The 57,671-nt window shown below is 63.6% G+C and carries 53 protein-coding genes and 3 tRNA genes (1 of these 56 running past the window's edge); 32 read left to right on the top strand and 24 right to left on the bottom strand.

All coding sequences use genetic code 11. The features are described 5' to 3' along the window. The 4 genes from BLJ79_RS18175 to trxA all read left to right on the top strand — a co-directional run. Window positions 1-298, top strand: a 298-nt coding sequence (locus BLJ79_RS18175) for a transposase (protein ID WP_139194800.1), incomplete at its 5' end; no start/stop codon positions are given. 143 nt (window positions 299-441) lie between these two features. After that, entirely contained in the window at window positions 442-2,016 is a 1,575-nt protein-coding gene (locus BLJ79_RS18180; protein WP_071216198.1) for a hypothetical protein, read from the top strand. A 109-nt stretch (window positions 2,017-2,125) separates the two neighbouring features. Further along, window positions 2,126-3,109, top strand: coding sequence for a thioredoxin-disulfide reductase (gene trxB, locus BLJ79_RS18185; protein ID WP_071216199.1), 984 nt, complete (start codon window positions 2,126-2,128; stop codon window positions 3,107-3,109). Between the two features lie 47 nt (window positions 3,110-3,156). Next, window positions 3,157-3,480: a thioredoxin gene (trxA, locus tag BLJ79_RS18190; protein WP_071216200.1), complete on the top strand. Its 324-nt coding sequence runs from the start codon at window positions 3,157-3,159 to the stop codon at window positions 3,478-3,480. Window positions 3,481-9,410: 5,930 nt separating this feature from the next. Here the strand turns inward: trxA and BLJ79_RS18200 are convergent. From BLJ79_RS18200 to rpmH, 10 genes are all read right to left on the bottom strand, one after another. Beyond that, window positions 9,411-9,728: a YciI family protein gene (locus BLJ79_RS18200; protein ID WP_071216202.1), complete on the bottom strand. Its 318-nt coding sequence runs from the start codon at window positions 9,726-9,728 to the stop codon at window positions 9,411-9,413. A gap of 658 nt (window positions 9,729-10,386) precedes the next feature. Further along, complete coding sequence (locus BLJ79_RS23450) at window positions 10,387-10,539, bottom strand: hypothetical protein (protein WP_175475536.1); 153 nt, start codon at window positions 10,537-10,539, stop codon at window positions 10,387-10,389. Window positions 10,540-11,291: 752 nt separating this feature from the next. Next, complete coding sequence (locus BLJ79_RS18210; RefSeq protein ID WP_071216204.1) at window positions 11,292-12,503, bottom strand: ParB/RepB/Spo0J family partition protein; 1,212 nt, start codon at window positions 12,501-12,503, stop codon at window positions 11,292-11,294. A 289-nt stretch (window positions 12,504-12,792) separates the two neighbouring features. Further along, window positions 12,793-13,719, bottom strand: coding sequence for a ParA family protein (locus BLJ79_RS18215; RefSeq protein WP_083411465.1), 927 nt, complete (start codon window positions 13,717-13,719; stop codon window positions 12,793-12,795). A gap of 266 nt (window positions 13,720-13,985) precedes the next feature. Next, window positions 13,986-14,627, bottom strand: a complete 642-nt coding sequence (gene rsmG / locus BLJ79_RS18220) for a 16S rRNA (guanine(527)-N(7))-methyltransferase RsmG (protein ID WP_071216205.1) — start codon at window positions 14,625-14,627, stop codon at window positions 13,986-13,988. Between the two features lie 25 nt (window positions 14,628-14,652). After that, the gene (locus BLJ79_RS18225; RefSeq protein ID WP_083411453.1) at window positions 14,653-15,201 is read right to left on the bottom strand and encodes a Jag family protein; all 549 of its coding nucleotides are present in this window, start codon (window positions 15,199-15,201) and stop codon (window positions 14,653-14,655) included. Between the two features lie 2 nt (window positions 15,202-15,203). Beyond that, a complete protein-coding gene (gene yidC, locus BLJ79_RS18230) occupies window positions 15,204-16,169 on the bottom strand; it encodes a membrane protein insertase YidC (protein WP_071216206.1) in 966 nt (321 codons plus the stop codon). A 15-nt stretch (window positions 16,170-16,184) separates the two neighbouring features. Beyond that, window positions 16,185-16,544, bottom strand: a complete 360-nt coding sequence (yidD, locus tag BLJ79_RS22620; RefSeq protein ID WP_175475535.1) for a membrane protein insertion efficiency factor YidD — start codon at window positions 16,542-16,544, stop codon at window positions 16,185-16,187. Continuing rightward, entirely contained in the window at window positions 16,528-16,896 is a 369-nt protein-coding gene (gene rnpA / locus BLJ79_RS22625) for a ribonuclease P protein component (protein WP_083411455.1), read from the bottom strand. The genes yidD and rnpA overlap by 17 nt, the downstream gene beginning before the upstream one ends. Before the next feature lie 75 nt (window positions 16,897-16,971). Next, window positions 16,972-17,109 (bottom strand): 50S ribosomal protein L34, encoded by a 138-nt coding sequence (gene rpmH / locus BLJ79_RS22630; RefSeq protein WP_083411456.1) that lies wholly within the window; start codon window positions 17,107-17,109, stop codon window positions 16,972-16,974. A 501-nt stretch (window positions 17,110-17,610) separates the two neighbouring features. Between rpmH and dnaA the strand changes: the two genes are divergently transcribed. The 11 genes from dnaA (at window position 17,611) to BLJ79_RS18285 (ending at window position 30,209) form a co-directional block, all read left to right on the top strand. Then, window positions 17,611-19,023, top strand: coding sequence for a chromosomal replication initiator protein DnaA (gene dnaA, locus BLJ79_RS18240; RefSeq protein ID WP_071216208.1), 1,413 nt, complete (start codon window positions 17,611-17,613; stop codon window positions 19,021-19,023). Window positions 19,024-20,012: 989 nt separating this feature from the next. Continuing rightward, window positions 20,013-21,143 (top strand): DNA polymerase III subunit beta, encoded by a 1,131-nt coding sequence (dnaN, locus tag BLJ79_RS18245; protein WP_071216209.1) that lies wholly within the window; start codon window positions 20,013-20,015, stop codon window positions 21,141-21,143. 169 nt (window positions 21,144-21,312) lie between these two features. After that, window positions 21,313-22,515, top strand: a complete 1,203-nt coding sequence (recF, locus tag BLJ79_RS18250; protein WP_071216210.1) for a DNA replication/repair protein RecF — start codon at window positions 21,313-21,315, stop codon at window positions 22,513-22,515. Next, a complete protein-coding gene (locus BLJ79_RS18255; RefSeq protein ID WP_071216211.1) occupies window positions 22,512-23,063 on the top strand; it encodes a DciA family protein in 552 nt (183 codons plus the stop codon). Before recF ends, BLJ79_RS18255 begins: the two co-directional genes overlap by 4 nt. A 258-nt stretch (window positions 23,064-23,321) precedes the next feature. Beyond that, complete coding sequence (gene gyrB, locus BLJ79_RS18260; protein WP_071216212.1) at window positions 23,322-25,415, top strand: DNA topoisomerase (ATP-hydrolyzing) subunit B; 2,094 nt, start codon at window positions 23,322-23,324, stop codon at window positions 25,413-25,415. 60 nt (window positions 25,416-25,475) lie between these two features. Continuing rightward, a complete protein-coding gene (gene gyrA / locus BLJ79_RS18265) occupies window positions 25,476-28,166 on the top strand; it encodes a DNA gyrase subunit A (protein ID WP_071216213.1) in 2,691 nt (896 codons plus the stop codon). Further along, the gene (locus BLJ79_RS18270; protein WP_071216214.1) at window positions 28,163-28,738 is read left to right on the top strand and encodes a DUF3566 domain-containing protein; all 576 of its coding nucleotides are present in this window, start codon (window positions 28,163-28,165) and stop codon (window positions 28,736-28,738) included. Before gyrA ends, BLJ79_RS18270 begins: the two co-directional genes overlap by 4 nt. A 122-nt stretch (window positions 28,739-28,860) precedes the next feature. Then, window positions 28,861-28,934: transfer RNA gene (locus BLJ79_RS18275), tRNA-Ile, on the top strand. Between the two features lie 41 nt (window positions 28,935-28,975). Continuing rightward, on the top strand, window positions 28,976-29,092 hold the full coding sequence (locus BLJ79_RS23590) for a DLW-39 family protein (protein ID WP_209905891.1): 117 nt from the start codon (window positions 28,976-28,978) through the stop codon (window positions 29,090-29,092). Window positions 29,093-29,100: 8 nt separating this feature from the next. Beyond that, window positions 29,101-29,173 (top strand) — tRNA-Ala (locus tag BLJ79_RS18280). 124 nt (window positions 29,174-29,297) lie between these two features. Further along, a complete protein-coding gene (locus BLJ79_RS18285; RefSeq protein WP_071216215.1) occupies window positions 29,298-30,209 on the top strand; it encodes a DMT family transporter in 912 nt (303 codons plus the stop codon). A 103-nt stretch (window positions 30,210-30,312) separates the two neighbouring features. On the opposite strand, the gene BLJ79_RS18290 is transcribed toward BLJ79_RS18285, so the two are convergent. Continuing rightward, window positions 30,313-31,221 (bottom strand): YtxH domain-containing protein, encoded by a 909-nt coding sequence (locus BLJ79_RS18290; RefSeq protein WP_139194961.1) that lies wholly within the window; start codon window positions 31,219-31,221, stop codon window positions 30,313-30,315. Between the two features lie 257 nt (window positions 31,222-31,478). On the opposite strand from BLJ79_RS18290, the gene BLJ79_RS18295 reads away from it, so the two are divergent. The 3 genes from BLJ79_RS18295 (at window position 31,479) to BLJ79_RS18305 (ending at window position 34,695) form a co-directional block, all read left to right on the top strand. After that, complete coding sequence (locus BLJ79_RS18295) at window positions 31,479-32,024, top strand: peptidylprolyl isomerase (RefSeq protein WP_071216217.1); 546 nt, start codon at window positions 31,479-31,481, stop codon at window positions 32,022-32,024. Window positions 32,025-32,286: 262 nt separating this feature from the next. Then, the gene (locus tag BLJ79_RS18300; protein WP_071216218.1) at window positions 32,287-33,150 is read left to right on the top strand and encodes a rhomboid family intramembrane serine protease; all 864 of its coding nucleotides are present in this window, start codon (window positions 32,287-32,289) and stop codon (window positions 33,148-33,150) included. A gap of 579 nt (window positions 33,151-33,729) precedes the next feature. Further along, complete coding sequence (locus BLJ79_RS18305) at window positions 33,730-34,695, top strand: GNAT family N-acetyltransferase (RefSeq protein ID WP_071216219.1); 966 nt, start codon at window positions 33,730-33,732, stop codon at window positions 34,693-34,695. A gap of 40 nt (window positions 34,696-34,735) precedes the next feature. Here the strand turns inward: BLJ79_RS18305 and BLJ79_RS18310 are convergent, their stop codons facing one another. Continuing rightward, on the bottom strand, window positions 34,736-35,350 hold the full coding sequence (locus tag BLJ79_RS18310) for a LysE/ArgO family amino acid transporter (protein ID WP_071216220.1): 615 nt from the start codon (window positions 35,348-35,350) through the stop codon (window positions 34,736-34,738). A 75-nt stretch (window positions 35,351-35,425) separates the two neighbouring features. Between BLJ79_RS18310 and BLJ79_RS18315 the strand changes: the two genes are divergently transcribed. Then, a complete protein-coding gene (locus tag BLJ79_RS18315; RefSeq protein ID WP_071216221.1) occupies window positions 35,426-36,334 on the top strand; it encodes an ArgP/LysG family DNA-binding transcriptional regulator in 909 nt (302 codons plus the stop codon). 53 nt (window positions 36,335-36,387) lie between these two features. Then, window positions 36,388-36,930, top strand: coding sequence for a DUF4442 domain-containing protein (locus BLJ79_RS18320; RefSeq protein WP_083411458.1), 543 nt, complete (start codon window positions 36,388-36,390; stop codon window positions 36,928-36,930). Between the two features lie 29 nt (window positions 36,931-36,959). Here the strand turns inward: BLJ79_RS18320 and BLJ79_RS18325 are convergent, their stop codons facing one another. Both BLJ79_RS18325 and BLJ79_RS18330 read right to left on the bottom strand, forming a co-directional pair. Further along, a complete protein-coding gene (locus BLJ79_RS18325; protein WP_071216223.1) occupies window positions 36,960-37,466 on the bottom strand; it encodes a DUF3817 domain-containing protein in 507 nt (168 codons plus the stop codon). Window positions 37,467-37,700: 234 nt separating this feature from the next. After that, on the bottom strand, window positions 37,701-37,952 hold the full coding sequence (locus tag BLJ79_RS18330; RefSeq protein ID WP_071216224.1) for a cell division protein CrgA: 252 nt from the start codon (window positions 37,950-37,952) through the stop codon (window positions 37,701-37,703). 183 nt (window positions 37,953-38,135) lie between these two features. On the opposite strand from BLJ79_RS18330, the gene BLJ79_RS18335 reads away from it, so the two are divergent. From BLJ79_RS18335 to BLJ79_RS18340, 3 genes are read left to right on the top strand one after another with little or no spacing between them, the layout of a single operon-like run. Next, a complete protein-coding gene (locus tag BLJ79_RS18335; protein ID WP_083411459.1) occupies window positions 38,136-38,888 on the top strand; it encodes a class E sortase in 753 nt (250 codons plus the stop codon). A gap of 11 nt (window positions 38,889-38,899) precedes the next feature. After that, the gene (locus tag BLJ79_RS23455) at window positions 38,900-39,067 is read left to right on the top strand and encodes a hypothetical protein (RefSeq protein WP_175475537.1); all 168 of its coding nucleotides are present in this window, start codon (window positions 38,900-38,902) and stop codon (window positions 39,065-39,067) included. Then, complete coding sequence (locus tag BLJ79_RS18340) at window positions 39,064-39,714, top strand: anthranilate synthase component II (RefSeq protein ID WP_071216226.1); 651 nt, start codon at window positions 39,064-39,066, stop codon at window positions 39,712-39,714. The genes BLJ79_RS23455 and BLJ79_RS18340 overlap by 4 nt, the downstream gene beginning before the upstream one ends. Window positions 39,715-39,807: 93 nt before the next feature. Here the strand turns inward: BLJ79_RS18340 and pknB are convergent, their stop codons facing one another. The 7 genes from pknB to BLJ79_RS18375 are packed head-to-tail and all read right to left on the bottom strand — an operon-like array spanning window position 39,808 to window position 49,131. Then, window positions 39,808-41,736, bottom strand: coding sequence for a Stk1 family PASTA domain-containing Ser/Thr kinase (gene pknB, locus BLJ79_RS18345; RefSeq protein ID WP_071216227.1), 1,929 nt, complete (start codon window positions 41,734-41,736; stop codon window positions 39,808-39,810). Between the two features lie 20 nt (window positions 41,737-41,756). Next, window positions 41,757-43,622: a protein kinase domain-containing protein gene (locus tag BLJ79_RS18350; protein WP_083411460.1), complete on the bottom strand. Its 1,866-nt coding sequence runs from the start codon at window positions 43,620-43,622 to the stop codon at window positions 41,757-41,759. Then, complete coding sequence (locus tag BLJ79_RS18355; protein ID WP_071216228.1) at window positions 43,619-45,082, bottom strand: penicillin-binding transpeptidase domain-containing protein; 1,464 nt, start codon at window positions 45,080-45,082, stop codon at window positions 43,619-43,621. Before BLJ79_RS18355 ends, BLJ79_RS18350 begins: the two co-directional genes overlap by 4 nt. Then, entirely contained in the window at window positions 45,079-46,485 is a 1,407-nt protein-coding gene (locus BLJ79_RS18360; protein ID WP_071216229.1) for an FtsW/RodA/SpoVE family cell cycle protein, read from the bottom strand. Before BLJ79_RS18360 ends, BLJ79_RS18355 begins: the two co-directional genes overlap by 4 nt. Continuing rightward, a complete protein-coding gene (locus tag BLJ79_RS18365) occupies window positions 46,482-47,903 on the bottom strand; it encodes a PP2C family protein-serine/threonine phosphatase (RefSeq protein WP_071216230.1) in 1,422 nt (473 codons plus the stop codon). Before BLJ79_RS18365 ends, BLJ79_RS18360 begins: the two co-directional genes overlap by 4 nt. Before the next feature lie 2 nt (window positions 47,904-47,905). Continuing rightward, complete coding sequence (locus BLJ79_RS18370) at window positions 47,906-48,388, bottom strand: FHA domain-containing protein FhaB/FipA (protein ID WP_071216231.1); 483 nt, start codon at window positions 48,386-48,388, stop codon at window positions 47,906-47,908. Then, window positions 48,385-49,131 carry an FHA domain-containing protein gene (locus BLJ79_RS18375; protein ID WP_071216232.1) on the bottom strand — a complete coding sequence of 249 codons (747 nt, stop codon included), beginning with the start codon at window positions 49,129-49,131 and terminating at the stop codon, window positions 48,385-48,387. Before BLJ79_RS18375 ends, BLJ79_RS18370 begins: the two co-directional genes overlap by 4 nt. A gap of 283 nt (window positions 49,132-49,414) precedes the next feature. On the opposite strand from BLJ79_RS18375, the gene BLJ79_RS18380 reads away from it, so the two are divergent. Then, window positions 49,415-49,498, top strand: a tRNA-Leu gene (locus BLJ79_RS18380). A gap of 146 nt (window positions 49,499-49,644) precedes the next feature. On the opposite strand, the gene aqpZ is transcribed toward BLJ79_RS18380, so the two are convergent. Next, window positions 49,645-50,424 (bottom strand): aquaporin Z, encoded by a 780-nt coding sequence (aqpZ, locus tag BLJ79_RS18385; RefSeq protein ID WP_071216233.1) that lies wholly within the window; start codon window positions 50,422-50,424, stop codon window positions 49,645-49,647. Window positions 50,425-50,682: 258 nt separating this feature from the next. Between aqpZ and BLJ79_RS18390 the strand changes: the two genes are divergently transcribed. Together BLJ79_RS18390 and BLJ79_RS18395 are read left to right on the top strand one after the other, a co-directional pair. Then, a complete protein-coding gene (locus BLJ79_RS18390; protein ID WP_175475538.1) occupies window positions 50,683-51,381 on the top strand; it encodes a dienelactone hydrolase family protein in 699 nt (232 codons plus the stop codon). A 64-nt stretch (window positions 51,382-51,445) separates the two neighbouring features. Continuing rightward, the gene (locus BLJ79_RS18395) at window positions 51,446-51,877 is read left to right on the top strand and encodes a universal stress protein (protein ID WP_071216235.1); all 432 of its coding nucleotides are present in this window, start codon (window positions 51,446-51,448) and stop codon (window positions 51,875-51,877) included. Between the two features lie 25 nt (window positions 51,878-51,902). Here BLJ79_RS18395 and BLJ79_RS18400 read toward each other — a convergent pair whose 3' ends face one another. Next, a complete protein-coding gene (locus BLJ79_RS18400; protein WP_071216236.1) occupies window positions 51,903-52,289 on the bottom strand; it encodes a DUF5997 family protein in 387 nt (128 codons plus the stop codon). A gap of 29 nt (window positions 52,290-52,318) precedes the next feature. On the opposite strand from BLJ79_RS18400, the gene BLJ79_RS18405 reads away from it, so the two are divergent. The 6 genes from BLJ79_RS18405 (at window position 52,319) to BLJ79_RS18430 (ending at window position 57,615) form a co-directional block, all read left to right on the top strand. Further along, window positions 52,319-53,080: a substrate-binding domain-containing protein gene (locus BLJ79_RS18405; RefSeq protein ID WP_139194962.1), complete on the top strand. Its 762-nt coding sequence runs from the start codon at window positions 52,319-52,321 to the stop codon at window positions 53,078-53,080. Window positions 53,081-53,253: 173 nt separating this feature from the next. Continuing rightward, complete coding sequence (locus BLJ79_RS18410; RefSeq protein WP_071216238.1) at window positions 53,254-54,063, top strand: enoyl-CoA hydratase-related protein; 810 nt, start codon at window positions 53,254-53,256, stop codon at window positions 54,061-54,063. Then, window positions 54,063-54,866, top strand: coding sequence for an alpha/beta hydrolase family protein (locus tag BLJ79_RS18415; RefSeq protein ID WP_071216239.1), 804 nt, complete (start codon window positions 54,063-54,065; stop codon window positions 54,864-54,866). Before BLJ79_RS18410 ends, BLJ79_RS18415 begins: the two co-directional genes overlap by 1 nt. Window positions 54,867-54,969: 103 nt before the next feature. Then, a complete protein-coding gene (locus BLJ79_RS18420) occupies window positions 54,970-55,881 on the top strand; it encodes a carbohydrate kinase family protein (RefSeq protein ID WP_071216240.1) in 912 nt (303 codons plus the stop codon). Between the two features lie 10 nt (window positions 55,882-55,891). After that, window positions 55,892-56,734 carry an HAD family hydrolase gene (locus tag BLJ79_RS18425; RefSeq protein WP_083411462.1) on the top strand — a complete coding sequence of 281 codons (843 nt, stop codon included), beginning with the start codon at window positions 55,892-55,894 and terminating at the stop codon, window positions 56,732-56,734. Window positions 56,735-56,787: 53 nt separating this feature from the next. Further along, window positions 56,788-57,615, top strand: a complete 828-nt coding sequence (locus BLJ79_RS18430) for a glycerophosphodiester phosphodiesterase family protein (RefSeq protein ID WP_071216241.1) — start codon at window positions 56,788-56,790, stop codon at window positions 57,613-57,615. A 27-nt stretch (window positions 57,616-57,642) separates the two neighbouring features. Here BLJ79_RS18430 and BLJ79_RS18435 read toward each other — a convergent pair whose 3' ends face one another. Then, window positions 57,643-57,671 carry the 3' portion of a hypothetical protein gene (locus tag BLJ79_RS18435; RefSeq protein ID WP_139194963.1) on the bottom strand. It continues 964 nt past the right edge of the window, so the window shows 29 of its 993 coding nt (coding positions 965-993); its start codon lies beyond the right edge, outside the window; its stop codon occupies window positions 57,643-57,645.

A 57,671-nucleotide genomic window follows, 5' to 3' on the forward strand; every position in this document is an offset into this window, starting at 1 on the left:
GGGCAACCGGAAATACCTGCGCGAGCGCGGCATCCAATGCGTGATCCCCGAAAAGGACGACCAAAAGGCCAACCGGAAGCGCAAGGGCTCCGCCGGAGGACGTCCGGTCACCTACGACAAGGAGGCCTACAAGCGCCGCAACGTCGTGGAGCGCAGCTTCAACGCCCTGAAGCAATGGCGCGGCATGGCCACCCGCTACGACAAGCTCGCCCTGACCTACCGCTCGGCCGTGGTGCTCCACGCGGTGGTCATCTGGAGCGCCGCCCTCGAGAAATCACGATTGGGAGACACGCCCTAGGCGCCTTCGCAGAAGGGCTTCGCGTGCCCGCCGCACCGGCGACATCGGGCTTGTTCTTCACGAAATCCCTTCCCCGGCCCGGTAACATGGAACGGGGCACCCACGAGGGTGCCGGCAACGCAAAGTAATCCCGGGAGGGAATCGTGTCGCAGCCCATCGACGCTGGCGCCGTGCTTGGCGGCCGCTACCAGGTGACCGAATCGGTCTTGACCTCGGCAGACGGAGACCAGGTACTCAGTGGCATCGACCAGGTGCTCAACCGTCCGGTGAGCATCCTCGTCGGTTCAACGGCCAATGCCTCGCAGCTGGCCACGAGCGCGCGCGAAATCGCCACCGGTGAACGTTACGCCGCGGTGCAGGTCCTCGACCTCGGCATTTCCGAGGGCAACACCTATCTGGTGACCAACCTCGCAGAGCCGGCCGACCTTCTTGACCTGGTGGTCCAGGCCGACTCGCCGTACGTCGAACCGTTCTACACCGACACCCTGGGCACCGAGATCTTTGGCGTGTCCCGCTCCTCGGAGCCGGCGAGCTACGATGACGACGCCGAGTACTACGAGGACCAGCGCGCCCAGGAACAGCAGCGTCCGGCCATGCTGGACAGGCTTCCTGAAATCAGCCTCAACGAGAAGCTGAACAACATCAAGGGTCGTTTCACCCGCGGCAAGCAGGTCCCCCCGGCCGCAGCGCCCGTCGCGCCGCCCGCCACGGTGGGTTCGAGCACCGAACAGGCACCCGTGGTGCCCGCATCGTCGGCACCGTCGCCTGCAGCCCCCGTTGTTCCCTCCCCCGAGGCCCCCGCTGCCACCATGGCAGCGCCCCTCACTCCCCCGGCTCCGCCCGTTGCCAAGCCTGCATCCAAGGTCACCCGGATGGAGCAGCCGGACCATGCCGAGGAGCCCGTCGTGACTTCGGCGGCGGCCCTGGCCGCGGCGCAGAAGTCCCGCGGTATCACCGTCGACGAATCGGGCCAGCGCGTGCCCTCCAGCTTCCCGGTGGCGGCCCAGTCCTATTCGGAGCCGCTTGCCGACGAATACGAGGACGAGGAAGCCGGCGAGGGCGGAAAGAAAACCACACGCCTGCTGATCGGGGCATTGCTCTGCGCCGTCCTGGTGCTGGCCGTCGTTTTCGCCTACAACACCCTCGGCGGAGGCAAGCCTTCGCCCGTGGCCAACGCCACCCCCACGCAGAGCGCCACCGAATCAGGCAGCGCCAGCGGGGAAGCCTCACAGTCTCCCACTGCCGAGGCGGTCAAGCCGAAGATCGCGGACATCACGCGCATGGTCCCCGGAAACCAGGATCTCAACTCGGACACCGACAACACGCTGGCCAAGGCCATCGACGGCAACCCGGCGAGCCTGTACAAGTCCTACTCCTACACGTCCCCGCAGTTCGGCGGACTGGCTTCCAACATGGTGTTCATCGTGGAGCTGAAGAAGCAGTCCGACATCTCCGAAATCCAGTTGGAGGGCCTCAACGGCTCCGGCGGTTCCTTCGAGATCCGCGTGGGCAAGACCAACAACCTTTCCGATGCCAAGATGGTCTCCAGCGGCTCCTTCACGGGTCCGACGGTCACCGTCCCGGTCAGCGGCGAGGACGGCGACAGCGCCCAGGGGCAATACGTGTTCCTGAACGTCACCGAGCTGCCCCGCCGCGCCTCGGGAGCCAACGCCTCACGCCCGTACGGWCTGCAGATCGGCGAGTTCCGCGTCTCCTAGCCGGACCGGTCCGGGAATACCACCAAGGCATTCGCTGTTATGCCGCATAGCCCCTCTTCCCCGCGGTGTGTTTGAAACAAGACCGCACTTATGAAAGGTTTGCCCACCCGTGGCCACAGAAGCACAAGACGCCATCCGCAACGTCATCATCATCGGATCCGGCCCCGCGGGCTACACCGCTGCCGTCTACACGGCTCGCGCCAACATGAAGCCCTTGGTCATTGCCGGTTCGGTGACCGCCGGCGGCGAGCTCATGAACACCACCGACGTGGAAAACTTCCCGGGCTTCCCCGAGGGCATCATGGGCCCGGACCTGATGGACAACATGCAGAAGCAGGCCGAGCGCTTCGGCGCCGAGATCCTCTTTGACGACGTCACCGCCGTCGAACTGGCCGGCGACGTCAAGGTCGTCACCCTGGGCGACGGCACCGTGTACCGCGCCCACGCAGTGATCCTGTCCACCGGCTCCGCATACCGCGAGCTCGGGCTCCCCGACGAGAAGCGACTGGCCGGCCACGGCGTGTCTTGGTGCGCGACCTGCGACGGCTTCTTCTTCCGCGACCAGGAAATCGCCGTCATCGGCGGCGGCGACTCGGCCATGGAGGAAGCCCTCTTCCTGACGAAGTTCGCTTCCAAGGTCACCGTGGTGCACCGCCGAGATTCCCTGCGTGCCTCGAAGATCATGGCAGACCGCGCCCTGGCACACCCGAAGATCGAGTTCATCTGGGACTCCGAGGTCATCGGCATCTCGGGCGCCGAGAAGGTCACCGCCATGTCCCTCCGCAACCTGAAGACCGGTGCGGAGCAGGAAGTCGCCATCACCGGCATGTTCGTGGCCATCGGCAACGACCCGCGCACCGACCTCGTCAAAGACGTCCTCGACCTGACCGCCGAGGGCACGATCGCCGTTGACGGCCGCACCTCGAAGACCAGCCTGCCAGGCGTCTTCGCCGCGGGCGACGTCATCGACGCCTCCTACCGCCAGGCCATCACGGCAGCCGGTTCGGGATGCGCCGCCGCCCTCGACGTCGAGCACTACCTTGCCGATGTCGAAGCCGCAGCAACCGCAAACGCAGTCTCAGTCTCCAACTAATTTTTTCCCCAGCACGGGGAAGAGAACCTTAACGAAAGGTGCAAGCCATGAGCCAGACCAAAGACGTCACCGACGCAACTTTCCAGGCTGAGGTCCTTGAGGCCACCAAGCCGGTCATCGTCGATTTCTGGGCAGAGTGGTGCGGACCGTGCCGCCAGCTGACCCCGATCCTCGAGCAGATCGCCGCAGAGCACTCCGAGAAGATCGACGTCGTCAAGATCAACGTCGATGACAACCCGGCCATTGCCGCCAAGTACGGCATCACCAGCATCCCGGCCGTCTACGTCTTCCAGGGCGGCGAGCACGTTGCCACCTCGATCGGCGCCAAGCCGAAGCCGGTCCTTGAAAAGGAATTCGCTGCCTTCCTGTAAGGTTCGCGACTTTTCCGTCCGCTCGGTGCAGCCACTCCCTCGGGATGGCTGCACCGAGCTTTTTAGGCCCTCACCTCTCCCAGGGTGTAGTCGTGCTCGTCAACGATGGACACTGGAACAAGCTGGACGTTTAAACAAAAGAAATCATTTGTTTATAAGTGTTCTTTCGGAAAACTCTAGTTTCGCACCGTTATCACTTGCGATCGGGCCAGTTGCGATCACGATGGATGCCCATGCGTTGCTTCTCAATTGAAAGAATCCAGAGGATCACCGGAACGCAGGCGGGCCGTCTGCTTCGGGAGTATTTGATGCACCCAGTTAACCGGGCTCCGAATCGAAGGGCCGGCTTTCGCCGGCAGCAGTGCTGGCTCCGTTTGGTTCCGATACGAGGTGCGGAGCAATTTTGCCAACGTCCGCGGCTTTCGTCGACCACCCGCCGTGAATGAGATCAACGGACTGGTCCATCGCGAATATGTGCCGCAGCCAGAGCTGGATACCTCTGAATCGACAAGGCCGTGGTCCCGGGTGCAGCTGGTCCGCTCTTGTCTCGTCAGCTGTTTTCCCGTCTCAAGGGCAGGCATGGTCCATGGTCGCGGTGCCGATGTACGTGCCATGATCATCACCAGCCGGGTTGTCTCACACCAACCATTTCGTCATTGACCGGCGTCTTCGGGCCAAAGACCATGACCGCAAATTCCGACAACGACGACGTGGTGCCGGGTGCATTCAGCAGCCTCGGGCGCGGCCGTTTTCCGGTGGCGTTTTCTGGGCACCGCTACCGGATTGCCGAAACGGCCCGACCACGAAACCCTCCCGTTCTCGACGGCTTGCGCATGGTTTCGGGTCCTCGCTGCGCGTGGATGATTTGCGCCGGGGTCGTTCACGGAGCGCTAGTCCTCCGCCCATTACTCAGGGGCGAACCCGCGAATGTCCGGTCTCCCTAAGTGAGTAATCGTTGGCTTCGATGGAGCTTCCCATTGGGGATATTGCCATTGAAAGCAAGCCCCTCCGCTGCAGGGAACCGTTGTCCTGTCCGGATTCCAACTACCGGCAGAAGTCCAGGCAGGCCCATTCCCCAATGTTGCCGGTTCCTGGTTTGATCCCAAACCTGTTGCGGAAGATCGTGTCCACGATCATCGCGTGCGCATAGCCACCGCAGTCTCCATCATTGGACCCGGTTCTTCGACTGATAATGCGTAGCCGGGAACCACCGAGGCGGACAATTCTGCAGTGCCGTACCTTGGGTTACAAGGTTATTCCGGACAGCTTCCTGGAGGGACCGACCAACCACCACGCCTGTTAGGTGTATGTCGCGGGCTCGTCGGTTGTCGACAGCTGCTGCGGCCGCCTCGAACGCTCAGAGCGGCGCCAAGGGGGAAGATTGGCGCCGTTCCCGGGGATGCGCTCCCCCAAGTCCTTGGCGATCCCTGGCAGATCTAATACTCATCTGGGTGTTCTGCGTCGTTCCGTCATCCTCGGCACCGGCCCTATTTTCGCAATGCCGGAGCGGCATCATGCTTCAGGCAGCAGTGGTTCCCGGCGCAGGCCAGTGGACACTTGCCCAACTTGGGTCCACGGCCGAACCGGGGTCGGTCCAGGCATCCCGCCTTCGCACTGCCTGAGCCCTTCGGCCACTGGACGATGCTCACTGTCCCCTGGCCCTGGCCAACCGCCTGGGCGCCAACTTTTCAACCAATTCACAGGGCAGATTCACCGTTCCACCGGGTGGCACGCGCTCGAGAAAAGGCAATCCACCTCCATCATCAGAGCAAGGACTTCGGGTCCTGATGATCACGGCTTCCGCCGGCATGGGTGGCCACTGGTGACAATGTCGCGCCGTTGACCCCTCGAAGCATCCTGTATTCGTCCTGGCACAGCCAGTTTCCGCGGCAGCTATCCGACTCTCCTGGACCTCTTTTGTGGTGGGCACCCGCGACTGCGAGACTTCGCGCTGTCATGATTTCCCCTTCCGGCTGCGTCTTCCCGTGATGCCACGAGCCGTCTCCGTGCCTCCTCTGGGTGCGGCCTTAGACGTGCCATCAAGTCAGACCGGGCGCAGCTGGCGGGCGAGTCTGCGGCTGCGCGGCATCAAGCGAGGCCTCCGTTTGCGAGGGTGCGTCATTGGGCGAAAGGCAATCACTCGGAACTCCCGGACAAGAGGCCACGGGCAATTGTTTGCCAGGGCCGCCGGAGGCGCGCCAATGTCGCCATCGGCGCAAGACACGATCCGGGCAGGATCCCCCAGTCGGCCGGGGACGGCTCAGGCCGACGTTTTTGAAAAGACCCGGTTGTTTCACGTGAAACAAGCTCCCCGTAGCTTGAGAAGTGTCCAGTTTTGTCGCGAGAGGCCAGGGGTGCCTACGTCTGCCTGTTTCACGTGAAACATTTTTGAGGCCCGGCCGCGATCCCCTCGGCATTCGTCGTCATCCTGAAGGATGCCTAGCCGCATTCGCCCACGTTTCACGTGAAACATTCGCGGGCGAAATTCGAATGTTGAGTCATCCTCGAAGAACGTTCCTGGTTGCCGAATCAATCCGACTGGCTGTAGCGGCGGGGGTAGGTTTACCGGTCTGAGGAACCCACTGGAGCACCTCCTCGTTCATTGTTTCCTCTGCGGGGAGGAACCAGCGTCGTCGGCTTGCCTGCGGATTAGGAGACTCCTTGTTCGGAATCCCTGAGTGCGCTGGGCCTGGTTCATCACCTTCGTAGTCTGCAGCCGAGCGCACTACGGTCCGGTCATGAAGAGGACCGTACCAAGCGGGAATCCTCTACTCGTCTGCCTCGAGATGTGGGCGCAAGGCATTTCTCCAATAGTCCCCGATCTTCTGGATGGAAAGAAGGGGCGATCGGCTTCCCCCTTCTTCTCGTGGGTCGGGCGGAGCATTTTGAGTGCCTGGAACTCAGATATACCCCGTGGCTGAATGGGCTTCAATCCCTGCCCCGCGGAGTCCAGTTCAGGGAAATGGGCATCGGTACAGGCGATCCCTAAGCGAAAACGAAGTATGAAGTGCGGGAACTCCGGCGGACTCTCACGCCAGTGACCGGCGGGTCCCTATTCAAGAGGAGTTCTTCGTTGCGTCTGGAATCCTCACTTCGATTCATGCTTCATCCCCATCCTGGGTGTTTCGCAATTGGTACGACACTGACGATCGATTGCTCCAGGGAAGAGATGGAAACCTGATCCGACATATTGGTTCACGCTCGGGATGTCATCTCATCAAGTCCGGTTGAAGTTTGCTCCCACAAGCATCTAGCCCGCGGTTCCAATGGCCCGCAACAATACTTCCTTTGTGGGTGCCATCCGCACTGCTCATGTCGACACCGCGCTCGGGGGGCCTCTTTGCCCCGTCCGAGACACGCGGACACGCCCCTAGCGGTGCTTCCGGTGATTCTAAGCTGAGGCATTTGGGAAGGACGGTCATCGTTCTGCCTCGTGCACCCGATTCTATCCACAGCAACGCCGGTTGCCGGTTCACCTCCCTTCCTGCACGCAGTCTTCCGGGAGCGACGTGTCCTGCACCAATGTTCCGTCATCATCTCGGTCTGATTCTTCTCCGACGATCGCGTCTGGTCATTGGTCCTCGCCAACGGCGGCTGGCAGCGCTTCGACCAGATGGGCTCCCTGCCCAGTTAGGCGGGCATTGAGTGCGCCGTGCTTGCCTGTCGTTCTTGGGTGGCAGCATATTGTCCTTGGGAGCCGCCCACGGCGCTCTCGGACGGCATCCACGCTGCCTCTCAGACAGATTGCGAGGGTACCTCAGGGGTGATCCCTAAGCACCTACCCCGCGGGCATTCGCTCCACCTGCTGCGCGAAGGCTGGAGAAGGTGCCACTGATCGACGTCGTCGGCGTTCTGCAGTCTGTACGCACAGATGGACGGCCTGCAGCGGCTACACGTTGGCAGCCATGTCGACGCGTTCAGGGTCCCGAACATCCACCGCGAGACCTGGCTACAGAGTAGGTCCGTTCAGGAATGGAGGGAATCGATGTCTGCCCGTGGAATCCCTCATTGAGCATTGCTGGCCCTCGCACCAATATCGGTGGCCCCAACGGCAACGGCGGCTGCTCCCCCAGGGCACCGGTTTCTCGTGTTCAGCTTTCACTACATTGTCCAGATCAACCGAACCGTTTGACCGAAAAGAACCATGCGTTCCGCGCCGCTCACCTCCAACTGACCAACGTCCAGGAACGCGGATTATCTCCATTCCCTGGGGCGTCTTGCGGGTCCTTACGGCCCGCCGACTTCTAAACATATTTCTGCACCCACTACGAAACTACCGAGCGATTTCCGCTCTTTTGTCTCACGTTCGGGAAGGGTTGTTGCCGCGACCGCCCGATGAATTTTCGGACGACGGTGGGTGTGGTCGATTCCCTCCGTCGAAACCCGTTGCACGGCACGAATAGCTGTGCCGCGCTCGATGTGTTTCCTCCACCTGAGCGACGACGGGCGATTGGTAAGGAGCGCGGCATGGGACACCGTCGCTCTTGTCGCAGTTGCGCAGGAACCAGATGGCCGAAGACGGCCTGTGATCGGCCGTTGGCAGATCCTCTGCGACGAGGTCTCGACGAACAAGTGGGTTCCGGGTTGCCGGAAATGGATGCCCTTCTACATGGGCGTCGGACCTACGACACCTCCGCCTCGTACTGGACTCGGTAGGACGGGAACACCGCGCAATCGCTCAACCGTGTTCCGAAGTACGTGGCCTCCCGCCAAACACCGATCCTCGAATGGCACAACTCCACTCTGCTCGGACCAGATGTCCGTGAAGCTATACATGAACTGCATGACTGGCACGAGGACGTCCACGTCGTCGGCAGCCTCGATTTCGTGCAGATGCTCTTGACCGAGCAACTCTTCGATCGGTTGACACTCTGGGTGTGTCCCCGTCTTCTCGGCAGTCGAAAAGGCGGGGTTCGCCAATGGAGCGGTTCCGAAGAGCCTCTAACTCAGCGCACCGGTTGTCGGTTCGCCCAAGGGCAGCTGACGCACGGACACCACCTCGCCAATGGCACATCTGGTGTCGGTGAGATGCCATCCGACGGGCATGAGGGCTAGGGCGCAATTTTGGAAGCCTAGGCTGTGGTCGGGTCGAAGGACCGTGAATGACGGCTACCAATCAACATTTGCGGGATTCTTTTTCGTGGAGGGAACCAGACTCGCACCTTGCCATTTGGTGCTGACGGTCTGCCTTGCCTCCCTGAACCGAACCGATACCAACAGATTCCCTTCGTAGATGGTACTCGAACTGAATCTCAAGCTTGGGAGCTACAGTTCGTATTCGCACTCCCCCATCAATTGGATTGGTTGGTTCAGTTTCCATGGGTACGTGACCTGCCAGGGATGTACCTCTGCGTATGGTTGAAACATTGACGGTTTCATTCGGTCCAGGGTGGTCGCATGCAAACAGTAATACGTTCCATGCCAACCCCTGCGTCCACGAGACTGCGTTTCACGTGAAACATTTGATCCCAGGATCCGACTAGCGTCCACGCAGTTTCATCCGGGACGCCTACGTTGCGGGCACGTCTCCCCCTGACGGCGTTGGCTGTACTCATGCGTTGAAGTGAGATTCAAGATCCTGGCACCAATGTATTCCCAGGTCTTCCGGCTCCGCTTGCGCCCCCGTGTGGGGCGCATCCGCCGGCCCAAAGGATTTCTTTGCCGGCCCCGTCGTATCGTGCGAACCGACGCCATCGTCAGGCTCCCAGAGATGGCGCCGTTCTTCGAGAGACCTAAACTCAACCGGAGATGGATGAGCGAGCCGCATACGCGAGGCAATACGAACTGGCGCCGATCGATGAGTGGACCGGTGACATGCCGTCGCTCTGGGATATTCTCCCGATACAGGGTGCCAATCGACCAATGGTGGAGCCCTATGCACAACCGACGTTGAAAGGTTACCTCGGTCAGCTTGCCGGGTCGTTTTGGAACTACCGATTCTCTTGGGCGCAGCGGCATGCGACGGCAATCATGCCTGCCCATTCAAGTGTGGCTTCACGCGATGACAGGTCGAGAACGCTGTAGCCGCCATTCCGCACCTTGTGCCCAAGGTGGGCGTCCTCGGCAACGGTGCCGTCGACGGCCACGAGCACCGGGCCGACGTCCCCATCGATCCCACCACTGAAGATGTACACGCCTGCTGTCTTGGCCTCGCCTATGACGGCAGGCGCATCGCGGACCACCCAGTCGTAGTCCTGCTCGCGGAACATCATGGCCTCACCGTCGAACGAGATCAGGTACTTTGTCATTCGGTCACTTTCCTCATCAGGCACCGCCATGCCTCAATACCGCCCTGCGAACGATTCTGATGTCCAGCGCGATTCTGGCCCTTGCACGGGAGTATGGTCAAGGAAAAACGCCCTGGCCGAGGCACAACACCTGCTCGAGTGGTACAGCATGGAAAACGAGCTATCACACGATCACCCAAAGGTGCCTCACCATGCATCGTCTTGGCGTGATCCTGATCGACAGAAGATTTGCAGACTAATCGTGGCCAAGGTGTCCACGCCGGTGACCCGATCTGCAGCGGCTGTATGACTGTCAGACTCTGCTCGTAGTCGGCCAACTAGATGCACCCGCCAACCAGATCGACGTCCAAAACGTGGCTGGGTCAACACCAGCTCTTGGGAAATTTACGATATCAAAGGTGCGAACCACATCGGATATACCGGAACACCGCGCGGGAGCTAACAATGGCGATCTTGACGCTAGCAATACTGCCATCGTCCCCAGGTGCCTCGTGTGAAAAGGATTCTGAGTACTCGGCGCTTGGGGGACCACTCACTACTCTCGTTGGGCCATCGACTTTGCCGTTCGGGGGCCGGCGGCTGCTTGAACGGGGGCGACTGGCTTCCAACACGTCCTGCCATGCTGAACGGCGCCGATCTTCTCGCGCCCTTTGCTTCTTCAGATGCCGATCAAGATGCTCTCGTGCACGATGATGTCGATAACCACGCCGACGTCGATGCCGGAGCCGATCCGCTGGAGCCAGTCCTTCCTCAGGTACAGCGGACAGAGCACCGTCGAGCAGCAGCCGTGCTCCATGGGCTCGGGCAGCACTTGGAGACGCTTTCCGCCTGTGCGCTCCGAGAGCAGCCCATCCATCGCCGGCAGTATGGAAGCCGTATGCGCTTCCGGAAATCCACCGTGCCCATCGGCCCGGCCCGGGCAACACTTCCGTCTCACGGCCGGGACGGCTCACTGCATCGGCTCGGACATCTACCGACGACAACGTGGCTCCCAGCAAGGCCACCGGTGGTGTCCAAGGTGGAATATTTGTGTTTTCCGGGCGTGGTCCCCACCAACAAGATCGATGGCTCCCACAGGAGCAAATATTCACGACATCTAAGGTGCCTTGCAGGGATCTCAGACAATGAAGACCTACCCAGGCTAGCGGTTCCCAATAGGACGGGATCTGGAATCAGCAGGGAGCCTCGAAGTCACCAATCCCATGAGCCCTCGGTGTCTAGAGGAGCATTTCTGCCCAGACATTGACTTCTTATCCACCAAGGCCACTCCCCAGCCCTCTCACGGGGCTCTCAGGGGCCTCAGGATGCCACTGAGGGCCCGCGGGAGGGCGCAGGTGCCCTGAGCCCTCCGCCAGGCGTCTGCCTGGCCCACATGGGCGGAGGTGGCGACCCGGTTGGACGGAAATGCCCCGGCTTCAACCACGCGAGCGCCGCGGCTATCTGGAAACTGGCCGACTAGGATGCAAAATCGATCCCGTCGGCGCCAACGTCAGCTGGATGCCACGTTAAATCAAGATTGCAGTGTTTCACGTGAAACACTGCAATCTAGTTCGAGGGCCACGGCTACTTGGCTTCTGCTTCCGGCGACAAAACCCCCATGATGCGGTTCAGGTCGTCAACGCTGGCGAACTCAATACTTACTCGACCCTTCCGGGCCCCGAGCGAGATTTTGACATTTGTATCCAACCGATCAGAAAGTGACGTTGCCAAGAAATCGAGGCGCTCGTGGCGCTGCGTCTGCTTTGGCGCGGCCGCCTTCCGCGGTTTTTGTTGACCATCGCTCATGGCGACGGCTTCCTCCGTGGCACGCACCGACATGCCCTCATTGACGATTCGCTGAGCCAACTTTTCAATCTCAACCACATCGGCCAGCCCCAGCAGAGCGCGCGCGTGCCCGGCGGAGATAACTCCTACTGCAACTCTGCGCTGCACAAGAGCGGGTAGCTTCATGAGTCGAATGGTGTTGGAGATTTGGGACCTGGAGCGACCAATACGCTCCGACAGGACTTCCTGGGTGCAGGAAAACTCGCTCAGCAGCTGTTGGTAAGCGGCCGCCTCTTCGAGCGGATTGAGCTGCGAACGGTGCAGGTTTTCCAGCAAGGCGTCACGAAGAAGATCATCGTCCTGGGTTTCCCGGACAATCGCTGGAATCGTGGTCAGGCCGGCTGCCTGGGTGGCCCGCCAGCGGCGCTCACCCATGACAATCTCATAGGGCTCTTTGTCGTTTTCTCGCGACGGCCGCACGACAATTGGCTGCAGCAGCCCCACCTCGCGAATGGAATGGACCAATTCGTCCATGTGTTCTTCATCGAAGTAGGAACGGGGCTGCTTGCGGTTTGGGTGGATCTTATCAACGGCGATCTCAGCGAAACTGGCACCAGGTACGTCAACGAGGTTGTTGTCGACAGGTTCAACCACGTCGACCTCCCCTGCTCGACCTGAGGATGCAATGAGGCCCGGCATCTGAGCACGACGCTTCTTTGCCGCAGCGGACGGAGAGGTTGTGGAGGCAGACTTCTCGGCCGCGACTTCTTCCTCGGTCTTTCCGGGGACAAAGAACATGTCCACGGGGCGAGCCTTCTTGGCGCTCGAGGCGGTTCCCGATGCTTTGCGCTTTGGTGCTGTCAGGTCCGCGGTCTTCGCCGAGCTCGCGGTCTTCGTCTTGGATGTTTCACGTGAAACAATCTTAGGCGTTTCGTCCTCAGTCTCAACGACAGGGCTGCTCGAAATCAACGCACCTAGACCTCGTCCTAAACCACGTCGTTTTTCCGACATTGGATGTTACTCCTTTTCGACACCGTTACTACCTTGACCCAAGGCAATTCTACTGGCTGGCCATTGATTGTTAAGGACGCGGCTCACGGGTGTGGCTCGCACGCCGCTGAGAAGCGATGGTTCTGCCCCTACCAACCCCCAAGGTCAAGGGGTATGCCGTGATAGAAACCGTTTCAGGACGCGGAATCATTAAAACAACCTATTCCGAGAACATTCGGCCAAAGAATACTGTGAACCATCACAACACCGGCCACCGATCGAACAACCTGGGTTGCTCGGTCCGGGAAAGCTAGCTGTTGCCTCGCTCCGCAATCTCCGCAGCTGCTTCCAAATACGAAAGGGCACCGGTGGAACTCGAATCGTACGTAATGACAGTCTGCTGGTAACTGGGAGCCTCTGAGATCCGAACGCTTCGTGGAATCAGAGCTTGGAGCACCTGGTTCGGGAAGTGTTCACGTACCTCACTGGCAACCTGTGCGGCGAGGTTCGTCCGTCCGTCGTACATGGTCAGGAGAATCGTCGAAACCGTTAGGTCCGAGTTCAAGTGCTTCTGGATCATCTCGATATTCTTCAGGAGCTGGCTCAGACCCTCCAGCGCATAGTACTCACACTGGATTGGAATCAAGACCTCACGCGCTGCCACGAACGCATTGACCGTCAGCAGTCCCAGGCTTGGCGGGCAGTCAATGAAGACATAATCCAACCGATCCATGCCGTTTGCATCCCGGTACTGGGCATATTGCTCCAGTGCTCGGCGAAGCCGTTGCTCGCGAGCAACCAGGGACACCAGCTCAATTTCGGCACCGGCCAGGTGGATCGTTGCTGGCGCGACCGTAAGGTTGTCGATGTTCGGGCAGATGGCAACAACATCAGACAAAGGCATGTCATTGATGAGCACATCGTAGATGCTGTCTACGTCCGCGTGGTGTTCGATGCCCAGCGCAGTCGAGGCATTCCCCTGCGGATCGATATCGATCACCAAGACGTTGAGTCCCGCAATGGCCAAGGCGGCAGCAATGTTCACCGTGGTGGTCGTCTTGCCGACGCCACCCTTCTGGTTGCTGACCGTCATGTAACGGGTGGTATCTGGCTTCGGCAGTTTCCTCCCGCTCAGCTTTTCGCGACGCTTATGCTCGCTGGCAAGCTGGCTAGCCAATGGAGAACTATCGTCGGTGGTATCGAAAACATTTCGCACTGTCGCAGGTTCCTTCGCCACCACTATGTCCTCCCCATCGGAATCCGTTAACTCCACGGCTTCGCTCTCATCGAGAATCGGCGCCGCGGTAAAAATTGTTTCACGTGAAACAGCTTCAACCTCAACTGAATCAATCGTTTTAGGTTGTTCTTGAGTGTTTGATGAACCAAAATTAGCGAAAAGCGCTGCAAACGGTGGAATCTTGTTAACGCTACGCTTCAAAACGGTTCTCTCTACTAACTCAACAGGTGGCTTGGAGCCACCTGATACAGCCTATCGCGATTGCGCTAGCCTACGTTGATACGCACCACGGTCGTCGGTTCGCTGAGAATGTCTTCCCCCACCGTCACGACCTCGGTCTTGGTTCCGCCCAGGCGGCGAATAACCTTGGCCGCCTTGTCCACTTCCTCGGCCGCGGAGCGCCCCTTGATGGCCAAAACGGTACCCTTGCCGTGGAGCAGCGGGATGGTGAGCCCGGCAAGGTTCGTCAAGGCCGAAACCGCGCGAGCAGTGGCGAAGTCCGCATTCACGTGCTCCACTACCTGCTCGGCACGGCCCCGCATCACGGTAACGTTCTCAAGCCCGAGGTCCTCAACAACTTCGTGCAACCAGATGCAACGACGTTCCAGCGGCTCAATCAAGGTCAGCTCGAGGTCGGCGCGGGCCAGAGCGAAGGTCAACCCCGGAAGCCCCGCGCCGCTGCCGACGTCGGCAACGTGGGCACCCTCATCGATCAGATTGGCAACGACCGCACAGTTCAAGACATGCCGCGACCACAGCCGCGGGACTTCACGAGGGCCCAACAGGCCTCGTTCCATGCCGGAGGTGGCCAGGTGCTGAACGTAGCGCTCTGCTAGCTCCAGACGGTCGCCAAACACGGTCCGGGCGGCCTGGCTCTCTTCAGCGGTAAGTTCTACTTCGTTGCTCATAGCGTGTTGTTCCTTGGTTCCGTGCTTAGGAGTCGGCGCGTGAAACGACGATGTGGCGGCGAGGGCCTTCGCCTTCGGACTCGCTGTGCATGCCCAACAACCCCACGCAATCGTGAACGAGCTTGCGTTCGTAGGCGCTCATGGGATCGAGGGCCACTTCGTCGCCGGTCGCTTCGACCTTCGCGACGGCTTCCTCAGCAATACGCTTGAGCTCGCCGGCACGTCCCTGACGGTACCCGGTGATGTCCAGGACAAGGCGTGAGCGGTTGCCCGTCGCGGTCAAGACAGCCAGTCGTGTGAGCTCCTGCAGGGAGTCCAGGACCTCGCCCTTGGAACCGATCAGGCGATGCAGGGACGCCTCGTCTTCAGGCTCCCCGGCGATTGAGATATAGGTTCGTCCACCACGGACTTCAATGTCGATGTCGCCGTCGAGATCGGCGATGTCCAGCAGTTCCTCGAGGTAGTCCGCGGCGATGTCGCCTTCTTCTTCAATGCTGCTGGCAGCATCAAGAACTTCGGTTTCCTCAGCCGGAATAGTGGTCTCAATAGCGTCACTCTGCTCAACATTGCTCATGGCTACTTCTTCTTCCTGTTCTTGCGCTGTGGCTGGACGCGCTGCACCTTTGGCTCTTCAACGATCGCTTCCGCAGCCTCCGCGTCGGCCTTCTTCTGCCCTATGGGGGGAAGGCCCTTGGCTGCGCGGCGCTCATTGAGTTCGCGCTCGGCCTGTGAACCCGGAGTCGGGTTGTTGCGAATGACGTAGTACTGCTGGGCCAAGGTCCACACGTTGGTGGCCGTCCAGTAGATCAAAACACCGATCGGGAAGTTGATGCCACCGATGCCGAATACCAGCGGCAGGATGTACAACATGATCTTCTGCTGCTGCATGAAGGGGCCTTCGAGGGCTTCCTTCGTCATGTTCTTGGACATGATCTGCTTCTGCGTAATGAACTGGGAGGCGGTCATCGCCAGGATCATCACGATGGCAACAACGATTACTGCGCCATTGATCGGTCCATCTGAATTGATGGTGCCAAGGAAGGTTTCGGAAAGCCGGGCACCGAAGATCGAAGACTGGTCGAAGCTCTTGATGTGGTCGGCCGACAGCTTGCCGACGCTTTCACCGGCGGCGCTGGCCTGGGAGGCACTGTTCAAGACGCGGAAGAGCGCGAAGAAGAACGGCATCTGGACAAGCATCGGCAAGCAGGAAGACAGCGGGTTGGTCTTGTGCTTCTTGAACAGGGCACGCTGCTCGGCAATCATCGCCTGCTGCGAGAGCTGGTCCTTCTTGCCCTTGTACTTCGCCTGGAGCTTGCGTAGATCTGGCTGAAGTGCCTGCATGGCGCGCTGAGCCTTGATCTGCTTCACGAATACAGGGATCAGTGCGGTTCGAATCAACAAAACCAGGAAGATGATGGACAGCGTCCATGTCCAACCGGAGTTGGGATCCATGCCAATGGATGTGAACAGTTCGTGGAAGGCCCAAAGGATCCACGAGACTACGTACCGAAACGGGGTCAGTATCAGGTCAAGGAAGTTCATTACCGGTCATGCTCCTCAGGCCGCGTCTGCGGCGTCTTCGTCGGCGGGAATCGGAGGATGATTCAACACCATGATCTTGGGGGTCTTGCCTTCTGGCCAAATCCGTCGGCCTTCGGGAACGTAATCGATCCCGCCATGGCTGAACGGATTACATCTTAAGACACGCCAGATGGTTAATCCGATGCCTTTGACGGCTCCATGAACCGTAACCGCTTCAAGGCCGTAAGCCGAGCAGCTGGGAAAATAGCGACAAACATCGCCGTAGATCGGCGAAATGATCCTGCGATAGACCATGAGGAAACCGATGATGAGGTTTCTGGGCATATCAATCAGGAACCAGAGGATCCCTGTTCTGGGCCTAGAATCCTTTTTCACGCTTCGCACCTGCCTTAGCAACAACCGAACCAAGCCCGGACCGGACTTGCTGGCTAAGCTCGTCCCAATCGATGTCCGCGGAACCAGGCAATGCCCGGAGCACGACATCGAGGCCGGTGGCATCCGCAGTGAACTGCGCGGCCAGTGCACGCATTCGTCGCTTGACGAGATTGCGCTGCACGGCATTGCCAACGGCCTTGGAAACGATAAAACCAAAACGGTTATTGCCTTGGGGTTCTTCAGAACGAACCCGTGCATATAGCACTACGTTCCGGCGCCCAGTGCGGGCGCCGGAACGTACAGTGGCTGTAAAGTCCTGCGAAAGGCGCAGTCGTTGATTCTTTGGCAACACGACGTCACGCGTCGAGTCTGAAAAACAAAGAACCCACGAAAACCTGCGCTATTTCAGGACAGTAGTGCTTAATGGTTATGCAGAAAGTTCGACGCGACCCTTGGCGCGGCGGGTTGCCAAAATGGCACGGCCTGCACGGGTACGCATACGAAGTCGGAAACCGTGCTTCTTGGCACGACGACGGTTATTCGGCTGAAAAGTCCGCTTGCTCACGGTAGTAACTCCAAGACGATCATGTGATGCGCCTTGCCCGTTGCTAATAAGTAGGGAAGAACAGGCCGACGCTCGTATTCAGGTGGCCCTTGTGGACTGCTCCGCGCATTCGACAATCCGAAGACTTTCAAAGGCACCTCACAGTGCCAAAAGTGCACACATAGGACTACACAACGATAGGGGTGCAAGTGAAGGTACGTCAAATTGAGCCCATTCGCGTTCCACCCGGGCCCTGTGCACTATGTGATCTTGGTTGTGGATACCGCGGTGGATAAACGCCCAAAAACCTCGAATATCTGCTCTGACGCCTTTGTCCTGGATCTCAATTTTTACTTGCAACCATGCAGATTTGCAAGCCTCTGAGAGATATCCACCTCAAGTTATCCACCGACTGTGCATAACGCTGTGGATGACCGCTAGAATCATCTAGTTGGGGTTCGGCAGTCGAGGGCCCCATTCGTCGCCCGTTTGGTCGATGTAACAGAACGAAGGGGCCTAATTGTGAGCACGGACGAGACCAACAGTGTCGGCAGTGCCTGGCGCCAGGTAGTTCGACATATCGAACAAGACGACCGTGTAACGCCCATGCAGCGTGCCTTCGCTGCCCTGGCGCAGCCCCAGGGGCTGATCGGAACAACACTCTTGCTGGCGGTCCCCAACGAATTGACCCGTGACGTTCTCCAAACCCAGCTCAAGGACCCTCTTGAACAGTCGTTGAAGCTCGTCTTCCAATCGGATATCCGGTGTGCGTTCAGCATCGACTCCGATTTGCTCCCGGAAGAAGCGCCGGCTCCCCCTGTTGAATTGCCGCCGGTTCCCAAGGCACGCATCAGCGATGTCCTCCCGCAGCCGTCCCCGCCGTCGAATTCCCAGGAGTTCGGCCGCCTGAACCCCAAGTACATTTTCGATACGTTCGTGATCGGCTCTTCCAACCGTTTCGCCCATGCCGCAGCGGTGGCAGTCGCAGAAGCCCCGGCCAAGGCCTACAACCCGTTGTTCATCTATGGCGACTCCGGCTTGGGCAAGACCCACCTGCTGCATGCCATTGGCCACTACGCCCGCCACCTTTACAACGGGATCCGGGTCCGATACGTAAATTCCGAGGAATTCACGAACGACTTCATCAACTCCATTCGTGACGACGAGGGCGCGAGCTTCAAGCAGACTTATCGAAACGTAGACATCCTGCTCATTGACGACATCCAGTTCTTGGCCAACAAGGATGCCACCCAGGAAGAGTTCTTCCACACCTTCAACGCCCTGCATAACCACAACAAACAGGTTGTCATCACCTCGGACCTCCCGCCCAAGCAGCTGTCCGGATTCGAAGACCGCATGCGCTCCCGCTTTGAATGGGGCCTGCTCACCGATATCCAGCCTCCGGAACTTGAAACCCGCATTGCCATTCTGCGAAAAAAGGCCACGGCGGAGAATCTGTCCGCCCCCGACGAGGTCATGGAGTACATAGCCTCAAAAATCTCCACCAATATCCGTGAGCTCGAGGGGGCGTTGATCCGGGTGACTGCATTTGCCTCGCTCAACAACCAAACCGTGGACATGAGCTTGGCCGAGACGGTCCTGAAGGACTTGATCACCGACGAAGGCGCCCAGGAAATCACGCCGGCGACCATCGTTGCCCAGACTGCCGAGTACTTTAATCTCACGATTGAAGAGCTCACCAGCAAATCCAGGACCCGGACCTTGGTGACCGCACGGCAGATCGCCATGTACCTCCTGCGTGAGCTGACCGATATGTCGCTGCCAAAGATCGGCCAGGAACTGGGCGGCCGCGACCACACCACCGTGATTCACGCCGATCGCAAGATCCGTGAACTCATGGCGGAACGTCGGGCCATTTTCAACCAGGTAACCGAGCTGACCAACCGAATCAAGCAGCGGCAGCGCGAAGGTTAAGGACGCCAGAATTCCGATAACCACAGGTGTGGATAAACCTGTGGATGATTAAGTGGACGACCTCGATCTTCTGCGGATAACTCCATGCTCTCCTGTGGATCCCTTAATCCACGCGGAAAGTTGTCCACCGGGGCGTGACACTGAGTGTCACCCCCAATCACATGTTGTGCACATGCATAATCGGTACGTTCCCGCGGCCGTTGACGGTTATCCACAGTATCCACAGGGGTTATTAACACTACTAACCCCTTTCTTCCTATTCATCCAGATAACAAGTCCCCTTTTGCCGCGAGCTGCCAAGATCGACCGAATGACCCTGAATTGGGCCATTCCCCTTGGAGAGTTTTGCGCAAGGACCACGGACCGTTTCCAACTGAAATTGGCATACTCCCGAATCCCTTGCTTAGACGCGGTTCCTCTCGGTTGCAGCTGCATTTCACTTTCGTACCCAGGGGCCTTCTTCCGGCATTTTTCACCCGGGCTTTCCGACAGGCGTCCARGAGATGAACTTCCGGGAATGACTCGGTTGCCGCTTCCAGCTCTGTTCATGTCTCATTGATCATCAAATGTTCTGTGCCGGCCCCAGGTTCGGACAGGGCACGCACTCCAGTTCCGCTGCGTCACAGTTGAAAACAGCGGGACCCGATTTCGTGGAAAAACCGCTTCTGGTCAGCCTGTCCTAGAGAGACCTTGCGCCTGGCTTGGAAACATTCACTTCCAAGCCGGTCCACGGCAACGTGCAGTCTTCGGATTTCTGCGGTCCCACGATGCTGCCCGGGAACGACCACCGGGATGCTTGCTCATTGATCACCAAAAACCGGTATGCTCGAAGGCTGTGCCGTAGTTCTGCCAACCAACGCAGTCGGTTCACAAAGCAAGCTTGCAAACTCACCTTGTGCCCGGAACCAGTTCCGGGTCTCGATTTTCAGGACGCTAAGCTTGCTTCAAGTCATGTACTGTCGACTTCGTCGTGAAAGGCGGAACACTTCGTGAAGTTCAGCGTTGAAAAGGATGTATTGGCCGAAGCCGTATCCTGGACCGCCCGTTCACTTTCCCAACGGCCGCCTTCCCCGGTGCTCTCAGGCATCCTGATCACCGCAACGGGCGGCACCGTTTCCCTGGCCGGGTTCGACTACGAAATCTCTGCCCACCTCGAAATTGCCGCTGATGTCGCTGCCGAGGGAACGATACTGGTTTCCGGCAAGTTGCTGGCCGAAATTTGCCGCAGCCTCCCGAACGCCACCGCGGTCATCGAGACCGACGGCACCAAGGTCACACTCACCTGCGGGCGTAGCCGATTCCACCTGGCCACGATGCCGGTGGCCGAATACCCGGAACTTCCAACGCTTCCCGAGGTGACTGGCGTTGTCGATGGCGAGGCCTTTGCCCACGCAATCAACCAGGTCATTGTTGCTGCCTCCAAGGACGACACCTTGCCGATCCTGACCGGCGTCAAGATGGAAATCGAAGACGACCTGATCACCTTCCTGGCCACCGACCGTTACCGACTGGCCATGCGCGAGGTCCACTGGAAGCCGTCGCAGTCCGGGATTTCAACTTCCGCACTGGTCAAGGCCAAGACCCTGAACGAGGTCGCCAAGACCCTGGGTTCGGCCGGCGAATTGAAGATCGCGCTGGGCGAAGGCAACGAACTCATTGGTTTCGAAAGCGGAAACCGCCGCACCACCTCGTTGCTTGTCGACGGTGACTACCCCAAGATCCGTTCGCTGTTCCCCGAGAACACGCCGATCCATGCCACGGTGCGGACCTCCGATCTCATGGAAGCGGTCCGCCGCGTAGCGGTTGTTGCCGAACGCAACACCCCGGTGCGGCTCTCCTTCACCGGCGGCCAGCTTTCGCTTGACGCCGGTACCGGCGAAGACGCCCAGGCCGAGGAATCCATCGAGGCGCAGATCGACGGCGAGGAAATCACCGTCGCCTTCAATCCCGCCTACCTGAGCGAGGGCCTGAACGCCTTCGACAGCGAATTCGTGCGCTTCTCCTTCACCAGCGCCCCCAAGCCGGCCATGATGACCGCCCAGTCTTCCCTGGACGGACAGGACAGCGACCAGTACCGGTACCTGGTCATGCCGGTGCGCCTACCAAACTTGCCCAATTAGGTTGCCTGCGGGGGAAAACACGGTTTTCTTTCCTGCCGCAACCTCGTGTTCGGCCGCTCCACGTCCGCTCCAAACGGAGCGGCCGAACACAACTTTTCTTGGCGGCTTCCACCAAGCCTTTGTCATCCGATCGACGGCATCCCGCCCGATCCCATCGCAGGACGTTTAGGTGTATATCTCACATGTCTCTCTCACCGACTTCCGCTCCTATGCGCAAGCCGATGTCGAGCTGGGACCTGGCACCAACGTCCTTGTAGGGTCCAACGGTGTCGGCAAGACCAACATCGTAGAAGCCATTGGCTACCTTGCAACGCTTTCGTCCCACCGGGTCACCAATGACGCACCGCTGCTGCGTTTCGGCACCGACCGCGCGCTGGTCCGGGCGAGGGTCCAGCGCGCCAAGCTGGTGACCACCCTCGAGGTGGAAATCACCGCCGGCAAGGCAAACCGGGCCAGGATCAACCGGGCCAACCCCGTGAGGGCGCGCGACATCCTCGGCATCGTGCGGACCGTGCTCTTCGCCCCGGAAGACCTGGCCCTGGTCAAGGGAGATCCCTCGAACCGGCGCCGTTTCCTGGATGAATTGCTCGTTACCCTGCGGCCGGGAGAGGCAGCCACCCGCGGGGACTACGAGCGCGTTTTGAAACAGCGCAACGCCCTGCTGAAATCGGCACGCGCCGGCGGCAAGCTTTCCACCGCACACGAATCCACCCTCGATGTCTGGGACACCCACCTGGCGCGGGCCGGAGCGCGAGTGCTGCGCGGGCGGCTTGAGGTGCTCAGCCTGTTGTCCCCGTACATGGGTGCCGCATACGCGTCGTTGGCCGATGCCAACAAGGAAGCCCGTGCGTACTACCAATGCACGGTGATGGCCGATTTCGATGCCGAGGACTCCCCCGCCGATGCCCCGGCCCGCGAGGACGGCACCTTCAGGGTGGCCCCGGCCGTGCTGCTTGACGCCACCGCGGAGGAACTCGAGGAAATGTTCCTCGCGGCACTGCTGAACACCCGTGACAAGGAACTCGAGCGCGGCATCACCCTGGTTGGGCCGCATCGCGACGATGTCCTGCTGACCCTGGGCAGCGCCCCGGCCAAGGGATATGCCAGCCACGGAGAGACCTGGTCGCTGGCCCTGGCCCTGCGGCTTGCCGCCTACAAGGTCATGGGCGAGGACGACCCGCGCCCCGGCGCCGGACCGATCCTGATCCTGGACGACGTCTTCGCCGAACTCGATGCCACCCGCCGCACCCGGTTGGCCTCCATCGTGGCCGGCGCCGACCAGGTGATCGTCACCGCCGCGGTCGCCTCGGACGTGCCCGAGGAGCTCGGCGGCACCTTCCTGAAGGTCAGCCCGGGAGTCGTGAGCTCGTGAGCGAGGAAAAGGACCCGCATGCCCCCGAGGCGCTGGATGCATCCCGCGCCATCCTCAACCGCATGCGCGAATCCGCAATCAGCCGCGGCGAAGCCCGGATCGACGCGGCCAAGGCCGCCAAGTTCGAGGAAAACGTCGCTGCACGCAAGGCCAAGCGGCGGGCCAGCGCCGCACCGGCGAAATACACCGACGGGCGCGACCCCCAGGAAATCGGCAACCTCTTTGGCAGGATCGTCCGTGACCGCGGCTGGAGCGCACCGGTGGCCGTGGGCTCGGTGCTCTCGCGCTGGAGCGAGCTGGTGGGCCCGCAGATTGCCGCGCACTGCAAGCCCGAGTCCTTCGAGGATTCCACCGTGGTGGTGCGCTGCGACTCCACGACCTGGGCCACCCAGATGCGCCTGCTCTCCCACGAACTGCTCAAGCATTTCGACAAGGAACTGGGCCATGGGGTGATCACCGTGATCCGGGTTCTGGGGCCGGCGGCACCCACCTGGCGGCACGGCGGACGCTCGGTCAAGGGCCGCGGTCCGCGGGACACCTACGGCTAGGAAAACCAAAACGCGTAGCTGGCCCACTGGCGCGCTCACAGCGCCCAAACCACATAGCCCCCCACTTGAGGCCGAACCAATCGCTCCTAAGTATGGTTGGCGGCCATTGGCGGCATGTTGCCGCCGGTCAATGTCCGATTGTTTTGGCGATACGCGGTAGAATTGGTACAGGCGTTTTGTCAGTGCGACAAGACGCTGGTTCATGATCGGGCACCTTCGGTGTTCGGCCTTCCACTGTTTGAGGAGTCTGTAGCACCTGTGTCTACCGATAACACCACACCCCAGGAACCAATCGATTCCGTCCAGGTCGACGAATCCCCCGCTGCCCCGCCGGCGGAAGAGCATGTCAACGGGAGGGTGGAACACACCTACGGCGCCCAGGACATCACGGTTCTTGAGGGCCTCGAAGCGGTGCGCAAGCGCCCCGGCATGTACATCGGTTCCACCTCGGCGCGCGGCCTGCACCACCTGGTCTACGAAGTCGTGGACAACTCCGTCGACGAGGCCCTGGCCGGGCACTGCGACCACATCCAGATCGCCCTGCGCGAAGACGGCGGCGTCCGCGTGGAAGACAACGGCCGCGGCATCCCCGTGGACATCCACCCCACCGAGGGCAAGCCCACCGTCGAGGTCGTCATGACCATCCTGCACGCCGGCGGCAAGTTCGGCGGCGGCGGCTACGCGGTCTCCGGCGGCCTGCACGGCGTGGGCATCTCCGTCGTCAACGCCCTCTCCTCGCGCGTGGACACCGAGATCCGCCGCCAGGGCCATGTCTGGCGCATGTCCTTCGCGGACGGCGGCAAGCCCCAGGGCACCCTCATCGAGGGCGAGGCCACCGAGGCCACCGGCACCATCCAGACGTTCTACCCGGACGCCTCGATCTTCGACACCATCGACTTCGACTTCGAGACCCTGCGCGCCCGCTTCCAGCAGATGGCCTTCCTGAACAAGGGCCTGCGCATCACCCTCACCGACGAGCGCGTGCTGGCCGAGGACGGCGACGAGATCGCCACCGACGAGGACGAAGCCAACGACGCCGCACCGAAGCACCGCGTGGTGGACTACCTCTACAAGGACGGGCTGCTGGACTACGTCAAGCACCTGAACTCCTCCAAGAAGGTCGAGCTCGTCCACGAGGACGTCATCGCCTTCGAATCCGAGGACACCTCCAAGGGCATCAGCGTCGAGGTCGCCATGCAGTGGACCAACTCGTACTCCGAGTCGGTCCACACCTACGCCAACACCATCAACACCCACGAGGGCGGCACCCACGAAGAGGGCTTCCGCGCCGCGATGACCTCGCTGATCAACCGCTACGCGCGCGAGAAGACGATCCTGCGCGAAAAGGACGAGAACCTCACCGGCGACGACATCCGCGAGGGCCTGACAGCCGTCATCTCCGTCAAGCTTGCCGAACCGCAGTTCGAGGGCCAGACCAAGACCAAGCTGGGCAACTCGATGGCCAAGGGCTTCGTCCAGGGCGTGGTCAACGACGAACTCGGCGACTGGCTCGAGCGCAACCCGAACACCGCCCGCGACATCATCCGCAAGGCCCAGCTCGCCTCCCAGGCCCGCCTGGCCGCGCGCAAGGCCCGCGACAACGCGCGCCGGAAGTCCCCGCTGGAATCCTTCGGCATGCCCGGCAAGCTCTCGGACTGCTCCTCGAAGAACCCCGCCGAGTGCGAGGTGTTCATCGTGGAGGGCGACTCCGCAGGCGGCTCGGCCAAGCGCGGACGCAACCCGCACACCCAGGCCATCCTGCCGCTGCGCGGCAAGATCCTGAACGTCGAGCGCGCCCGCCTCGACCGCGCCCTGGGCAACGCGGAGGTCCAGGCCATGATCACCGCCTTCGGCACCGGCATCGGCGAGGAATTCGACATGGCCAAGCTGCGCTACCACAAGATCGTGCTGATGGCCGATGCCGACGTCGACGGCCAGCACATCACCACGCTGCTGCTGACGCTGCTCTTCCGCTTCATGCGCCCGCTGATCGAAAACGGCTACGTGTACCTGGCGATGCCGCCGCTGTACCGCATCAAGTGGTCCAACTCCCCGCACGAATACGTGTACTCGGACAAGGAACGCGACGACGCGCTGGCCACCGGCGCCGCGAAGGCCAAGCGCCTGCCCAAGGACAACGGCATCCAGCGCTACAAGGGCCTGGGCGAGATGGACTACTCGGAACTCTGGGACACCACCATGGATCCCGAGCACCGCACGCTGCGCCAGATCACCATGGACGACGCCGCCGCCGCCGACCAGATCTTCTCCGTGCTGATGGGCGAGGACGTCGAATCGCGTCGAAACTTCATCCAGCAAAACGCCAAGGACGTGCGCTTCCTGGACATCTAGTCCAGCCCCGCCGCCGACACGCGTTTCAGACACAGACTTTTTGACTAGAGGAAGAAATCGATGAGCGATCAGACTCCCGAAAACCCGCAGGACAACACCTCAGGCACCGGCGAACCCCTCGAGGGTGCGGTGATCGACGACGCCGTGGAGGTCCGGACCGGCCACGACAAGATCGACCAGATCGACCTGCAGACCGAGATGCAGCGCTCCTACCTTGACTACGCCATGGCGGTCATCGTGGGGCGTGCGCTGCCGGACGTGCGCGACGGCCTGAAGCCCGTGCACCGCCGCGTGATCTACGCGATGTACGACGGCGGCTACCGCCCGGACCGCTCCTACAACAAGTGCGCCCGCGTGGTCGGCGAGGTCATGGGCCAGTACCACCCGCACGGCGACACCGCGATCTACGACGCCCTGGTCCGCCTGATCCAGGACTGGACCATGCGCTACCCGCTGGCCCTGGGCCAGGGCAACTTCGGCTCCCCGGGCAACGACGGGGCCGCCGCGCCGCGTTACACCGAAACCAAGATGGCCCAGTTGGCCATGGAGATGGTCCGGGACATCAACGAGGACACCGTTGACTTCCAGGACAACTACGACGGCAAGAACCAGGAACCGACCATCCTGCCGGCGCGTTTCCCGAACCTGTTGGTCAACGGCTCCTCCGGCATCGCCGTGGGCATGGCCACCAACATCCCGCCGCACAACCTGCGCGAGGTCGCCACCGGCGTGCAGTGGTACCTGGAGAACCCCGAAGCCTCCCGCGAGGAGCTGCTCGAGGAATTGATGCTGCGCGTCAAGGGCCCGGACTTCCCCACCGGTGCGATGATCCTGGGCACCAAGGGCATCGCGGATGCCTACCGCACCGGCCGCGGCTCCATCACCATGCGCGCCGTGGTCTCCGTGGAGGAACTCCAGGGCCGCACCTGCCTGGTCGTCACCGAGCTGCCCTACCAGGCCAACCCGGACAACCTCGCGGTGAAGATCGCCGAACTGGTCAAGGACGGCAAGGTCTCCGGCATCGCGGACCTGCGCGACGAAACCTCGGGGCGCACCGGCCAGCGCCTGGTCATTGTGCTCAAGCGCGATGCCGTGGCCAAGGTCGTGCTGAACAACCTCTACAAGCACACCGAGCTGCAGTCCAACTTCTCCGCGAACATGCTCGCGATCGTCGACGGGGTGCCGCGCACGCTGTCCATCGATGCGTTCATCCGCCACTGGGTCAACCACCAGATGGAAGTCATCGCCCGACGCACCGCCTACCGGCTGCGCAAGGCCGAGGAGGAGGCGCACATCCTGCGCGGCCTGCTCAAGGCCCTGGACGCGCTGGACGAGGTCATCGCGCTGATCCGCCGCTCCAACACCACCGAGGCCGCGCGCGACGGGTTGATGGAACTGCTGTCCATCGACGAGCTGCAGGCCCGGGCCATCCTGGACATGCAGCTGCGCCGCCTGGCCGCCCTGGAACGCCAGAAGATCCAGGACCGCCACAACGAGCTCGAAATGGAAATCGCCGAATACCAGGCGATCCTGGCCGACCCGCAGCGCCAGCGCACCATCATCTCCGAGGAACTTGCCGAGATCGTGGACAAGCACGGCGACGACCGCCGCACCAAGGTGCTGATGGGCTACGACGGCGACATGAGCGTCGAGGACCTGATCCCCGAGGAGGAAATGGTCGTCACCATCACCCGCGGCGGCTACGTCAAGCGCACCCGGAGCGACAACTACCGCTCGCAGCACCGCGGCGGCAAGGGCATCAAGGGCGCGCAGCTGCGCGGTGACGACGTGGTGGAGCACTTCTTCGTCACCACCACGCACAACTGGCTGCTGTTCTTCACCAACCACGGCCGCGTGTACCGCACCAAGTGCTACGAGCTGGCCGAGGCCGGTCGCGACGCCAAGGGCCAGCACGTTGCCAACGTGATGGCCTTCCAGCCCGACGAGCACATTGCCCAGGTCCTTGACCTGCGCAGCTACGAGGATGCCCCGTACCTGGTGCTCGCCACCCGCAACGGCCTGGTCAAGAAGACCCGCCTGACCGACTACGACACCAACCGCACCGCCGGGGTCATCGCGATCAACCTGCGCGAGGGCGACGAACTCGTCTCCGCGCAGCTGATCTCCGAGACCGACGACCTGATGCTGGTCTCGCGCAAGGGCCAGTCGGTCCGCTTCACCGCCACCGACGAGGCACTGCGCCCGATGGGCCGCGCCACCAGCRGTGTGACCGGCATGAAGTTCCGCAACGAGGACGAATTGCTCGCCGCGGACGTGGTTTCCGAGGATTCCTATGTGTTTGTCGTCACCGAGGGCGGCTACGCCAAGCGCACCTCCGTGGACGAATACCGCGTGCAGTCCCGCGGCGGCATCGGCATCAAGGTCGCCAAGCTCGCCGAGGACCGCGGCGACCTGGTCGGCGCACTGATTGTCAATGATGAGGACGAGGTTCTGGTGGTCATGGAGGGCGGCAAGGTCGTCCGTTCCGACGTTTCGCAGGTTCCGGCCAAGGGCCGCGACACCATGGGCGTGATCTTTGCCAAGCCGGACAAGAAGGACCGGATCATCGCCGTGGCGAAGAACACCGAGCGCGGCCTCGGAGAGAATCCCGAGGAAGATGCAGTACCGTTGAACGCGGAAAAGACACAAGAAACGGCCTCCGAGGCCCTGCCGGGTGATGAAAACCCTGCGGGAACCGAGGAAAACCTTGGGCATGACGACGAGGCCACCAACGACGGAGGTAACGCGTGAGCACCCCGAATACGCCCCGCCCGGCGGGCGGCACTGGTGGTACCCGTCCGGCACCGCCACGGCAGGCACCCGTAGGCGCCCAGCGTCCCGCAGGAGCGCCGCGACCGGGCACGGCCCCGCGCCCCGCAGGTGCGCAGCAGCGCCCCGCAGGCGCTCCCCGCCCCGGGGCTCCGCGCCCGCAGCAGCTGGTTCGCCCGGCCCCCAAGGCCAAGGTCCGCAAGGCCCGCCTGCTCATTTCCAAGGTCGACCCCTGGTCGGTGCTGAAGATGGCGTTCCTGCTGTCGGTGGCCCTGGGCATCGTGACCGTCGTCGCTTCCGTGGTCTTCTGGTCGGTGCTCGATTTGACCGGGATCTTCGCGTCGATCAACGGCCTGGTCGGCGAGATCGTCGGCACCGAAGGAGGCTTCGACCTGATGAAGATCGCGTCCCTCGGGCAGGTTGCCTCGTTCGCCACCATCATCGCCGTGGTGAATGTGGTATTGCTCACGGCGCTCTCGATGCTCGCCGCGGTGCTCTACAACCTCTCTTCGACCCTGGTTGGCGGCATCGGTGTGACCCTGACCGACGATTAATTCGCGGAAACACGCCAAGAATCGGTTCTCGGGGCCCCTTGTGAAGGGTGCCTCGAGGGCCGATTTGTTTCTTTGGCCATTTCTCGGGTAAAGTTTTATCTCGTTCCCAGCGGGAACAAAGAGGGCGTATAGCTCAGGCGGTTAGAGCGCTTCGCTGATAACGAAGAGGTCCCTGGTTCAAGTCCAGGTACGCCCACGGATTCCCTCGTCCGACCGGTAGGTGAAAGGAAAAATCCCATGCGGAAATTTCTGGTGTTGGTGGCAGTAGCCGCAGGCATTATTGGTTATCGGAAATACAAGGAATCGTCGGCCGAAAAGGCCACCTGGAGTCAGGGTACCGATAAGGTAAACTGAATTCATACGGGGACTTAGCTCAGTTGGTAGAGCGGTAGCTTTGCAAGCTTCAGGTCAGGGGTTCGACCCCCCTAGTCTCCACCGAAGGAAAAGGTCCGGAACGAAAGTTCCGGGCCTTTTCGCTTTAAGTTCGGTCCTCCCTTTTTGGGACTGCCGTCCCACCGCTCTTTCAAGGAGGGATCGCCAAACCCCATAGAGTGGTTGGGTGACCTTTCTACTGGCTCTCGTGGGCGTCCTGGGCGTTGCCGCGTCGGGGCCGCTCATAGCCGCGTTTCCCGCCGTCCCCGCGCTTTCAATGGCCCTGTGGCGCAATGCCGTGGGCACGGCCGTCATGGCTGTTCCGGCGCTGGTGAACGAGCGCCGCACCTTTGGCCGGCTGCGGCGCCAGGAATGGGGGTGGACCGCCCTGGCGGCACTCTCGCTGGCCCTGCACTTCGCCTTTTTCATGACCTCGATCCGTATGACCACGGTGGCTGCGTCCACGGCGCTGGTGTGCCTGCAGGCCGCATGGATCGCCATCTTCCAGTCGCTGCGCGGAACCAAGTACGGCTGGCGCGTGGGTGTGGGCGTGCTGCTGGCCTTCGCCGGGGTCGTGGTGATCACCGGGTTCGACATCGGGTCGGGGACCGAGGCGCTGATCGGCGACGGCCTGGCGCTCATCGGCGGGATCCTGGCCGCCTCCTACACGCTTGCCGGGTCCAAGGCCCGTGCCACGATGAGCACCAGTTCCTACACGACCATCTGTTACGGAATGACCTCGGTGCTGCTACTGGTGATGTGCCTGCTGACGGGCGCCCCAGTATGGGGATTCGGCCTGAATGGATGGATCGGCATCCTGGCGTTGGCGTTGTGCTCCCAGGTCCTGGGGCACACGGCCCTGAACCACTTGCTGACTTCGCTCGGGCCGCTGACGGTGTCAACCTTGATCTTGTTGGAGATCCCCGGTGCCGCGCTGCTGGCGGCGTTGTTCCTAGGACAGGTCCTGCCGGCGGGCACCGTCGCGGGGCTGGTCGTCATTCTTGCGGGGTTGTTCTTCGTGGTGAGGGGGCAGGGCCACGCCCAGGCCCGTGCCGCGGCCAGCACCGTGCCGCTGGCAAAGGAACAGGGCAACACCTGACCCGAGGCTCCCCCGGGTTCCCGGAGGCTGCTCACGGGGCACGTGCTGCCCTGTGGTTGGTTCTTGTTCCCATGGCATCGGTGTACGACCCCACGAAGACGGGTTACTTCTTGGCGCGAGGCCCCGGCTTCGGCGAGGAATCCCCGTTGGCTGCCTCGTCGGCGGCGGCCTTGCCGGTGTCGGCGGCGGCCTCGGCTTTGTGCTTGGCGGTGGTGGCAGCCTCGGACAATTCCTCGGCCTTCTCGGAGAGCTTCTCCTTGGCCTCGGCCACCGTATCCTTGGCGGCCTCGGTTGCCTCGGCGACATTGGCCTTGGCCTGAGCTGCTGACGCTGCCACTTCCTCGCGGACCTCCTCGACGCTTGCCGGGACATCCACCGGTCCGCTGGCACGGACGGTGGTCGGTTCCACCGGTGCCGGGGTCTTCCATGGGTCGTCGATGGGCTTGGACGCGCGCCAGGCGGCTACGGCTGCGGCACCGGCCGCGGCAATGACGGCAACGACGAGCCAGCCCTTTTTCTTCTTCGCGGGCTTCTGCACCTTTTCAATCTCCTTGCTGACGGTCTGGGCTGCTGCATTTGCCGTGTCATGGAGACGCTGGACCGTTTCGGCACTGGGCGTGAGCTTGTCGGCGACCTGGTGCAGCGTCTCGGAGGACTTGGCCTGCTCCAGCTTGCGTGTGGTGAATTCGGCCGCCTGGCCGATCTTTTCGTTGGCGGTCGGCAGGTATTCGTTTAGGACGACATCGCGGGCGTGGCTGAGCGCGGGCGCTGCCTTCTCGATGGCCTCGTTCAATGCCGGGGTGGCGCGGTCAACGGCCTTCTGGACCCTCGGGGTGGCCTCGTCAATGGCTGCGGAGAGCCGCGGGCCCACCTTTTCAAGGGATTCCTGGAGCAGGGGGCTGACCTTGGCAACGGTCTCGGACAGCTCGTGGGCAGCCCAGTTCAATCCCTCTTGGATCTTCGGGGTTGCGGTCTCGATGCCTTTTTCAATGCGCGGAACGGCCCACTTCACTGCCGTGTCCACCTTTGGCGCTGCCCAATCCAAGGCCTGTTCGGCGCCGGTGGCAACACTTTCACCAAAGTCTCGAGCAATACGTTCTGACTTCACAGTGAACCCCTTTGATCGTTTCGGATGCTTCGTCCCAGCCTACGACCTCCACTTGGCTTGCGGCCATTACCTGCCCGGCATATATACAAACGTGTAGCCGTGTTCACTGAACGCGTAGCCATTCGCAGCGGCGGTTCAAGCGCTCATGGAAGAATGACTGCATGACTGCAATCCCAACGCACACAGCCACCATCCACACCAACTTGGGCGACATCGTCGTCAACCTTTTTGGCAACCACGCCCCCAAGACCGTGAAGAACTTCGTTGGCCTGGCCACCGGCGAACAGACCTGGACCGACCCGCGCAGCGGTGAGGAAAAGGTCAACACCCCGTTGTACAACGGCACGATCTTCCACCGCATCATCTCCGATTTCATGATCCAGGGCGGCGACCCGCTGGGCCAGGGCACCGGCGGTCCGGGCTACCGCTTCGACGACGAGATCAACCCCGAGCTCGATTTCCGCGAACCGTACAAGCTGGCCATGGCCAACGCCGGCATCCAGATGGGCCAGGGCACCAACGGGTCCCAGTTCTTCATCACCTCGATCCCGACCACCTGGCTGCAGGGCAAGCACACCATCTTCGGCGATGTCACCGACGAGGCCTCGCGCAAGCTGGTTGACGCACTGAACGTCGTTCCGACCGATGGCCGCGACAAGCCGCTGGAAGACGTCGTCATCAGCAGCATCGACGTCGCGGCAGTCTAGGCACGTGGTTCCGGCGTATCTCGTGCGCCGCTGATCGTGGACGGCCCCATCGACCGCCCCGCCCGTTTGTTGTTCACCTCGCGGTCGCAAAGTGAATGACGTGGGCGGCGTGGGTGGATGGGGCCGTTTTGCATCCTTGGGCAGGTGAAGTCCGCAACCGGCCAGGCGCCGGGGCCCTCCCGCAGGGTGCGAGCCAAGGGAACCAAAGACCGGCCCCGTGCCATCGGGGCCATGAACGTACTTACACAGGAGCGTCATTTCCATGTCTTATGGACTGTCCAACCCGAACCAGGCCGCACAGGCCCCGGTCTGCCCCAGGCATCCCGACCGGATCTCCTATGTCACCTGCCAGCGGTGCTCCCGCCCGGCCTGTCCGGAATGCCAGGTGACTGCCGCGGTCGGAACCCAATGCGTGGATTGCGTGCGCGAAGCCAACAAACAGATCCCCGGCACCCGGACCGTCTTCGGCGGCAAGGCCACCGACGGCCGGCCGATCGTCACCTATGTGCTGATCGCCATCAATGCCGTGGTCTTCGCGCTGCAGATGACGATCCCGAGCTTCACCAACCACCTGGTTTACGCGGGACTGTACACCAGCGGATACTTCGAGCCCGAGCCGTGGCGGATGATCACCTCGATCTTTGCCCACTCCACTTCCTTCATCGGGCACATCGCCTTCAACATGTACGCGCTGTACATCTGCGGACGCGTGCTCGAACCGATGCTGGGACGGCTGCGCTTCCTGGCCCTGTACCTGGTGGCCGGGTTGGGCGGATCCGTTGCGGTGCTGCTGATCACGGATCCCCGTGTCCCGGTCCTGGGCGCTTCGGGTGCGGTCTTTGGGCTGTTCGCGGCAATGTTCGTGCTCTTGCGTTCGCGTGGCGTCCAGTCGATGCAGATCGTCATCCTGATCGTCATCAACCTGGCCATCGGCTTCATTTTCCCGGGCATCGCCTGGGAAGCCCATGTCGGTGGGATGGTCCTGGGCGCGGCAGTGGCGGCCGTCATGGCTTATTCGCCCAAGGGCCCCAGGCAGGCCGCCATGCAATGGGCAGGCACCGCCTTGCTGGTGTTGTTGCTGGTGGCCTTGACTTTGTACGGGGCCGTCAACGTTCGAGTTGGATAGCCAGATCGGCACTAGCGGGACAAAAGTTGTCCACATGGGTTATCCACACTGTTAATAACTCACAACCATGTAATTCACCTGCAACGGACCGGCTCCAGCGCCCGCGCTGACGCCGGTCCGCTCTGGTTTTGGACAGCTTTCAATGAATATGCACAATTTCATCCACACCTGTGGATAACTTAGTGCACAACCTGTGCAGGGTCGCTTTGCGCCGTTCGAACATCGGCCGTGAGTAATCTTCGAAAGTATGAACTAATCCGCGTGAATACGCGGAAGCGGGAGGGTTCTCGGCCCCGCCCCGGCGCGTTGTCCACACTCCTTATCCACAGTGTTAATAACTTACGCACATGTAATTCACAATGGTCGAAACCGCGCCAGGACGATGATGTAGGTGCAAAAGGGGCGAAACCCACAGCCTTATCCCCACCTGTGGATAACCTTCGTGCACAGCATGTTCCTAAGTTTCGACCGGTTCCGTGGTCGCGTCCACCTGTGCAGCACGGCAGAAAACTGGAAAGCTGGATTTCAGCTGGCGTGCAAGCGCGCCGAGCGAATCCACAACACCGCGGGAGAACTTCGATGCACCAGAACTGGATCCACCTCGAGCACGTCGGTGCGTGGACCGAACTGACCAACAAATTGGCGGCAGTCGACGATACGGATGAATTCTACGAAGCCGAAGATTTGTTGGAGGAGCTCAACGAGCCGGGCGTCGATCCGGCACGAGACACCCTCGGGTTGTGGGACAAGGACACCATGGTGGGGTTCGGGCAGCTCCGGCTCGGGGAGCAGCTGCGCGACGGACGCGGACGCGTTTCCATTGGCGGTGGAATCGCACCCGAATACCGGCGCCAAGGCCATGGAACCTTGGTCATGGACGTTCTTGAAGCCAGGGCCGGGGAAAAAATGGCCCAACGGCACCCGGGCGTCGATTACACCATTGACGTGTGGGGAAACGCCCCGGGGCACAGTGCCGGAGCGATGGCGGTGGCACGCGGTTATGAGCCGGCGCGCTTTTTTCAGGACATGACCCTGGTGCCGGGAGATTTCCGGCCCCATCGACGGCCGGCCAGCGTCCCGGAGGACACCGTGCTGGTTCCATACTCCCCCGGCATCGCCGAGGCCGTCAGGCTCCTGGACAACGAGGCGTTTGCCGACCATTGGGGCTCGGCCCCCAAAAGCACGGATGAGTGGGTGGCCATGACGGGTGCGCGTTCTTTCAGGACCAACTATTCCCGGGTCCTGCTCGAGGGGCACGGAGAGGACCGGCCGGCACGCGCGCTCAGCCACGTGCTGGGCGCCGAATGGGTTGGCAAGGAGCTGTACATATCCCGCGTGGGCACCGCGCGGGCCGCGCGGGGCCTCGGGTATGCGGCATGGACGCTCTCCACGGTGGTCGCTGCGGCCTTCGGCGACGGATTCACCAAGGTGGACCTGTCGGTGGATGCCCAGAGCCCCACGGGGGCCCTGGGGCTCTACGAACGGCTGGGTTTCAAGGTGGTCCGCCGTGGGACGGTCTACCGAAAGGCCGTCGCGGCGCTCTGAGACACCACGGGCACCGCGGAAGGCAGGGCCCTGCGGGCCATCAGCCCAGAAGCGGCAGCAACAGCGACACGGCCAGCACGGCCATCAGGGTGGCGATGACGGCATCGAGAACCCGCCAGGACCTCGGGTTGGCGAAGAACCCCCGCAGGTAGCGCGCGCCGAAGCCCAGTCCGGTGAACCACAGCACGCTGGCCAAGGCCGCGCCGGTGCCGAAGACCCAGCGCCCGGTCTCGCCTTGGGCCGAGGCGATGGAGCCGAGCAGGATCACGGTATCCAGGTACACATGGGGATTGAGCCACGTCAGGGCAAGGGCAGTGAGGGCGACGGTGCGGCGCGGGGTCGGGGTCGCCGCGGTGCTGGCTTCCATCCCCAGCGGGCTGAAGGCCCGGCGGGCCGCAAAGTAGGCATAGGCAAGCAGGAATGCAGCCCCGCCGGCCCGGGCGACGGAAATGAACCACGGGGCCACCGCCAGCAGGGCGCCAAGCCCGGCAATTCCGGCGAAAATCAGCAGGGCATCGGACACCAGGCAAATCAACACCGTCGTGCGAACATGTTCACGTCGGATGCCCTGGCGCAAGACAAACGCGTTCTGGGCGCCAATGGCAACAATCAGCGACAGGCCCGTGGCCAGGCCGGATACAAAGGGGAAGAACATCACCAACCGAGACTAGGCGTTCCGCCAAAGACGTGTCGAGCTAAAGAATCTTAGTGTCCATTAGGATCGCTAACTATGGACTTCCCCGCGGAACAACTGCAGACCTTCAAGGCCGTCATCGAAGCAGGAACGCTGGAACGTGCGGCAAGGGAACTGAACATCACGGCCTCCGCGGTGAGCCAACGGCTCAAGGCCCTGGAAAGGCAGGCCGGAAGCGTGCTGTTCATTCGCTCGCGACCCATCCGCACCACCGGAAGCGGGGACGTCCTGCTCCGGTTGGCGCGCGAGATCCACATGCTTTCCACCGAGGCGCACCGGGCGCTCGGGCTTGAATCCGCCGACGGCCATGTTCCCCGCCGAACCGAGCTCAGCATTGCCGTGAACGCCGATTCCCTGGCCAGCTGGTTCGTCCCGGTGCTTCGGGGCTTGGCGGACCAGGAACTGATGACCTGCGAGATCCTGCGGCACGACGAGGCACACTCCACGGAGCTGCTTCGTTCGGGCCAGGTCATGGGCGTGGTGACCACCAAAAGCACCCCGGTCCAGGGATGCTCCTCGGTGCACCTGGGAGCCATGCGCTACCGGGCGATGGCCACCCCCGGATTCCGGGATCGCTGGCTGCCGGGGAACGACCACCGCGCCGAACTTGCGGCCGCGCCCATGGTGAGTTTCGACCGCACCGATGGCCTGCAACGGGGGCTGCGCCGAAAGATCGTTGGCTCCACCCGCGCGGTCGCGCCGGTGGAGCACTTTGTCCCGGACTCACGCGTCTATGTTGCCTCGGTGGCGGCCTCGCTGGGGTGGGGCATGATTCCCGAGATCCAGGAACCCGACGACGGTTCGCTGGTCAGCCTCCACGCGTCATGGACCAGCGAGGTGCGGCTCTACTGGCAACGGTGGAAGGTCCCCTCCAAGGCCCTGGACCTGCTCACGGCGCTGGTCCTGGAAGCGGCCCGGGACGCAGGGCTGGACCGGGAGCCATAAGGCCGGGGCAAAAGAAGCTACTGCCAGGTAACCTCCGCGGCTAGGCTGGGCCCATGAGCAGCCGGAACACCGCCAGGCCCAGGACCGCGGCCTCGATCCTCAACGCCCTGCCAACGGCCGTGCCAAGGATCGCGGGAAACCCCCGGGTGGTGCGGCACGGGATGTCCCTCTGGCCGCCGTTCTGGGGCGCCGGCATCAAGGTCAAGCACATCTCCGCCGACTGGCGCAGTGCGACGGTCGTCTTGCGCCAACGCCCCTGGAACATGAACTACGTCGGAACCCACTTCGGCGGATCACTGTTCGCCATGACCGATCCGTTTTGGATGATGATGATCCTGCACAACATCGGTCCCGGACACATCGTGTGGGACAAGAGCGGCGAGATCGATTTCCGAAAGCCCGGAAGCGGGACCCTGGCATGTCGTTTTGAACTGGGCCAGGCCCAGTTGGAACAGCTCAAGGAAGCGGTGGCCAGGGACGGGAAGGCCACGAAATGGTTCGCCGTCGACATCTTCGACGAATCGGGCCGGATCGTGGCGACGGTGCGCAAGGAAGTCTATGTACGTGCCAAGCACCTGGCGCCGGAAACCGCTTGAGCAGTACCCGGTGCACCATCGAAGTGGTGCTAGTTCCCTCCGCCGGGAGGGCCGATGAACAGCAACACCGCGGTGATGGCGGCCACCAGAACGATGCCTGCCACCGCCGCCAGCCAGGGGCGGCGCAGGGCAAGGGCCTGGATCTTCTCGATGGGGCCCCGCGGGGTGTCCCCGCCCGGGGCCAGGCGCCACGTGTCGCTGAGCAACCCGCGTCGCAACATCGCCCGCTCAAAGGGGAGGGTGGCGAAGGGAACGACCGCGGAGGCCAGCCCAAGAATGCCGCGACCGGCACTCCAGCGCTCGTTGGCCCAGACGAAGATGGTCACCAGGCCGTAGGCAATGAACACCACGCCGTGGAACATGCCGAAGATGCGGACGTAGATTTCCGGTCCCACGCCGTACTTGATGACCATGGCGATGATCAGCAACGCCCAGGTGACCATTTCTGCGGCGGCCAGAAAGCCGTACAGGCGCTTCGGGGAAAGCTTGGAAGTGGCAGTGGCCGAGGGGGTACCGGCAAGATCGTGGCGAACCATGGGTGTTTGGCGTGCCTTTCTGGAAGTTGGCGTGAACGGCGCACGCGGCGGGGCTAAGTTGCCGGGCCTTGGAAGGAAATTCCCGCGGGAGCCGCCGGCGTTCCCTGGGGAGGGAACCCGGGACAGGGAACGCGGCCGCCTGCGGCAGGGCCCGGGGCGGACAGGCCATCGGTGTCTTCTAGGACCGGCCGGTGGTCGGGTGGTGGGTTGCGTTGCGGGCCCGAAGGCCGGGTGCTAGCGCCACCCCGTGGTCATGAAGAAACCAACCATGGCAATGCCGAAGCCGATCACGATGTTCCAACCGCCGATGCCGGGGATCGGAAACGCGGTCTGGGCAAGGTAGTAGACCATGATCCAGATGAGTCCCAGGATCATCAGGCCGAACATGACCGGCTTGTACCACTTGGGCATCGGCTTGTCGTAGGCCGCCGTGTCGCTGCCGCCCTGTGGCTTGCGGTTCTTCCGACGGGTCTTGGATTCAGGCACTGCTGCTCCTTGGGTCTTCTGCCGCCGGCACGATCCAACGGGCACGTGTCGAAACGGTAGGCTAGGTAAGTGTGTGTCGTCAGGGAACTGCTTCCCAACGTCACGCTTTGATCCAATACTATCCGCTCAAACTGGACGCCGCCGGGTATCGCGGCGTCCCACGTGGCAGTGAGGGAACTTCGCATGACTCGATCCGCAGTGCGGGCGCGGACCAGGCCAACGGTGGGCCAACGCCTGCTGGGCGGGTTCGGTGAAACCCTCATCACCCTTGGCATCATCCTGCTGCTCTTTGTCGGCTGGGAATTGTGGTGGACCAACATCGACGCGGACCGTGCGCAGACGCAAGTCACCTCGGAATTCGTCCAAGGCCTCCAGGTTGGCCCGGGGGACGGAACCAGCGCTCCGGAAAAGGATTTTGGCCCGGCCCCCATCACCGAGATCCCTGACGGGGAAACCTTCGGCGTCTTCTACATCCCGCGTTTCGGCAGCAATTTCGCGCACCCGGTGACCAACGGCGTGGGCATGGACGTGCTCAACAACGTCGGCATCGGCCACTACCCCGACACCCAGGAGCCCGGCGAGCTCGGGAACTTTGCCGTGGCCGCGCACCGCCAGACGCACGGCCAGGTGTTCTGGAACATCGACAAGTTCCAGGCCGGGGACAAGATCTACCTGCAGACCCGCAAGGGCTTCTACACCTATGAATGGCGCGACACCGAGATCGTGCATCCCTCGCAGGGCGAGGTGCTGCTGCCGGTGCCGCACGACCCGGGTGCCAAGCCCACGACCTCGATGCTGACGATGACCAGTTGCCACCCGCCATTCACCACCCGCATGCGCATCATCGCTTACGCGGAGCTGGAATCCTGGCGTCCGGCCGATGCCGGTCCCCCGGCGGAAATCGCCGACCTGGTGAAAAAGACGATGGAAAAGTAGGACACGGACACATGTACGCATGGATTTTCAGGACCCTGCCCGGTCCCCTGTGGTTCCGCATCATTTTGGCACTGGCGCTGGTCGCCGGCGTCGTACTATTGCTGATGAACTATGTCTTCCCGTGGCTGAGCCAGTACAGCCCCTGGACCGAATCAACGATTGGCCTGATGCTGCTGTGAACGCCCCCAAGATCCTGGTGATCGACAACTACGACAGCTTTGTCTACACCCTGGTGGGGTACCTGCAGGAGCTGGGCGCCAAGACCACCGTGATCCGCAACGACGACCTGTCCCTGGCCGAGGTCACTGAACTGGCGCAGGCACGCGACGGGGTCCTGGTCTCCCCCGGGCCCGGCACCCCGGCCGAGGCCGGTGTCTGCATCGAGGTGATCAAGTGGTGCGGGCAGCAGCGCAAGCCGATGCTCGGGGTCTGCCTGGGCCACCAGGCCCTCGCCGAGGCCTACGGCGGGGTTGTCACGCACGCCGAGGAACTGATGCATGGCAAGACCTCCCCGGTCTTCCACCACGGGCACCCGGTCTTCGCGCACATCCCCAGCCCGTTCACGGCCACCCGGTACCACTCGCTGGCTGCCGTGCGATCGAGCATCCCGGAGATCCTGGAAATCACCGCCGAGACCGAAAACGGGGTCATCATGGGACTGGCCCACCGCGACGCGCCCCTGTGGGGCGTGCAGTTCCACCCCGAGTCGGTGCTCACCGAGGGCGGCTACCAGATGCTGGGCAACTGGCTCGAATCCCTGGGCCTGGCCGGGGCGGCCGCGCATGCGTCAACGCTCAGCCCGCTGATCCGGGATGCCGGGGCCTGAGACAAGACCCGCAGCCAGAAGAAGAAGGGTCCCTGCCCGTGAAGATCATTCACGGTCAGGGACCCTTCTTGCTGGAACCGGGCTTCGCCCCCGCTACGGGGTCGGTGTGGGGCTCGGTGTGGCCTGGCCGCTTGGCGTGGGCGTGGTTTCCGGCGGCTGCCCCGAGGTCGAGGGCGCCTCGGAGGAAGTGTCCGTCGGTTCGGGCTCGGCCGGCTTCACGGCAACCGTGACCGTGATGGTGCCGCCCTGCGGGGAAGTGCTGACATCACCCGTGGAGGACTTCTGCGCGATGATCGTCCCGGGTTTCACCACCGCGTTCTCCTCCTCGAGGACTTCGATGCGCAGACCGACCTTCGGATCCTCCAGCGCCTCGGTGGCCTCGGGAACCGTCATGTCGATGAGCCGCGGAACCTCCACCAGCCCGGTGGAAAGGACCAGATCGATCGTGGTGCCGACCTTGACGGTCTTGCCCAGCTTCGGCTCGGTGTTCACCAGCCAGTCGGTGGGGATCGAGGGATCGTTGACCCGGGAGACCGAACCGATCTCAAAGCCCAGGTCCTGCAAGGCCTGGCGGGCCCCGGCCTCGGATTGGCCGGCGAGCCCCGCGGGCAGGACCCGCGACTCGGGCCCCTTGGAAACCATCAGGCGCACCGTGGAACCCTTGCGGACATCCCTGGTGGCGGCGGGATCGGTTTCCACGACGAGCCCGCTCTTGACGTCGTCGTCGAAGACCGTCTCGACCTTGGACACCAGCTGCAGCTCGGTCAGTGACGCCTCGGCCTTGGCCTGCGTCATCTCGACCAGGTTGGGAATGGTGACGGGGGCGTTGCGTTCCGCCTCCGCACGCATCCAATTGTAGAAAAAGAGGCCGGAAACCACCAGGGCGAGGGCCAGGACCAGCGAAATCGCAATGGTCCAGGTGCGCCTGGATTTCGACCGTTGCTCGTCGCGTTCGCGCCGCAGGTTCTGTTCCCACATCGGACCGGCGTCCCAGCGCTCGTCCCCGGGCACCGGTTCCAGATAGCCGGTGTGGGTCAGCGGTGCCTGGGCGCCGGTGGCCGGGGACCCCGGCGAGGGGAATCCAGGGGCGGCCAGCGCGGCAACCGTCGCCTGCTCCTCGGCCTGGGCCTGGGACTGGGGCATCGGCGCGGTGAGTTCCTCCGGGGCCAGGGCAATCCCGGCGCGGGCGTTGGCAAGGGCCTTGGCAAACGCGGCGGCATCGTCGTAGCGGTCCTCGCGGTCCTTGGCCAGGGCCTTGAGCACCACGTCGTCGAAGATCGGGTCCAGCTCGGGCACCAGGGTGCTGGGGGCCGGAGCATGCTCGCCCACGTGCTGGTAGGCGACCGAGACCGGCGAATCCCCGGTGAAGGGAGGCCGTCCGGTGAACAGTTCGTAGAGCAGGCAGCCGGTGGAGTACAGGTCGGTGCGGGCGTCCACGGCCTCGCCGCGGGCCTGCTCCGGGGAAAGGTACTGGGCGGTACCCACGACCGTCTGCGTCTGGGTCATGGTGCTGGCGGAGTCGGCCAGGGCGCGGGCAATGCCGAAGTCCATGACCTTGAGGTTGCCGCGTTCGGTGACCATGATGTTGGCCGGCTTGATGTCGCGGTGCACGATCCCCATGGAATGGGAATGCTCCAACGCCTCCAGCACCCCCAGGACATACTTGATGGCCTGCTCGCGGGTCATTTCCCCGGACTTGATGAGGTCCCGCAGTGTGCGCCCGCGGACGTACTCCATCACGATGAAGGGCAGCTCAACGGTCGAACCGGAAACCACCTGTTCCTCTTCGCCGGTGTCGAAGACTGACACGATGTTGGGGTGGTTCAGCCCGGCCACGGCCTTGGCCTCGCGCCGGAAGCGCGCCTGCACCATGGGGTCGCGCGCCATTTCGGCACGCAGGAGCTTGATGGCGACCTTGCGCCCCAGGACCTGGTCGATGCCCAGGTGCACGTCGGCCATGCCGCCGCGCCCAATGAGCTCCTTCACGACGTAGCGGCCGTTGAGAATCCGTTCCTCGGTCACTGTGAAACCACCGTCATCGCCTAATCCGTCGACGGGCTCGGGCCCGTGGATTGGCCCTTGCCCTTGCCGGGACCGTCCGCGGCAGGTGCCGAGGTCTCAGCGGCCGGGCTCGAAGGCGCGGTCGTGGACGGGGTGGGCTCCGACGGACCCAGGGACAGGATGTAGGTGACCGTGGAGCCGGGCTCGACCTTGGTGCCGCCAGGCACGCTTTGGCCGATCACGGTTCCCTTGGCCAGCGGGCTTTCCTGGGCCTCCCCTTCGTTGGGCACCAGGCCCAGCGCTGTCAGCGCCGCGGCGGCCTGCTCGCCGTCGTTGCCATACAAATCGGGCACCGAGACCTTTGCCGGGACGGCATAGGTCAGCGTCACGGTGGAACCGACGGGCAGCTCGCCGACGGGGGAAACCTTGATGACAGTGTCCGCAGCCTCGGAGCTTTCCTTGCCCACGGACTCCACCGTGAAGCCTAGGCCTTCCAGGGTCGCGGTGGCATCCTTGTAGTCCTTGCCCAGGAATTCGTTCTGGGACACCGTCACGGTGGACGGGGCGGTGCTGGTCGGGGCGCTCGATCGGGTCGGCGTGGTTTCGGTTTCGCTCGGCTCGGTGCTGGGTGACGAGGATTCCGTGGTCGGGGCCGTGGTCGTGATGCTTGGGCTGCTTTCCGGGGTCTTGTTTCCGGTGAGCATGGGCAGCAGCCAGGCTCCGAGGATCGCGAGGATCACCAGGGCGATCAGCGCGATCAGCGGTGTGGTCCAGGGGCTGCGGCCCTTCTTGGCCGGGGTGCGCCGGTCGGCGACCTCCTGCTCGTGGACGCCAACGGGTTCTTCCTCCCACTGCTGGGATGCCCCCATGAAGGAATCGAAGTTCTGCTCGTCGTCCTGTGCCTGCGGCGCGGGAACCTGCGGCAGGGCATTGGTGGCCGGTGCCGGCCCGGCAACCGTCGGGTCGACCGGGGGAAGGGCAACAGTCGCGTTGCCTTGCGTGATCGGCGTCTGGCTGATGGCCTGGGTGGCGGCATCGGAGCCCGAGAAGAGCAGCATGCCGGGCACGGCGAGCGTCGCAGTCTCCGGGTTTCCGGCGCGGATGGCGTCTGCTGCCACCGCGAGGGACTCGGCGTCGGCCGGCCGGTCGGCCGGGTCCTTGGCCAGCATCGACATCACCAGCGAGCGCACCGGCACCGGAATGTTTTCCGGCAGCGGCGGCGGGGTGTCGTTGACCTGGGCCAGGGCGATGGCGATCTGCGATTCGCCGGTGAACGGGCGACGTCCGGCAAGCAATTCGTAGCCGATCACGCCCAGGGCATAGATGTCGGAGCTGCCGGTGGCCTGCTGGCCGGTGGCCTGCTCCGGGGCGAGGTACTGGGCGGTGCCCATGACCTGGCCGGTGGCCGTCAGCGGGACCTGGTCGGCAATGCGGGCAATGCCGAAGTCGGTGATCTTCACGCGTCCGTCGGGGAGCATCAGCAGGTTGCCCGGCTTCACGTCGCGGTGCACCAGTCCCTGGATGTGGGCGGCGGCAAGCGCCTTGGCGGTCTGCGAAATGATCGACAGGGTGCGGTCGGGAGAGAGCACGCGCTCGCGTTCGATGATGGTCGACAGCGGCTGGCCGGGAACCAGCTCCATGACCAGGTAGGCGGAACCCTCTTCTTCCCCGTAGTCGAAGACGCTGGCGATGCCGTTGTGGTTCAGCAGTGCGGTGTGGCGCGCCTCGACGCGGAAGCGCTGGAGGAACCCGGGATCCCCGGTGTATTCCTCCTTGAGGATCTTGATTGCCACCAGGCGGCCAAGGACCTGGTCCCTGGCCCTCCACACCTCACCCATGCCACCTATGGCAATACGGTCGGTCAGCTTGTATCGACCGCCCAGGGTGATACCGGAAATTGGCCTCACTGGTTGAACACCGCCTCTAGAATCTTCTTCAGGTTGGGACTGGTCAACGAGGAACCAGTCTTGAAATCAATCTTTTCAAAAACTATTGTCACAGCCACCTGCGGGTCGTCCGCCGGGGCGAACCCGGTGATCCAGGAGTTCACCAGAGGTGGGCCGCAAGGATCGGTCGTACAGGGAACCACCGAGGTTCCGGTCTTCGCGGCGACGTCCAGTCCCGGAACCTGCGCCCGGACGGCCGTGCCGCGCTTGACCGGACCGCGCATCAGGTCGGTGACCTGGTCTGCGATGTCCTTGCTGGTCGCGGTGCTGAATTCCTTGGGCTTGCTTTCGGAGAGCACCCGCAGGTCCGGGGCGATGACCTGCTTGATCAGGTTCGGTTCCATGATCACCCCGTCGTTGGCGATGCCCATGGCCGCCATGTTCATCTGCATGGCCGTGGCCCGCACATTGAATTCGCCGATGACCGACTGGCCGAGTTCCGCGGGGCTGAGGTCGGGCGGGAAGACGCTCGGCTCCACCCGCAGCGGGATCTTCACCTGCTGGCCGAAGCCGAAGCGTTCGGTGACCTCCTCGTAGGGGGCCTTGCCCAGCTTTTCGCTCATCTGCACGAACGGGGTGTTGCAGCTTTGCGCCACGATCTCCGCGAAGCTCGCCTCGGGGATGGCCGCGCAATTGCCGCCGTAGAAGTTTCTCAGCGGCGTCTTGGTTCCCGGCAGGATGACGCTCGAAGGGTTCTTGAGCACCGTGTCGGCGGTGTACTGGCCCGATTCCAGGGCCGCGACCATGTCGAAGATCTTGAAGGTGGAGCCCGGGGCGATGAGGTTGTAGATGGCCGGGTTCCGGTACGGGCTCAGGTCCTTGGTGTCGGAGAGCTTCTTCATGTTCGCCGCGGCCTGCTTGGAGCTGTGCACGGCCAGGAGATTGGTGTCGTAGCTCGGCTTGGAGGCCATGGCCAGGATGTTTCCGGTCTTGGGCTCCGAGACGATGATGGTTCCGCGGGTCCCGTCCGGAATCAGGCCGTAGACGAATTTCTGCAGCTGGCCGTCGATGGTGAGCTCGACCGAGGCACCCTCGTTCTCCTTGCCGGAGAACAGGTTGACCAGCCTGTCGAAGAACTGGTCCTGGCTCTGGCCGGTCAATTCGTCATTCATGACCGATTCGAGCTGCGTGGATCCGTTGGCCAGTGAGTAGAAGCCGGTCAGGTGGGAATACAAATCGGGGTCGGTGTAGACGCGCTGGTACTTGAACTGTCCGTCGGTGGCGACCGATTCGGCAATGGGCTTGCCGTCCACCAGGATTGCACCGCGGGGCAGATCGAATTCCTTGAACAGCTGGCGGTTGTTCAACGGATTTGCGTTGAGGTCCTTCGCGGCAAAGAACTGCACGTAGCTCAGCGCACCCAGGCTCAGTACAAAGAGCAGCATGACGGCGATCCAGGTGTTGCGGATGGCTTGGTTCATCGCTGTGCCCCCTTTCGCGGTGCAAGGAGGCCGGGCGAACGGCGAGGTGCCTTCGTGGCGACCTCCGCGGTGGCCGAAACCCCGGAAACCATGGGGCGGCGTGAATTATGGGAAATCAACAGCAGCAAGGCGACAATGATCCAGTTCGAGAGCAGGGAGGAACCGCCGGCGGCCATGAACGGCGTCGTCAGGCCGGTCAGCGGGATCAGTCGGGTCACGCCGCCGATGACGACGAAGCACTGCAACCCGAGGGTGAACGAGAACCCGGTGGCCAGCAGCTTGCCGAAGGTGTCGCGCGAGCCGAGGGCGGCACGCATGCCGCGGCTGATCAGGATCAAATACAGCAGCACGATGGCGGAGATCCCAATGAGGCCAAGTTCCTCGCCCAGCGAGGCGACAATCATGTCGCTGTTGGCCAGGGGCACCATGTAGGGGCTACCGTTGCCCAGCCCGGTGCCCATCAGCCCGCCGTTGGCGAGCCCGAAGAGCCCCTCGACGATTTGCCGGCTGCCGCCGATTGCATGGTAGATGTCGGGGTCGAAGGCGTTGAGCCAGCCGTCGATCCGTCGGGTCACGTGGCTCATGGTCAGGTAGGCGAAGGTTCCGCCGCCGACCAGCATCAGGGTCCCGATGACGATCCAGCTCACACGAGCGGTGGCGACGTAAATCATCACCATGAACAGCCCGAAGAAGAGGATGGAGGAACCGAGGTCGCGCTGGACGACCAGGACGCCGATGCTGACCAGCCAGGCCACGATCATCGGGCCGAGGTCCCGGGAGCGGGGCAGCTGCAGCGGGCCGACCTTCCGGCCGGCCAACAGGATCAGTTCCCGGTTCGAGGATAGATAGCCGGCAAAGAATATGGCCAGGGTGATCTTGGCAAGCTCGCCGGGCTGGAAGGAAAGCCCAAAGAAACGCACCCAGATCCGTGCACCGTTGATCTCCACGCCCAGTCCCTTGATCAGCGGGAGCAGGAGCAACAGCACCGAGGCCGCCAGGGCGATGTAGGTGAAGCGGCGCAGGACGCGGTGGTCGCGGATGGTCCACAGGACGATCATGGCCACAACCATGGCAACGCCGGTCCACATGATCTGGCGGAAGGCGGTGTCGTCGGTCTTCGCCAGGTCGATGCGGTGGATCATGGCCAGGCCGATGCCGTTGAGGGCAACCGTCACCGGAAGTATCACCGGATCTGCATATTTCGCCCAGATGCGCAGGACTATGTGGAAGACCAGGGCAAGCCCGACCAGGATCAGGCCCTGGGAAATGAATTCCTGGCTCAATCCGTCATCGCTGTTGATGCCCACGAGGTAGTAGGCACCCATGGCGACGGCCAGGGCCAGCAGCAGCAGGAGCAACTCCATGTTGCGCCGTGGGACCGGCGCGGTTTCCAACTCGCTCACGGTTTGATCTCCTGACAGTACGAGGGCAGGACCGGCAAGGTCCCGGCCGCACCCGGATTTTCCGGAACGACCACGGGGCAGCGTTGCTTGGCTGTCACCAGCAGCTCCCCGACCATGGTCTGGGCATGTGCCAGGTCCCGCGCCGGGAGAGCGGAATCAATGCGCTGCTGCGTGTATTGCGGAAGTGCGTCCAGGGGAATGTCGGTCACGGTGTCAACATGCGAGAGCTTCAACGGTCCGAGGTCCTGCGAGACGCCCTTGAAGATGGCCACGTGGCCGTCTTGGTTGCCCACGAAGTACTGGGTCTGCGTCCACAGGTAGCCCCAACCGCACACCGCGGCAAGGATCAGGGTCATCAAGGCCAGGAACGTCGGGACCAGCCAGCGCCGCGGGCGCCGCGAGACGGACTCGTAGTCGTCCTGTTCCCCCGCAGCCTGGGCGGCCGGGGTCTTGTGCGTGAGTATTGCCGCGGCGCGCTTCTCGCCCGAGCGCTGGGTGACGATCGGGATCTTGCCCGACTGGGTCGCCAGCTCGGCTGCGCCAACCAGGAGGTGGGGCCGCTTGGACATCTCGTGGCGGATCAGCGCCGCACTGGCCTCGAGGTCGCCCTCGGCGGCAATCGTCAGCTGCCCGGTGTCCGGGGCCGGTTCGTCGACGGCGACCAATTCCTCGGTCGGGGTCGGGACGGTCTCGCCGTTGTCCTCCACGACCTCGAAGACGACGATGGTGACGTTGTCCGGGGAGCCATGGGCCAGCGTCGTTTCGACGAGGTCCTCGACGGTTTCCTCCAGGGAGGCGGTGCCGCGCATGATGCGTTCGGTGATGGAATCGGGAACGACGGCGTTCAGCCCGTCGGAGCAGAGCATCCAGCGTTCCCCCGCCTCGACGGGGTACTGGTTCACGTCGAGTTCCGGGCTCGCATCCGAATCGCCGAGCACGCGCAGCAGGACGTTCTTGTGCGGATGCATCTCGGCTTCCTCGGGCCGCAGGCGGCCCTCGTCGACGAGTCGCTGGACGAAGGTGTGGTCGTGGCTGACCTGCTCAAACACACCGTTTTTCAGGCGGTAGGCACGCGAGTCGCCGATATGGGCGAATTGCAGCACGTTGCCGGTGAGCAGCATGGCGGTGACGGTGGTTCCCATGCCCGAAAGCTTGGGATTGGCGCTGACCAGGTCGTTAAGGACCAGGTTCGCGGCCTGGATCTCGTCGGGCAGCACCGTTTCGGCGTCGGGCGTCTCGGGGACGTCCAGGTGGACGAGGTCCAGCACGGTGGAGGCGCTGGCGACGTCCCCGCCGACGTGTCCGCCCATGCCGTCGGCCACGACGGCCAGGTAGCGTCCCACATAGGCGGAGTCGTCATTCTTGGAGCGGACCTTGCCAACATCGCTCCGCGCCGCAAACTTCAGCATCAACGCCATGTCTAGGGCCTCAGCTCCATGACGGTCTTGCCGATCCGGATCTTCTGGCCGAGTTCAACGGGCTGGGCGCGGGTCAGCTGCGCCTCGCCCAAAAAGGTTCCGTTGGTGGAACCGAGGTCTTCGATGAACCAGCGGGTTCCCTGCGGGAACAGGCGCGCATGGCGTCCCGAGGCGTAGTCGTCCTCGAGCACGATGGTTGCCTCTTGGGCGCGACCCAGCAGGATCGGACTGGCGGTGAGCTGGTGCTCGAGGCCGGTGAGCGGGCCTTCGAGGATGGCCAGGGTCTTGGCTTGCTGCTTGGCGGGGACCTCGGGCGGAGGCGCCAGCGAAGGGTCCTTGCGGATCTCCCGGGCGGTCGGTGCGCCCACGCGGGCCTTGCTGCCGATGGCGAGGTCGCGGCGAAGCGCGCCGACGATGCTCAGGACCAGCAGCCACAGCAAAATGAGAAATCCGAGCCGCAGCACGGTGAACACTAGGTCGTTCACGCACGGTCTCCTTGCGATTGGGGGACGAGTCGGAAGATGATGCGCGTCTGCCCCATGGCAATGTTGGAACCGTCATGCAGCTCCGTCTCGCCGACGATCTTCCGTCCGTTGACGAAGCTTCCGTTGGTGGACCCCAGGTCAACAGCCCAGGTCGAGGGGCCGCGCTGCTCGATCTTCAGGTGCCGGCGCGAGACCCCCGGATCCTCGATGGGGATGTCGGTGTCTGCCGAGCGTCCCAGGACGATGCTGGGGTGGTTCAGGGCATAGCGTTGGCCGGAAATGTCCAGCACGGGCTGCATCCTGGCCGCAGCGCGGGGCGGAGCGGACGGGGCCGGTGGTGCGGCGGGGGTGTTGTGGACCTCGGGGGTTGAGGCATCCGAGGTGGTGGCATCGATCTCGAAGCCTCCCGGCTTGAGTTCGGGATCCTTGCGGAAATTAACCTCGACGGCGCCCTGCAGGGTGTAGCCCTGGCTCTTGGCGTGGTCCAGGGCCGTGGTGCACAGCTCCCGGGCCAGGGGGGCACCCCATTCCCGGGCCCTGGCGAAATCCTCGTCCGCGAGGCGGATGATGAAGTGGTTCGGCGCGAGGGTGCGGGCCTGGGAGATGGTCAGCGACTTCGCGTCCATTTGGTTGCGCAGGCGCGAAGCGATTTCGACGGGCTTGACTTCGGAGCTGCCGGAGCCGCGGAAGACGCTGGTGACAAGCTTTTCAAGTCCGCGTTCAACATTGTCAATGAGACCCATCGCTTCGCTCCCTTCCTGGTTCTAACGCGTGTGGTTCCACGGTTTATGGCATTGCGTCGCAGGGCATGGTTGCCCTACGCATTGTTCGATACTACTTGTCTTGCATTTTCTGTGGGGCTAAATGTGGTGAAACCGGCCCTCTGATCAGGAACGAATGGCCGTCTCCAAAGGTTGCTGAAGAGTGGCTCTGATCACAAAGTACCCCTCGATTAGTTGTTCGGGGCGATCTGTGTATATTATTGATCTCGCTGTTGAAGTCAATGACGAAAACAGCAGTGAATATGCGCGAGTGGCGGAATTGGTAGACGCGCTGGCTTCAGGTGCCAGTGCTCGCAAGGGCGTGGGGGTTCAAGTCCCCCCTCGCGCACATATGAGAAACAACCCCCGGTCTTCGGACCGGGGGTTGTTTCGTTAATTTCATCCAGGGTTCATCGGGGCACATACGGATGGACAGTGGGCGGCCTGCCCCGGTTCCTGCAAACCGTGCCTCCGCCGGAACCGGTGGATACCTGCCTAGGCGGCGCTGGTTGTCCCCGACCCCCGATCCATCTCCACGGCCATGGAGATTGCGGGGTTCGGGAAAAACAGCGGATAGGTGAGTCCTGCGATCGCGGCTCCCACCAAAGGCGCCACGATGAACAACCACACCTGTCCCAGCGCTGCCGGACCGGCAAACCATGCCACGCCCAGTGAGCGGGCGGGGTTCACCGAGGTGTTGGTGATCGGGATGGCGACCAGGTGGATCAGCGTCAGGGACAATCCGATGGAAATCCCGGCGAAGCCCTTGGGGGCCCGCCCATCCGTGGAGCCCAGGATGACATACAGGAAGATCGCCGTGAGGATTATCTCCGCGAGCAGCGCGGAGAGCATCGAGTAGCCGTCGGGGGAGCGGTCGGCATAGCCATTGGAGGCAAAGCCCGAGGTGACCGGATCAAAACCGTGCTTGCCGGCGGCAATGGCAAAGAGTGCCAGCCCCGCGACCGAGGCACCGAGGACCTGGGTGATCATGTAGGCGGGAACGGCCTTCCACTCGATGCGCCCGGCCAATGCTGCACCAAAGGTGACAGCGGGATTGAAGTGGGCACCGGAGATGTGGCCTACCGCGTAGACCATCACCAGGACGGTCAGGCCGAACGCCAGGGCAACGCCGAGGAACCCGATCCCCATGTTGGCGGTGTTCGAGGAAATGACCTTGGCGGAGAAGATCGCGGCTCCGCAGCCGCCGAATACCAGGACGCCGGTGCCGAGGAACTCGGCCGCCAGGCGCGATGTCATGCTCTGAGGATGGGACATGTGAGTTGGCTCCATGATCACTAGCGCTGCACTGTTTTGGGTGACCCACGATAGTACGGTTGTGGTGCATTTGACCCCGTGAGCGGGGATTGATCCGTTAAAAGGTGTCACCGGCCTCCTTGCAGGGCGTTCGGCGCCGCGGATGTGATGCAAACACCGGCGATTTGGGGCAGGAGCCCACATCCCCATGCATAGACTGGGAGTCGTTCGATCTTTTCCGTAGGCAAAGAAGCATGTAGGGCAGGAGCAGTCAGCATCATGGCGTCTCAGACACCGCACCAGAACGTTTCATTTCCCTCCGAAGGGCAAGCAGCGCACGGCTACCTGGCGTTGCCCGAGGGCGGGCATGGTCCCGGCGTCATTGTCATCCAGGAATGGTGGGGACTGACCGACCACATCCGCGACGTGGCCGACCGGCTGGCGGCCGAGGGCTTCGTTGCCCTGGCACCGGATCTTTTTGGCGGCTCGGTGGCCCACGACGGGGCCGAGGCAGCCAAGATGATGTCCCAGCTTCCCGAGGAGGTCGGTGCGAAGCTGCTGGCAGGGGCGGTCGACTACCTCCTGGGCCTGGACGCCGTGACCAGCGCGACCGCGGGAACCATCGGGTTCTGCATGGGCGGCGGTTTCGTGCTGGCCCTGGCGGCGCAGCAGGGACAGAAGATTTCCGCGGCCGTTCCCTTCTACGGCGTCGGCCAGGGCGTACCGGAAAGCTACACGGGCGTGCGCGCCAAGATCCAGGGTCATTACGCCAACGAGGATTCGTCCTACCCGGTGGCCAGGGCRCGCGCCCAGGAAGAACAGATCCGCGCCGAATCCGGCACCGAGGTGACGTTCTTCTACTACGACGCCCCGCACGCCTTCCACAACGACGAGAACCCGTCGGGCAACTACCGGCCCGAGGCCGCGGCTGTGGCGTGGGGCCGGGCAGTGGACTTCCTGCGGCAGAATATTTCCTAACCAGTTTTTTACACCCAAATAACGGCCGCCGAACGGGTGGCCACAGCAAAAGGAGCGTCAGAACATGGCAGAAACCATCATCGTCGGTGTTGACGGCAGCGAGACAGCACAGCGCGCCGCCGAACGCGCGGCACGCATCGCCTCCAACATGGATGCCGAACTGGTCGTCGTGACCGCCCACACCTCGGACAACACCGAAGTCGTGAAGATCGGCACCGACACCTGGATCCTGGACGACGCGGAGCAGGCAGGAAAGGTCGCCGAGCAGTGCGCCGCAGGCCTGCGCATCACCGAGCCGACAGCCAAGATCACCGCAACGGCAGCCCACGGCAAGCCGCAGGAAGTCCTGGTTGCCGAGGCCGAGCGCCTCAACGCCACCCTGATCGTGGTCGGAAACGTCGGCATGAAGGGCCTGGGCCGCGTGCTCGGCTCCGTGGCCACCTCCGTGGCACACGCAGCCCCGTGCGATGTCTACATCGTCAAGACGGTCAAGTAGTCACCGCACCGTAGTTGAATCGTGGTTAGCTGCGGTCGCCCTTGGCGGCCGCAGCGTCACGCACACGCTTTTCCTCTGCCCGGACGGCGGCCAGCGAGGCGCGCTCTTCCTGCAGCCACACCGGACGGTCGGCGAGCAAGGCCTCGATCTGTTCGGTGGTCAACGCCTCGGTGATTTCGGCGCGGGCCAGGCCAGCGATCGAAACGTTCAGCTTGTGGGCCACCACGGGGCGCGGATGCGGGCCGTTGGCACGCAAGTCTTCGAGCCACGCCGGCGGGTTGGCCAGCAATTCGTCGAGCCCGGCCCGGGTGACCGGACCCTCCTGGAACTCGGCCGGAGCTGCGGGCAGGTAGATGCCCAATTTCTTTGCGGCAGTCGCCGGCTTCATGTTCTGTGGGGTTTTCTCGCTCATGTGCACTAGCGTACCGGTACGCTGGGGTGGTGACAGGACTAAAAATCGCCTATGTACCGGGCGTCACGCCCGGCAAATGGCTGACCAGGTGGAACGAACGTTATCCACAGAACCCGCTGCAGGCCCTGCGCTACGACGGGGAGGCGATCCTGGCGCGCCTGGACACCGGGGAATCGGACGTCGTCTTCGTCCGCTTTGCCACCGGAACCTCGCCGAAGACCCCCGCGATCCACGTGATTCCTCTCTACGAGGAGTCCCAAGTCGTTTGCGCAGCCAAGGACCACGACATCGAGCTCTACGAGGAGACGGTCCCCTACGCGGATCTCTCCGGCGAGAACTTCCTGGACCTGGCCGACTACCCCGAATCCGTGGGCGGGACCGCGATGGCCATGGAGGTCGCCTCCTCGGGCGCGGGCCTGCTGGTGCTGCCGATGGGCGTTGCCCGCCTGCACCACCGCAAGGACGTGGTGCACAAGGTGCTTGAAGGCGTCCCCGGCACCAGCGTCGGCATCGCCTGGCTGGCACCGGTGGGGGACGAACCCGCCGACCCGGTCATCGAGGAATTCATCGGGGTGGTGCGCGGCCGCGGGGAGAACTCCTCCCGGCAGGCCTCGGTGGCCCAACGCCAGCAGGAACAGGCGGTCGAGGCCCGCAAACAGCGCCAGAGCAGCCAATCCGAGGCGGCCAAGGACGCGAAGAAGGCCAAGACCAAGAGGAAGGCAGCCGCCTCCGGGTCCCGGCCCGGGGCCAAGCGCGGCGCAAAGCCCGCCTCCCGCGGCCGCAAGCGCTGATCCCTCCCTTCCGCATCGCCCAGGCCCGTCCGGCTCCCCGTTCCGCAGGGGGAGCCGGGCGGGCCTTCGTGTTCGGCGGCGCCGTCCGCCCGCTTTCGCCACCGCGTGCCACCGTGCCTGTGATGCGGGAAACATGAGACGCTGGTCGCAAAGCCAATCACAAGGGAGTGCACATGGATTTCGGGACCTACCGGACTTTGCTCGTTGAACAGCGCGACGAGGCGCTGGTCGTGACCATCAACCAGCCGGCGTCGATGAACGCGCTGGCCGCCGCCGTGGTCGAGGACCTCCACGCGCTCACCGGCGTGCTGGCCGACCTCGGCACCGACGCCAACTGGCCGGTGCGCGGGATCATCATCACCGGGGCGGGGGAAAAGGCCTTCGTCGCCGGGGCCAACATCGTGGAAATGAACTTGATGGGCCCTCAGGAGGCGCTGGCCTACGGCAAGCGCATGCACGAGGTCACGTTGCGCCTCGAGGCCCTCCCGGTTCCCGTGATCGCCGCGGTCAACGGATTCGCCCTGGGTGGCGGCTGCGAACTGGCCATGGCCTGCGACTTCCTCTACGCCTCCGCCAACGCCAGCTTCGGCCAGCCCGAGGTCAACCTCGGCCTGGTGCCAGGCTTCGGCGGTTCGGTGCGCCTGCAGCAGCGCGTGGGCATCGGCATGGCCCGCGAGCTGATCTACACCGGCCGGCGCATCAAATCGGCCGAGGCGCTGCGCATCGGACTGGTCAACCGGATTCTGGAAGACAACGCGGCGCTGCTGGAGGCCGCCCTGGCCACGGTCGCCGAGATCGCCTCCAAGGCTCCAACCGCGGTGGCCAACGTGAAGCAAGCGATCAACGAGATCGCCGGGCTGGACGTCGTCGCCGGGCTGGAGGCCGAGGCCCGCTCCTTCGTGAAGGCCTTTGCGACCGAGGATTCCGTGGTGGGGCGCGCGGCCTTCGTGGCCAAGTCCGCCCCCGAGTTCCCGGGCCGCTAATGCCGTTTACGGCCCCGCCGGCGCACCACGCCTACGGCCCGCACCCCAGCCAGTACGCCGAGCTGTGGCTCCCCGAAACACGCCTGCACCGGGTCATCGCCGTGATCATCCACGGCGGGTTCTGGCGGCAGGCCTACGGCGCGGAACTGGGCCGCCCGCTGGCCGCCGACCTGGCCGCGCGCGGCATCGTGTCCTGGAACCTGGAGTACCGGCGCACCGCCGGGGGCCAGGGCGGCTACCCGGAGACCTTCCACGATGTCGCGGCGGGACTCGATGCCCTTGATGCGGCGCTGGCCGCCGCCGGGATCCCGGACGGGCCGCGGATCGGGATCGGGCACTCGGCCGGAGGACACCTGGCGCTGTGGGCCGCGGGACGAAACCTGCTGCCCCCCGGCGCACCCGGGGCGTGCCCGCCGGAGGGCAGGACCCTTCAGGGCGTCGTATCGCAGGCCGGGGTGCTGGACCTGCAGCTGGCCCACGAACTGCACCTGAGCCACGGTGCCGCCGCCGAATTGATGGGCGCCACCCCGGAAGCCGCCCCGGGATCGTGGAAAAACGCGGATCCCGCGGCCCGGGCCCTGCCCGCGGTTCCGCTGGTGATGCTGCACGGGAGCAACGATGCGGACGTGCCGGTGGCCCTGGCCCGTTCCTTCGCCGCCCGCGCGCGCGCCGCAGGTGCCCCGGTGTCCTACCGGGAGCTGTCCGGGGACCACTACGGGCTGATCACCCCCGGGGACCCGGCCTGGGAAGCGAGCGTGGCGGCCCTGCTGGAACTCGAAGGGGCCCCCGCGCAACACCGCTGAGGTGGCCGGCGGGACGGAGAGCCGCGGCACACGCTGCGCCGCCGTTGGCTACCGACCGGTATATTGAAGTCGACACCCCCGAACCAAGGATGAGGAGCCCGATGTGCTGACGGTCATAGGCGAGGCCCTGGTCGACGTGCTTTCCGGCGGGATCAGCGCGCCGCGCTCCTTCGTCGGCGGCAGCCCGCTGAACGTCGCCGTCGGCCTGGCCAAGCTGGGGCACCCCACCACCTTCATCGGACGCTGGGGCAAGGACGAGTACGGGGTGATGATCCAGCAGTCGCTGGCCGCCAACGACGTGCGCTACATCTGCGGTCCCGACGACGCCCCGACCTCCACCGCGCGCGGGATCCTGGATCCCGTGGGCGCCGCCAGCTACACCTTCGACATGCACTGGGACCTGCCCGAGCTGCCCGCCGACACCCCGGCGCTGGCCGAGGCCCGGGCCGTGCACACCGGTTCGCTGGCCACGCTCGTGGAACCGGGCGCCTCCAAGGTGCGCAAGCTCATCGAGGCCGCCCGCCCGCACGCCACGATCTCCTACGACCCCAACATCCGCCCCTCGCTGGTCACCGACCATGCCAAGGCGGTGGCCGACGTCGAACGCTTCGTCGCGCTGGCCGACGTGGTCCGGGCCTCGGATTCGGACCTCGAGTGGCTCTACCCGCACCGCAGCGTCGAGGACACCGCCGCCGCCTGGCTGGACCTGGGCCCGGCGCTGGTCATCGCGACCTACGGTTCCGGCGGCCCCTGGGGGCTGGTGAAGGCCGGCACGGCGCGCACCGCCGCACCGGTGGTGGATGTCGCGGACACCGTGGGCGCCGGGGACTCGTTCATCTCCGCGATGATCTCCGCCCTGGAGTCCCGTGGGCTGCTGGGCAGCGAACGGCGCGAGCACCTGCACGCGCTGGACACCGGAACGCTCACCGAGATCCTGGACTATGCCGCCCGCGCGGCGGCGATCACCGTCTCGCGGCCCGGCGCAAACCCGCCGACCCGGCAAGAAATTTCCTGAGCACAGAGGCATGTGGGGGCAAACGGACATGGATGTGCGGCTGGTCGCCAGCGACCTGGACGGAACCATCATCCGCGCGGACGGGACCATTTCCGCCCGCACCATCGAGGCGTTCCGCCGCGCCCGCGAGTCCGGGATGCACATCGTCTTCGTCACCGGCCGGCCGATGCGCTGGCTGGACCCGGTGCGCCGGGCCTTCGGCCACCTGGGCACCGTGATCTGCTCCAACGGCGCGGTGCTCTACGACCTGGAATCCGAGTCCCTGATCTCCGCGGCGACCATCGAACCCGCGGCGCTGCTCGAGGTCCGCGACATCATCCTGCACGCCGAGCCCACGGCCACCTTCGCGGCGGAAACCACCCGCGGACTGCACCTGGGGGCCGGATTCGCCGAACCCGGGGACACCGAACGCCTCGGGGAAATCCGGGCGCTGGACCTGGGCTCGGCGGACCTGCAGGAGGCGGGCGTGGTGAAGTTCCTGGCCAAGTCCCGCACCCGGGACTCCGACGCCTTCATGGCCGCGGTCGCCGGGCCCCTGGCGCACCTGGTCTCGGTGACGCACTCCGCCTTCGATGTCGCGCTGCTGGAAATGGCGCACGTGGACGTGGACAAGTCCGTGGCGCTGGAAGCCTATGCGGCCGCGCTGGGGATCGGCGCCGACGAGGTCGTCGCGTTCGGGGACATGCCCAACGACCTGCGGATGCTCTCCTGGGCCGGGCACGGATACGCCATGGCCTCCGGACACCCGAGCGCGCTCCTGGCCGCCGCCAACCTGGCCCCGGGCGTCGAGGACGACGGGGTGGCCCGCATCCTGGAGGACATCCTGGCCGGACGCACACCGGAAACACGCTAGGCACACATCAACCAGGCCCGTTCCTGCGGGCGGAACCGACGGGGAAGCACACCATGATCGAGGCACCACGGGCCGGGACCGCACCGTACCTGCGCAACACCGCAGGCTCGCCGCTGGCCGGCTCCGCGCTGGCGTTCTCCCACCGCGGGTTCGCGCCGAACGGCGAGGAAAACACCCTCAAGGCCTTCGGTGCCGCCGTGGAGCTGGGCTTCGGCTACCTGGAGACCGACGTGCGCGCCAGCAAGGACGGGGTGCTGATGGTGTTCCACGACGAGGACCTGCGCCGCCTGGCCGGGGACAACCGCAAGGTTTCCGAATGCACCGCGGCCGAACTGGCACGGCTGCGCGTGGCGGGGGAACCGATTCCCACCTTCGACCAGCTGCTGGAGGGCTTCGGGCACGCGCACTTCAACGTCGACGTGAAGGATCCGGCCTCCGCGGACCTGCTGGCCCGCGCGATCCGGCGGCACGGGGCCGGAGACCGGGTGCTGGTGGCCTCGTTCAACGGGCGGCGCCGCAGGATGGTGCAGCGGCTGCTGGCCGCCTCCGGGGGCCCGGTGGCCGCCAGCCCCGGGGTGCTGGGGGTCGGTGCGGCGGCACTGCTGGGTCCACTCCTCCCGCTGCCGCGTTCCTGGTTCCGCAACGTCGCGGCCCTGCAGGTCCCCGAACGGCAGGGGGCCCTGAGGGTGGTGGGCCCGAATTTCATCCGCCATGCCCACGCCGCCGGACTGCAGGTCCACGTGTGGGTGGTCAACGAGGAAGCGGACATGCACCGGCTGCTGGAGATGGGCGTGGACGGGATCATGAGCGACAACGCCGACGTCCTGGCCCGGGTCATGGCCGTCCGCGGGATCTGGCCGCAGGACCGCCCGGCCGGCTGAAACCGCGCCGGCCGGCAACCCCGCGGCTCAGGCCGTGGTGGCCGCCAGCGAGGCCA

It is taken from the genome of Arthrobacter sp. UCD-GKA, assembly GCF_001863355.1.
GTDB lineage: Bacteria > Actinomycetota > Actinomycetes > Actinomycetales > Micrococcaceae > Paeniglutamicibacter.

What these genes read in the sequence shown, in the direction of transcription:
- trxA (WP_071216200.1), top strand. Translation starts at nt 3,157, where the DNA reads ATGAGCCAGACCAAAGACGTCACCGACGCAACTTTCCAGGCTGAGGTC.
- BLJ79_RS18200 (WP_071216202.1), bottom strand. Translation starts at nt 9,728, where the DNA reads ATGACAAAGTACCTGATCTCGTTCGACGGTGAGGCCATGATGTTCCGC.
- BLJ79_RS18210 (WP_071216204.1), bottom strand. Translation starts at nt 12,503, where the DNA reads ATGTCGGAAAAACGACGTGGTTTAGGACGAGGTCTAGGTGCGTTGATT.
- rsmG (WP_071216205.1), bottom strand. Translation starts at nt 14,627, where the DNA reads ATGAGCAACGAAGTAGAACTTACCGCTGAAGAGAGCCAGGCCGCCCGG.
- BLJ79_RS18225 (WP_083411453.1), bottom strand. Translation starts at nt 15,201, where the DNA reads ATGAGCAATGTTGAGCAGAGTGACGCTATTGAGACCACTATTCCGGCT.
- yidC (WP_071216206.1), bottom strand. Translation starts at nt 16,169, where the DNA reads ATGAACTTCCTTGACCTGATACTGACCCCGTTTCGGTACGTAGTCTCG.
- BLJ79_RS23590 (WP_209905891.1), top strand. Translation starts at nt 28,976, where the DNA reads ATGCGGAAATTTCTGGTGTTGGTGGCAGTAGCCGCAGGCATTATTGGT.
- BLJ79_RS18295 (WP_071216217.1), top strand. Translation starts at nt 31,479, where the DNA reads ATGACTGCAATCCCAACGCACACAGCCACCATCCACACCAACTTGGGC.
- BLJ79_RS18300 (WP_071216218.1), top strand. Translation starts at nt 32,287, where the DNA reads ATGTCTTATGGACTGTCCAACCCGAACCAGGCCGCACAGGCCCCGGTC.
- BLJ79_RS18305 (WP_071216219.1), top strand. Translation starts at nt 33,730, where the DNA reads ATGCACCAGAACTGGATCCACCTCGAGCACGTCGGTGCGTGGACCGAA.
- BLJ79_RS18310 (WP_071216220.1), bottom strand. Translation starts at nt 35,350, where the DNA reads ATGTTCTTCCCCTTTGTATCCGGCCTGGCCACGGGCCTGTCGCTGATT.
- BLJ79_RS18315 (WP_071216221.1), top strand. Translation starts at nt 35,426, where the DNA reads ATGGACTTCCCCGCGGAACAACTGCAGACCTTCAAGGCCGTCATCGAA.
- BLJ79_RS18320 (WP_083411458.1), top strand. Translation starts at nt 36,388, where the DNA reads ATGAGCAGCCGGAACACCGCCAGGCCCAGGACCGCGGCCTCGATCCTC.
- BLJ79_RS18325 (WP_071216223.1), bottom strand. Translation starts at nt 37,466, where the DNA reads ATGGTTCGCCACGATCTTGCCGGTACCCCCTCGGCCACTGCCACTTCC.
- BLJ79_RS18335 (WP_083411459.1), top strand. Translation starts at nt 38,136, where the DNA reads ATGACTCGATCCGCAGTGCGGGCGCGGACCAGGCCAACGGTGGGCCAA.
- BLJ79_RS23455 (WP_175475537.1), top strand. Translation starts at nt 38,900, where the DNA reads ATGTACGCATGGATTTTCAGGACCCTGCCCGGTCCCCTGTGGTTCCGC.
- BLJ79_RS18355 (WP_071216228.1), bottom strand. Translation starts at nt 45,082, where the DNA reads ATGAACCAAGCCATCCGCAACACCTGGATCGCCGTCATGCTGCTCTTT.
- BLJ79_RS18365 (WP_071216230.1), bottom strand. Translation starts at nt 47,903, where the DNA reads ATGGCGTTGATGCTGAAGTTTGCGGCGCGGAGCGATGTTGGCAAGGTC.
- BLJ79_RS18375 (WP_071216232.1), bottom strand. Translation starts at nt 49,131, where the DNA reads ATGGGTCTCATTGACAATGTTGAACGCGGACTTGAAAAGCTTGTCACC.
- aqpZ (WP_071216233.1), bottom strand. Translation starts at nt 50,424, where the DNA reads ATGTCCCATCCTCAGAGCATGACATCGCGCCTGGCGGCCGAGTTCCTC.
- BLJ79_RS18395 (WP_071216235.1), top strand. Translation starts at nt 51,446, where the DNA reads ATGGCAGAAACCATCATCGTCGGTGTTGACGGCAGCGAGACAGCACAG.
- BLJ79_RS18400 (WP_071216236.1), bottom strand. Translation starts at nt 52,289, where the DNA reads ATGAGCGAGAAAACCCCACAGAACATGAAGCCGGCGACTGCCGCAAAG.
- BLJ79_RS18410 (WP_071216238.1), top strand. Translation starts at nt 53,254, where the DNA reads ATGGATTTCGGGACCTACCGGACTTTGCTCGTTGAACAGCGCGACGAG.
- BLJ79_RS18415 (WP_071216239.1), top strand. Translation starts at nt 54,063, where the DNA reads ATGCCGTTTACGGCCCCGCCGGCGCACCACGCCTACGGCCCGCACCCC.
- BLJ79_RS18425 (WP_083411462.1), top strand. Translation starts at nt 55,892, where the DNA reads ATGTGGGGGCAAACGGACATGGATGTGCGGCTGGTCGCCAGCGACCTG.
- BLJ79_RS18430 (WP_071216241.1), top strand. Translation starts at nt 56,788, where the DNA reads ATGATCGAGGCACCACGGGCCGGGACCGCACCGTACCTGCGCAACACC.